The sequence below is a fragment of the Sphingobium sp. PNB genome (assembly GCF_019873065.1).
GTDB classification, from domain to species: Bacteria; Pseudomonadota; Alphaproteobacteria; order Sphingomonadales; family Sphingomonadaceae; genus Sphingobium; species Sphingobium fuliginis.
This window is the reverse complement of record NZ_JAINEZ010000038.1, coordinates 1-45,397: the sequence shown is the minus strand read 5'-3', so window position 1 is coordinate 45,397 and position 45,397 is coordinate 1. Positions and strand designations below refer to the sequence as shown.

Below are 45,397 nucleotides of genomic sequence, written 5' to 3'. Positions count from 1 at the left end.
GGGTTAGGGGGTGGGCTGGCGCGGCATCTGCGCTGTTTTGCAACGGCTAAGTCAGAGGCTCGCTACGCTCGCGCCCACCCCTAACCCCTCCCGTTTACGGGAGGGGAAGGTCCTGAATTGGCCATTTCCCCGCACTCCAATGGACGCGGCGCGCTTTGGTACAATCGGGGCCTTCAATTCTGCATCCGATATTGCTTCAGCAGATCGTAGAGCGTCGGCCGGCTGATCCCCAGCATCTTCGCCGCGCCGGAGATATTCCCGTCCGTCCGCGCAATCGCCCGGCGGATCGCGCGGCGGTCGGCCATTTCCCGCGCCGCCTTCAGGTTCACCACATCACCGCCTTCGGCGCGATCTCCGTCCAGATCGAGATCGGCCGCGGTCACATGCTTGCCGTCGGCCATGATGACGGCGCGCTTCATGCGGTTTTCCAGCTCTCGCACATTGCCCGGCCAGCCCCAGGCGTCGAGCGCCGCCAGCGCATCGGGCGCGAGCCCCTTGACCTGCGGATTCATCTCCTTGGCGAAGCGGTGGAGGAAATGCCGCGCCAGCAGCGCCGGATCGCCCGGCCGCTCCCGGAGAGCGGGAATGCGCACGACGATCTCCGCCAGGCGATAATAGAGGTCCTCCCGGAAAGTGCCTGCCGCGATCATGGCTTCCAGATCCTGATGCGTGGCGCAGACGATCCGCGTGTCAACCGATATGGGCTGGCGTCCGCCGATCCGTTCGATCACCCGCTCCTGCAGGAAGCGCAGCAGCTTCACCTGCAAGGCCAGCGGTATGTCGCCCACTTCGTCCAGGAAGAGCGTGCCGCCCTGCGCCTGCTCGATCTTGCCGGGCGTGGTCTTGATCGCCCCGGTGAAGGCGCCCTTCTCATGGCCGAACAGTTCGGCCTCCAGCAATGTTTCGGGAATCGCCGCGCAGTTGATCGCGACGAAGGCCCCGTCCCGGCGCGGGCTGGCATCGTGCAGGCCCTGTGCCAGCAATTCCTTGCCGGTGCCGCTTGCGCCCAGCAGCAGGACGGAGACGTCCGCGGCCGCCACCCGTTCTATGGTGCGGGCGACCTTCATCATTTCCGGCGCGGCGGTGATCAGCCGGCCCAGCACGCGCCCACCCTCCGGCGCGGTTTCGGCCAGCCGGGCATTTTCCCGCTCCAGCGCATGGACGTGGAAGGCGCGGCGGACGATCAGCCCCAACTCATCGATGTCGACCGGCTTCTGGTAGAAATCATAGGCGCCGCCGGAAATGGCCTGGAGCGCGCTTTCCCGCGCCCCATGGCCGGACGCGACGATGACCTTCGTGTCCGGCTTGATCCGCAGCATTTCCGCCAGCGTCGCGAACCCTTCGCTGGTGCCGTCGGGATCGGGCGGCAGGCCCAGGTCCAGCGTCACCACATCGGGCGCCTGCTCGCGCAGCATCTCTATCGCTTCCTCCCGGTCGCCCGCGATGAAGAGCTGATATTCCTCATAGGCCCAGCGCAATTGCCGTTGCAGGCCCGGATCGTCCTCGACGATCAGCAGTTTCGGTCGCATGTCGCTCATCAGGCGGCCTTCCCCCTAAGATCCTGTTGCGCCAAAGGCAGGCGCAGCGTGAACCGGCTCCCCACGCCGGGCTTGCTTTCCACATCGATGCGGCCGCCCATCGCCTGGGCCAGCGCCCGCGCCTCGAACGCGCCGATGCCAAAGCCCCCCGCCTTGCTGGAGGAGAAGGGCTTGAACAATTCGCGGCGGATGAATTCCGCGGTCATCCCCCGGCCCTGATCGACGACATCCAGCAGGGCGCAGCCACCCTCGGCGGACAAGCGCAATTCCACGGGGCTGTCCGGCCGGCTGGCGTCGATGGCGTTCTGGAGCAGGTGGGTGACGATCTGCTCGACCCTGGCGGGATCGGCCAGCACGGGCGGCGCGTCGCCGGTCACGCCTATTTCGTGCTGGCGCGAGCGGGTGCGCGCGACCTGCTCCGCCACTTCGCGCAGCGCCATAGGCCGGGGTTCCTCCGCCCGGCCCTTGTTATGCTGCGACAGGCGCGCGAGCATGTCGTTCATCTTGCCCACCGATTCCTTCAACGTCAGCACCATGTCGGTGCGGAAATCCGGATTGTCGGCGTGCCGCTCCGCATTGCGGGCGAGCAGCGAAAGCTGGCTCACCAGATTCTTGACGTCATGGATGATGAAGGCGAAGCGGCGGTTGAACTCCTCGAAGCGCTGGGCGTCGTCCAGCGCCTGCTGGCCCTGCGCCTCGCTCAGATAGCTGGCCGCCTGCCGTCCGGCGGCGCGCAGCATGTCGAAATCCTCCCAGTCGAGCCGGCGGTCGATCGGCGGGCGGGCAAGCAGGATCGCGCCGATCAGCCGGCCGAAATGGATCAGCGGCACCAGCGCCCAAGCGCGGCGGTCCAGGCTCATCCAGCCCGGCGCACTGATTTCCCCGGCCCCGGAAGGCGGGCGGTCGATGTCGATGATCCAGCCGCTCTGTTCGATGAGGGCGGCGAGCGGGGCGGGCACGACCGATCCGTCGGGCCTGTCCCCCTGCCAGTTCCAGTGCGTTTCGAACGCCAGCGCGCCGTCGTCCGCGCGCAGCATCAGCAGGGCGGCGGGAGAATCGGTGATGTCGGCCACCGCCTTCGCCACGCGCTCCCCCAAAGGCAGGGCATTGTCACCGGGGCGGCCTATGGTGTCGCCGAAGCGCATCCATTCGGTGCGATAGTCGTAGCGGTGCTGGAAGAAATGCTTGGCCACCTGCACCTTCCAGAAGGCGCGGAGCCGGCGGGAAGGCAGCAGCACGAGCGCGCTTACCGCCAGGAAGAAGACGCAGCCGATCTCGACCGCGCGGGCATAGGGCCCGGCGACCAGTTCCACCAGCACCGCCGCCGCCGCCAGCACCACGATGTAGAGCGCAATGGCCGCGAGGGATAGCGACTGGAATGTCAGGGTGCGGGACAGTTGCAGCCGTCCGGCCATGTCGGCGCGCATTCCCGCCGCGATCACCGGGGCCAGCAGCGCCATCATCGGCCCGCGCAGCGCGTAGAGATCGCTTGCCCGGTCGATGGCGAAGGTGGCGATGGCATAGAGATTGAGGTCATATGTCCACATCGCCGCCAGCGCCCCCAGCAGCAGCGCCACCCGCTCCCGTTCCCGCACCGGCCAACTGATATAGAGATGATGGACCAGCATCAGGCTGCCGATGGCGGTCATCAGGTGCAGCACCAGCGAGGCGTGAAGAAGCGCGCGGTGCAGGTCGCTAGGCTCCGGCAATTGCCGCCAGATGAGGTCGGTGAAGGTCTGAAGCAAGATGATTCCCGCCACGGCGGCATAGACCGATCCGATCGCCAGCAGGGATTCTCCCCGCACCGCGCCGTTCCGCCGCAGCATCGCGAACAGCAGCAGCAGCCAGGCCGCGTTTCGGATATTTTCTCCGATGCCGGTCAGCGGTTTGCCCACCCCGCCGAAGGAGACATAAAGCGACCAGCAGGCGGTCAGCAGCAGCGCGGCGGCCAGCAGGCGCTGTTCGGCGGCTTCTTCCCGGCGGCGCAGGACGAAAATGCCGAGCGCCGCGAACAGCACGGCGGCCAGCGCATGGCCCCAGTCCCCGACGAATTGCAGCAGGCCGCTCACCGCGCCCCCTCCGGCCAGAGGATGACGCGCAGCGTCTGGATGAGGATCAGCAGATCGAGGAAAGGCGTGTAGTTCTTGGCGTAATAAAGATCATATTCCAGCTTGTTCCGGGCATCCTCTATCGACGCGCCATAGGGATAGTTGATCTGCGCCCAGCCGGTGATGCCGGGTTTCACCATATGCCGCTCCGCATAATAGCGCAGATGCTGTTCCAGATCCTCGACGAACTGGCGGCGTTCGGGGCGCGGGCCGACGAAGCTCATCTCGCCCTTCAGCACCGTCCATGTCTGCGGCAGTTCGTCGATGCGCAGCTTGCGCAGCCAATAGCCAAGGCGGGTGATGCGCGGATCGTCCTTTTCCGCCCAGACCGCCTGGCCGGACAGTTCCGCGTCCTGTCGCATGGTGCGCAGCTTCACGATCCAGAATTCCTCGCCGTAAAGGCCGACGCGCTGCTGGCGGTAGAAGGCGGGCCCCTTGCTGTCGAGCTTCACCAGCAGGGCGGCCAGCAGGATGATGGGGCCGGTCAGCAGCAGCAGGATCGAACTGGCGAGGACGTCGAACAGCCGCTTGGCGATGCTGGACAGGCGGCGGCCGGCGGAAAAGCCGTCGGAGAAGATCAGCCAGCTCGGATTGACGCTGTCCAGGTCGACGCGGCCGGTTTCCCGCTCCAGGAAGGTGGAGATTTCGTTCACATGGACGCCGGTGGTCTTGATGCGCAGCAGGTCGCTCAGCGGCAAGGCGTTGCGCCGTTCCTCCAGCGCCAGCACCACCTCGCTCGCGGCCAGGCGGACGACGAAATCGGCGAGATTGTAGATGGCGCTGCGGTTGATCGCCTCCGGGATCACCTGCGCGCCGTCATTCATCGCGATGTAGCCGACGACGAGGAAGCCAGATCCCTTGCGCTGTTCGATCTCCCGGATGCGGTCGGCGCGATTGCCCGCGCCCAGCACGACCAGCCGCCGCTTGAACGCTTCGCCGCCGAGCATCGATCCCAAAAGGACGCGGATCGCCAGCAGCAGGGCAATGGCGAGCCCCATGGCGTAAAGCGAATTGGACCGCCAGAGCGTGATGTCCGGCAGCAGGAAATGCATGACCGACAGGAACAGCACGCCCAGCGATATGGCGACCAGCAGCCGCGCCAGCGCGTAGCGGATGGATTGCAGCGCCTCCGGCCCATAGACGCCGACCGCGATCATCGCTGTCTGGATGGCCAGGCCGAAGCTGAGCAGCGGCGCGATGCGGGTCGAAACATGATCGACCTCCATGCCGATCTGACGGGCGCGCAGAATCCACCCGCCTTCAGCCGCCGCCATCAGCAGCATGAAGTCCAGAAGGCCGAGCAGCAGGACCGCATGCGGCACATAATGTTTGAACAATCTTATCATTCGTTGCGTGTTCCCGCTGCGCCCGGCGGGCAGGTGACAGCCGGATCAGCTTACAGGCGCTGTAAGGAAATCCGACACTGTCAGGGACAATGCACGACAATCACAAAGATTTTCTGAACGGACCACCGGCCATGCCGGCGAAGCGAACCGGCAGGGGCAATCAATTCTGGTTGCGAAGCGCATCCGCGGCGTTCTTCGCCGCGTGGCCCACCACATGGGCGGCGCTGTCGACAGAACCGGCTGCCTTCATAAGCGCGTCGGCACGGCGGTCGTCGCGTTCCTTCGTCATGTAGAAAAAGCCGATCGCCAGCACCAGCGCCAGGGCGACCAGAAGGAATATGATCAGGCTTCCCCGCGACCGGCCCGGCAAGGAAGCCGGTTCGAAGGGTTCGTCCTTACGACCTTCGTCCATTCTCCTTCTCCCGATCCTCGCATACCGAGGCGGAGAGTATAGCACAGATCACTCCACGTCGGAGTCGGTATCTTCACCTGTTTCCCGGGATTCCCGGCCCCGGCTCAACCGGTCGACATCGTCCATGATCTCGTCCAGCACCGCGGCGTCGCTGCTTTCCTGGCTGCGGCGGGATGGCAGTTCGCCATTTTCCAATATCTGCTCCAGCGCGGCGCGGCCGCGGGCGACGCGGCTCTTGATGGTGCCCACGGCGACGCCGCAGATTTCGGCGGCTTCCTCATAGGCGAAGCCGCCCGCGCCGACCAGGATCAGCGCCTCTCGCTGGGGCTGCGGCAATTGCAGCAAGGCGCGCTGCATGTCGGACAGTTCGACATGCTTGTCCTGCCCGGCGGGCGCGGCAAGCAGGCGGTCGGCCGCCAGATCGTCCCAATCGCCCCGGAAGCGGGAACGGCGCATCTGCGACAGATAATGATTGCGCAGGATGATGAAGGTCCAGGCACGCATGTTGGTGCCCGCCTGGAAGCGGCTGCGCGCGGCCCAGGCCTTCAACAGCGTTTCCTGCACCAGATCGTCCGCGACATCGCGATTGCCGGACAGGGACCGTCCAAAGGCGCGCAGATGGGGGATGACCGCCGCCAGTTCCCGCTTGAAATCGGTGTCTGAAAGCGTTTCGCGCTCAACATCCTGGCCCACGCCGTCGCTCATGGTAACAACCCCTTCACCGGCTGTCGCCCTCGCTGCATGAACGGAAGTCGTCAAAGCCATATGTGCGTCCGCATCCCAATCTTTTTCTTCTCAAGGACCAATTGCCGCAACCGCGTTCAATGGCCCCACAATATCACAATCATCACGATGATCGCGAGTGTCAGTGAAACGCCGAGCACGTAACGCACGATATGCGGCGTCGAGCCCGCCCTGGCTTCTTCCGTCGCAATATGCTGCTCCTGTTCGACCATGGGTCGCTCCCGATCGTTACGCATCAATAACGCGGGTCGCGGACCGGGGTTCCCCTTCTTTCCAGCCTAATTTCAGAAAGCCGCGCGCGACGTCAGGCCGGCGCGGTCGCTTCGTCGAAGAACAGCGCCTGAGAAATCGCGGCCTTGACGGTCGAACGCTGGAAAGGCTTGGTGATGAGGAAGGTCGGCTCCGGCCGTTCGCCCGTCAGCAGGCGTTCGGGGAAGGCGGTGATGAAGATCACCGGAACGGAGAATTCGGCGAGGATGTCCTTCACCGCATCGATGCCGCTCGAATCGTCGGCAAGCTGGATGTCCGCCAGCACCAGCCCGGGCCGTTCCGCCATGGCTTCGCGCACAGCATCCTCGCGCGTGACGGCGATGGCGGTGACTTCATGCCCCAGGTCGCGAACGATGGTCTCTATATCCATCGCGATGATCGGCTCATCCTCGATGATCAGCACCTTGGCGCGGGTCTGCGCCTCGATCTCGCTCAGCGCTTCCTTGACCAGCGCTTCCACATCGTCGCTGTCCAGGCCGATCAGATAGCCGACGTCATCGACGGTGAATCCCTCCAGCGCCGTCAGCAGCAGCGCCTGGCGCGGCAGCGGCGTCAGGCGGGCGAGTCGTGCCTGCGCGATCGCCTCCTGCCCGTCGGCGCCGGTCAGCACCGGCCCGTCTTCCAGATGGGACGAGGACCAGATCGCATGGAAAGTCTTGTAGAGGCCAAGGCGCGGATCGACATTCGACGGAAATTCGTCGGGCGCCGCCACGATCGCCTCCAGCGTGGCGCGCACATAGGCATCGCCATGCGCCTGGCTGCCCGTCAATGCACGCGCGTAGCGCCGCAGGAAAGGAAGGTGGGGGTGCAGTTGCTGACCAAGCGACATCTGTAAAAATTCTCCCAGCCCATCGGGCGCCTTGTCCTATGTTAAAGCCACGCCTTAACCAAAATGCCGAAACATTCGCCGGAATGGGAGGATGGATGGACGATGCCGATGTGGCAAGCCCCCTTACCCCCTTTCAGAATGGAAATGCTTCGGGCATGACCGCCCGCGTCGCCTTCCATTCTCGCCGCCGACCTCGTGCGGCGGGCAAAAAATGCTTCGCCAAGGGAACCAACGACCAACGGATTTGTTTCACTGCCGTTCGGTTTTTTCGAAAATCTTTGGAATTTTGTGTTTTGATTTCCCTGACGCCGAATTGACGTCATAGGGGAAAGCCGCAAAAAGAGCAGGCTGGCATGACATTGATGGCTGCAGAGGGGCGTGTTTTGGTTGCTTCAACGACGGAACGGGATGTGACGGGAGGGGACAAGAAAGATGTCGGCACCAACACTCCGGATTCTGGCGTGAAGGGCAGTGTCGCCCGCAAGAAACGCACCTCGGCCGCGAAGGACGACGGCCAGGTCGCCAATGCCCTGCGATCCGTCTATCAGCGCGCGGTTGACGAGGATATTCCCGCGGAAATGCTTGACCTTCTCAGCAAGCTCGACTGACTCTCCCTGATCGGCCGGACCGGGGGGAGCCGGAAACAAGCGGAGGGGACATGGCGCATCTGGTAAAATCCGGCCGGCGAGCGACGCTCTCCCCGAAGAATCGGCGTTCGATGTTCAGCGTCAGGTAAATGGACAGAATATCCCCACCGCCGCCGGCCGAAGGCATGCTTCCCCCGGCCGCTTCCTTCATTCAGAGATTGAACGCGGTTTCCCATTCCACCGGCGTCAAGATGTTCCTCATCCTGACGCTGGCCCTGCTGCCGCTGGGCCTGATCGCCCTGGTCGCCTCGCTTCAGGCGATCCGCACCACCGACCTGGAAAAGGAAGCGCTGCTGCGCGTGGCGGTGACGCAAAGTGCGCGCAAATTGTCCGCCGATCTCGCGTCCGACCGAACGGCGCTGATGCTGACGGCCAATGCCTTTGCGACATCCGGCCCCGATCCGGCGATGTGCGCGCGCCTTTCGGCCTTCCTGACCTCTCACGACCGTGGCGGCGGCCGCTACTATATCTACGACCGCTCGGGCCGGCGGCTTTGCGGTTCCACCCTGCCGGAACCGCCGGGCCTTCCCCGGTCGGAACGTTTCGGCGATGCCGCCGCGCAGTTGTTGACGGATTCGCCCTATCTCATCAGCCGGGCGAGGAGCGCCAACGGCGCGGTGGTCGCCATCGCTTATTATCCGCGCGGCTATCTGGAGGCGATGACCAACCCGGCGGGCACGTTGCAGAACCGGCAGATCACCTTGAATGAGGGCGGCCGCAGCCTGCTCATCACCCGGCCTGCCGGCCTTTCGGGCGGGCATAGCACCACGCTTTCCGCCCGGCTCGACCCGCCTGACATCGTCCTCACCATGACGGTGCGCGATCCCCCGGTCACGATCGCGCGCATGTTGTCGCTGTTCCTGCCGCTGGTCATGTGGTTCGCCGCGGCAGCCATTGGCTGGTTCGTCGTCAACCGCCTTCTGATCCGGCCGCTGGTGCTGCTGCGCCGCACGGTGGCGGCCTATGAACCCGGTCAGGTGCTGGAACCGATGCGCCGTATCCGCACCCCGGCGCAGGAGATCGTGGCGCTGGGCGACACCTTCCGCGAAATCAGCGAAGATGTCGCCACCCATGAGGCGGAGATGGCGGAGGGCCTGGAAACCCAGCGAAAGCTGACGCGGGAGGTCCATCACCGGGTCAAGAACAATCTCCAGATCATTGCGAGCCTGATCAACCTGCACGCGCGATCCGCCCATGACGCCGAGGCGGTCGAGGCCTATGCGACGATCCAGCGGCGGGTCGATGCGCTGTCGGTCGTCCACCGCAACCATTATGCCGAGCTGGAGGAACATCGCGGCGTCGGCGTGCGGTCGCTGATCAGCGAACTGTCGGCCAGCCTGCGCGGCACCGCCCCGGCCGAGGCGCGCCGCTTCGGCATTCAGATCGACAGCGACAATCTGCACATCAGCCAGGACGTCGCGGTGCCCATCGCCTTCCTGCTGACCGAGCTGGTGGAACTTGCCATGCTGTCCAATCCGCGCACGGCGATGCGGATCTCCGTGCAACTGGAACCGGGCCGCACCGACCGGGCGGTGCTCCACATCCTCTCGCCGGCGCTGCGCGGATCGCCGGACATGACCGCCCGGCTGGAGGAGCGCTACGGACGGGTGCTCACCGGCCTGTCACGCCAGTTGCGCGCACCGCTGGACCATGATCCGGAGACGGGCGACTATGCGATCGTCATTACGGTGCTGGAGTAGGCGTTCGGGGAGCTTGCCCCCTCAGGCCCGCTGATAATCCCGCCGGAAATCCGCTGCGAAGCCTTGAAAGCGCCCGATGGCGATGCTGTCCCGAATCCCCTGCATCAGCGCCTGGTAGAAATGGATATTATGCTGCGTCATCAGCATCGCGCCCAGCATCTCGCCGGCCTTGACCAGATGGTGCAGATAGGCGCGGCTCCAGGTCGTGCAGACCAGGCAACCGCAGCGCGGATCGAGCGGCCCCTTGTCCTCCGCAAAGCGCGCATTGCGGATGTTGAGCGGCCCGGCCCAGGTGAAGGCCTGACCGTTGCGCCCGCTGCGGGTGGGCAATACGCAGTCGAACATGTCGATCCCCCGTTCCACCGCGCCGACAATGTCGTCCGGCTTGCCCACTCCCATCAGGTAGCGCGGCTTGTCGGCCGGCAGCATGCCGGGCGCGAAATCGAGCGTGGCGAACATCGCCTCCTGCCCCTCGCCCACGGCCAGCCCGCCGACGGCATAGCCGTCGAAGCCGATGTCGATCAGCTTTTCCGCCGAAATCCGCCGCAGACCCTCGTCCAGCGATCCCTGCTGGATACCGAACAGCGCCGCCCGCTCCGCATGTTCCGCCCCTGCATCGAACCCGTCTCTTGAGCGTTTCGCCCAGCGCATGGAACGCTCCATGGACTTCGCCGCCTCGTCATGGGTGCAGCCGTTCCTGGTGCACTCGTCGAAAGCCATGACGATGTCGCTGTCCAGCAACCGCTGGATCTCCATCGAACGCTCGGGCGTCAGCATATGCCTGGAGCCGTCGATATGGCTGGAAAAGGCGACCCCCTCCTCGCTCATCTTTGTCAGCGCGCTGAGGCTCATCACCTGATAACCGCCGCTATCGGTCAGGATCGGCCTGTCCCAGCCCATGAAGGCGTGCAGGCCGCCCAGTCGCGCGACGCGCTCCGCCCCCGGACGAAGCATCAGATGATAGGTGTTGCCAAGAATGATGTCTGCGCCGGCTGCACGCACTTCGGCCGGACGCATCGCCTTCACCGTGGCGGCGGTGCCGACCGGCATGAAGGCAGGCGTGCGAATCTCGCCCCGGCGCATCTGGATGGCGCCCGTGCGGGCCTTGCCGTCGGTCGCGGCGATCGAAAAGGAGAAGCGGGGATTTGTCACAGCGCGCGCTGTACGGTCGAAAGAGGCGCCAGACAAGGCCGCAAAGCCGCGCTTCAGCCCTTCTTGCGCAGCCCATCAAGCGCAACGATCGCGTCGACATCGAACCCTTCGACCCGGCGGTAATTGCCGATGAAACAAAGACAATCCGCAGCCAGGCTGAGCTGCCATGACTCACCTTGCAGGTCGTGCAGCAGCAGGGTCACAAGCTGCCTGTCGGTTCGGGGCGTGTTCATGACGATGATCGTAATTAATAAAGGTTAACAAAGGCCTGCGCCCGATTTGCGACAAGTTTTCAAAGAAGCTATTTGTTGCATAAATACAACAAAACTCTGCGATTGGCCGGTTTTTAGGCGACATCCCTGCAACAGTTGCTATTAAAAATGGTTAATTCCGGGGCAATGGCTTTCGGCGCGATTGCATAAGCGCGGCAACCCTGTTCTGCTTAACATCTGTTGCAGTTTGGGGGCTCAGATGGTTGATTCCGGACGATTTAATTCCGGCCGTGAACATATGGACGATCTGACTCCCGCCCCTCTTTCGGCGGAGGAGGATGTCGTGGCTGCCGTTACGGAAAGCATGGCCTCGACGCCGGACGTCGGCACCTCGACCATGTTCGACCTCGGCCAGATCGACATAAGCTGGGAGGCGGATGCCGCTACGCTCTGGGCATTCATGACGCCATCGAATCGACCGAATTTCAGCCCCGCCATGTTGCGTGACGTCCGCTATTGGTATGTGGAGACCAAGCGACTGTTCGATGCGGGCAAGCTGCCGGTCAAATATATGGTGGCCGGATCGCGTTTTCCCGGCGTTTTCAACCTGGGTGGCGATCTGGAACTGTTCGCCGGCTGCATCGAGCGTGGCGACCTGCCCGGTCTTGTCGACTATGGCCATGCCTGTATCGACGTGGTTCATCGCACCTGGCGCAATGGCGACCTTCCCGTGATTTCCATTGCGCTGGCACAGGGCGATGCGTTGGGTGGCGGCTTCGAAGCCTTGCTTTGCTTCGATGTCGTGATTGCCGAACGCAGTGCGCGTTTCGGTCTGCCCGAAATGCTGTTCGGCCTTTTCCCCGGCATGGGGGCTTATTCCATCCTCGCGCGCAAGCTGGGTCGGCTGGCGGCCGAACGGATGATCCTGTCCGGCAAGGTCTATACCGCGCAGGAGATGCACGACATGGGCATTATCCACACGCTGGTGGAGGATGGCGATGGTGAGCAGGCCGTCCGGGACTATATCGCGGCCAGCCTGCCCCATCATGCCGGTCATGTCGGGGTGTTCCAGGCAGGTCGACGCGTCGATCCGCTGGAGTATGAGGAACTGAAGGACATCGTCGAGAATTGGGCGGCCACTGCACTCAAGCTCGATCTGAAGGACGTGCGGATGATGCGCCGCTTGGCCTCGGCCCAAACCCGTCTGCATAGATAGGATCAGGCGCGCCGCCGGTCCTGGAGCATGGCGACGCTGCCGCTATCGTCATCCATCTGCCGCATCATCTCCAACACCTGCACCGCGGGGACTGGCCGGCTAAGCACGAAACCCTGCACATTGGTGAAGCCCATTTCGCGGGCGCAACGCAGTTGATCGTCGGTTTCAATCCCCTCCGCCACGGTTTCGACATCCAGGGCGTGGGCCAGATAGGCGACCGACTGGGCAATCGCCCTGTGGCGTGAATTCTCCTCGACGCCACGCATGAAGCTCTGGTCGACCTTGATCGTGTCGAAGGCATAGTCGCGCAGATAACCCAGCGAGGAATAGCCGGTCCCGAAATCGTCCAGCGCCAGCCGCAGGCCGATCCGCTGGAGATCGGACAGGATCAGGTTGGTCCGGCCGCTATCCTCCAGGAAGATCGACTCGGTCACCTCCAGTTCCAGCCGACGCGCCCTCAGTCCCGATTGCATCAGCGCCGCGATGACCGCGCGGGGCAGGCTGTCGCTCTTGATCAACACCGGGGAGATATTGACCGCGACGCGGACATTCTCATCCCATTCCATCGCATCCTGGCAGGCCTGCTCCAGCGCCCAGGCCGTGATCGGTTCGATCATCGAGCAGCTCTCCGCGATGGGGATGAACTCCGCGGGGGAAATGCGGCCGAGCGTCGGATGATCCCATCGCATCAGGGCCTCGCAAATCGTGATCTTGCCGGTTTTCGTGTCGAAGATCGGCTGGTAGTGCAGCACCAACTCATTATTCGCCATGGCGCCGCGCAGGCCCATTTCCAGATCGTAGGTGCGGTTCTGCCGCTCCTTCATAGACCAGGCGAATTGCGCATGGCGGTTTCGGCCCGCATGCTTAGCCTGATACAGCGCCATGTCGGCATGCTGGAGCAGTTCGTCGCTGTCCTGTCCGTCCCCCGGCGCAACCGCGATCCCCATGGACGCGGTCACGCCGAGACTATAGCCGCCGACGTCGAAATCATGCGTGAATTCGGCCATTACATCGTCCGCGATCCGCTCCGCTTCGGCCCGGCTGGCGCCGGGGCAGATCAGCACGAACTCATCTCCTCCGAATCGCGCGACATGGCCGCGCCCATCCAGCGCGCGAGACAGCCTTTCAGCGACCCTGCATAGAAGCTGGTCGCCGATCATATGTCCCAGGGAGTCGTTGATTTCCTTGAAGCGGTCCAGATCCATCCAGAACACCGCCATCGGATCCTGATCGGATCGTCGTCCATCGAACATCTCGCGCAGCCGCATCTGCATCGCCATGCGGTTTTCGACACCCGTCAGGCTGTCGAAGCGGGCCAAACGCTCGAACTTGGTGGCGAGCTGCGACTTTTCATATTTGCCCTGCAATGCCTCCAGAACGATGCGATGCGTCGTCTTGGTAATGTCCGCCATGGCGAAGATCATCAGGAAGCAGAGAATTCCCAGAACCGTATAACTCAGCCCACCCGCGAGGACGAGGCCCAGCGAGGTAGGCAGCAGGGATAGACATGTCTGTCCCACCGCGACGTGAATGCGGCCAGCATTACGACCTGAAATACCGCCGGAATAGGACGCCACCAGGCAAACGGCCAATACGTGGAGCGTCGCGTCCTCCGAGAGCAGGAGAGTCGCGAAGGTCAATATTCCGAGGAGCGCGGCATAGGCCCAGGCGCCCAATTCATAAGCCAGTCCCCAAATCGGTTGGGTTACACCGCTCTGATGGGCAAGCTGCCGCTCGAAATAAACGGCCGAGATCGACCGGCTGAGCCCGACGAGACAGATCAGGACCGCAATCGCGGTGATGGCGGGCAGCCGCGCATGCCATGCGATCACCAGCCCCAGCGCGCCGCCGGCAACCGCACCGATCATCAGCGAGGCGGGAGAGGCATAAAGGGATTTGACGAGATTCGCCTGCACTTCAGCGCTTTGCTGGGTGTCCGGCGTCATGCGCCCTCGCAGGGATGCGAGCAAGTTTCGTTCAGGGCGTGACACGTCATCGCCACCATTGCCGAAACATGATTTCCATTTGGTAAATCGCGCCGTCCAAAAGAACTGGGAATTAGCGGATTGTTACGGAATCGACCGGCCATCGCGACCTATGCTGGCAAGGCAGGGCAAGAGGGGCTTGCTTTCCCCGGTCGTAGCCGGAAAATAGCGTCATCGTGTCATATCATCCTCTGCATCGCCCGGTCTGGAACGCCCTCAACAGCGGCTGGAAGCCCTTGGCCGAAGGGGATGCGCTCGCGCTGCGGATCGATCCTCGCTATGGGCCCTTTGCCGCTGCGGCGGACGGCAGTCCGGCGGCTCGATCGGCGCTGGCTGCGCTTGTGCCCGAACAGGGGGAGCTGTGGATCGTCGAACCCGATGCGCAAACGCCGCCGGCCGGCACGCGCCTGGTCCGCGAAGCGATGCTTGCGCAGATGATGGCGGAGGAGATTCCGGGCGATGCGCCGTCCTTGGAACCCGTCGTGCTGACAGATGATGATGCGACGGAAATGCGTGCTCTTGCATTGATGACGAAGCCTGGCCCCTTCCTGCCGCTGACCCATCGGCTCGGTCGCTTCATCGGCATCAAGGAGCGGGGCAGGCTGATCGCCATGGCGGGAGAGCGGATGCGCATGCCGGGCTTTGCCGAGGTCAGCGGTGTCTGCACTCATCCTGACCATCGCGGGCGGGGCTATGCGAAGGGCCTGATGCAGATCGTTGCCAGGGCCATGCTGGAACGCGGAGAAATGCCGTTCCTGCATGCCTATGCCGCACATGAGGCGACGGTGGCGCTCTACGAAACGCTCGGCTTTCGGATAAGGGCGCGGATGCACATGATGGTGGTCGCCCGGATCTGAGCCATCTCGCTGCGGAGCCTGCCCGAGGGCTCGCCCGCCCAGAATATGCGGGGATTCAGCCCATGGCGGGCTGCAAATGGCGGCTTTCTGCGCCTCCGGTGCTCACATATTGAAGTACGCTGCGTCGGAGCGAGTCGCGCGCCTCGTTCGAGTGCCTTCGCAGGAGCATGATGCGGCCTGGGGCGAACATCAAAACTCTGTCGTGAAGCCCCTACTCAAGCTTACGCAACAGCGTTGCCCGTCGGTTCCGGCCAGACACTCAGCCGATATGCGTCAACCGCTCCAGCGTGATCCAGCCTTCCACATAATTGGCATAATAGAGGCCGAACAGAACCGCCGACAGGACCGTCGCCCGAAGGGCAACGACGCCCGGACGAAAATTGCTGGGCGCGCTGTCCGCCTGCCCCGGCCGCAACGCCTCCCCCGTTTCATCGGGCGTGCGAATGCCGAAGGGCAGCACTATGAAGGCGCTGATCACCCAGAACAGCACGTAAATGGCAAAGATCGCATACCAGTTCATGCGCAAAGGGCTTAGGCGCGAATGAGCAGCACGTCCACCACCGGCTTCTTGCCCGTCCAGCGGGTGGCCGTGCGCCGTACCGCCAGCCTGACCCGTTCACGCAGCGCCTCTTCCTCCTGCGATCCCTTGGCGACAGCGCCCGCAGCCTCCTCGGCCGCCTCCTCCAGAAAGGCGGCCTTGTCCTCTTCCACCGGCACGCCCTGGGTGCGCAAGGCGGGGGAACCGATCACCCTGCCCTTGCCATCCAGCGCCACCGCGACGCTGATCTGGCCATGCAGCGCAACCTTGCGCCGCTCGTTCATCGTCGCTCCGTCAGCGGGCAGGATGACGTCGCCATCCAACACCAGCCGTCCCGTCGTTTCGTTGCCGATGACCTCCGGCCCGTTGGGCGCCAGCCGCAGCACATCGCCATTGGACTGCACCACCGCATAGGGAACGCCGCTCGCCAGACCCAGCCGCGCCTGCTCGGCCATATGCCGCCGCTCGCCATGGACCGGCAGCAGGATTTGCGGCCGTACCCAGCGATACATGGCTTCCAGTTCGGGACGACCCGGATGGCCGGAAACATGCACCTCCGCCTGACGATCCGTCACCATCAGCACGCCCTTGGCCGCCAGCGCGTTCTGGATGCGGCCGATGGCGATCTCATTGCCCGGAATCTGCTTCGAGGAGAAGACGACCAGATCGCCCTCGTCCAACTTGATGGGGTGGCTGTCGAAGGCGATGCGCGACAGGGCGGCCCGCGCCTCCCCCTGCCCGCCAGTGGCGATGATCATCACCTCATTATGCGGCAAGGCCATCGCATCGTCCCAATCGACGGTCGGCGGGAAATCCCTGAGATAACCTGCCGTCCGCGCCGTCGAGATGATCCGGTCGAGCGACCGCCCCGCCACGCAGAGCTTGCGCCCCATGGCATTGGCAACCTCCCCCAGGGTCTGCAACCGCGCGGCATTGGACGCGAAGGTCGTGACCAGCACGCGCCCTTTAGCGCCCTCGATGGTCTGCATAAGCCCCACGCGCACATCGCCTTCGGAGCCGCTGGCTTCGGGATTGAAGACGTTGGTGCTGTCGCACACCAGCGCCAGCACCCCCTCGTCGCCAATGGCCGCCAGTTCCTCGGGCGTGGAGGGCTGGCCCAGCAGCGGCGTTTCGTCCAGCTTCCAGTCGCCGGTATGGAAGATTTTGCCATAGGGCGTGTCGATCAGCACCGCATTGCCTTCGGGAATCGAATGCGCCAGCGGCACATAGCGGAAGCCGAAGGGCCCCAGGGCGAAGCTGCCCTCATTGTCGATCACGTTGAGCTCGACATCCTGGGTCAGCCCCTCTTCCTCCAGCTTCAGCCGGATCAGCCCCGCAGTGAAGGGCGTCGCATAGAGCGGCACGCCCAGATCGGCCGCGAGATAGGGAATGGCGCCGATATGGTCCTCATGTCCGTGGGTCAGCACGATGCCCAGCAGATCGTCCTTGCGATCCTCGATGAAGCTCAGGTCCGGCAGCACCAGCTCCACGCCGGGATAGGCGGGATCGGCAAAGGTCAGGCCCAAGTCGACCATCACCCATTTGCCCTGGGAACCGTAGAGATTGACATTCATGCCGATCTCCCCCGAGCCGCCAAGGGCCAGGAAGATCAGCTCATTTCCGGGTATCATTCTGTTTTCAAACTCCGTTCATACAGCAATGCGAGGCCCTGGATCGTGAGATCGGGCGCGATCGCATCGAAAATATCGCTATTGTCGTCGAAGAGGACCGCCAGGCCCCCCGTTGCAATCACCTTGGCGGGACGGCCGATTTCCGCACGTATGCGGGCGACCAGCCCCTCCATCATCGCCACATAACCCCAGAAGACGCCGATATGCATCTGCGCTTCGGTGGTGCGGCCGATAACCGACCGGTTCTCCGGCGGCGCGATCGCGATCTTGGGCAGCTTCGCCGCCGCCGCGACCAGCGCATCCAGCGACAGGTTGATGCCCGGCGCGATGATGCCGCCCTTGTAAGCGCCGTGATAGTCGATGACGTCGAAGGTCGTCGCCGTGCCGAAATCGATGACGATCAAATCCTCGCGGTAGAGATGGTGCGCGCCGATGGCGTTTACAACCCGGTCCGCCCCGACCGAGGCCGGTTCGGCCACGTCGAGTTCGATGCCCCACTCCACCGGCGCCTGACCGGCGATGAGCGCGGTCGTCCTGAAATATTTATCGGCCAGCACCTGAAGATTGTGCAGGGCGCGCGGCACGACGGTCGCGATGATGACCGCCTCCACATCGGCAATCTTATAGCCCTCCAGCATCAGGAGCTGGTTCAGCCATACCGCATATTCGTCGGCGGTGCGCCGCGGATCGGTCGCGATCCGCCAGCGGGCGCGAATCTCCCGCCCTTCGAGCAGCGCAAAAACCACATTGGTGTTACCCGCGTCGATCGCGAGAAGCATGGCCGATCCCCGATGTCAGATGAGAAGGATGTCGCCGGCATGAATGGCACGGCTCTCGCCATTCGCCAAGCGCAGGATCAGCATCCCATGGCGGTCGAGCGTGTCGAATGTGCCTTCCACCGTCTCGCCATCGGGCTGCACCACGCGCATCGGCGTGCCGGCAGGATGGGCGTTGAGCAGCCAATGCGTCCGCACCGGCTCCAGCCCCTGCGCACGCCAGATCGCCAGCCAATGGGCGAACAATTCCGCAAGCCGCACCTGCAGAGCAGCCGCGTCGGCCTCTGGCGCGCCCTGCGAGAAGAGGCTCGTCACCGGCCGGTCGAGCCCGGTCGGATGCCCGGTCACATTGACGCCGATCCCCGCAACAATGGCATCGCCGGCCCGCTCCAGCAGGATGCCGGCGATCTTCGCGCCGTCCACCAGCACGTCATTGGGCCATTTGATCCGCGCCCGCCCCTTGCAAAGCGGCGCCACCAGCGCATGCACGGCGTTGCCCGCGACCAGCGCCAGCGTATGCGGCAACGGATCGCCCCCCCGCAACCGGATCAGCGTCGAACAATAGAGATTGCCGTCGGGACTTTCCCAGCTGCGCCCCATGCGCCCGCGTCCGCCGGTCTGCCGCCCCGCGCGCAACCAGCAGCCTTCAGAAACGCCTTGCTCCACCAACGCCAGCATGTCGGCATTGGTGGAGCCAGTCTCCTCGACGAAGCGAAGCTCGGTCAGAACAGCGACGCCGCGGCCGCCGCGCTCGCCTTGTCGAGGACGGGATTGAGGAAATAGCCGAAGACGATCACCACGGCGCAGGCCGTCAGGATGATATTCTCAACCGCACCGCCGCGCGCTTCATAGGGCGCCGCCGGCTCGTCGAAATACATCGTCTTGATGATCTTCAGATAATAGAAGGCGCCGATCACCGACATGGCGATACCGAAGGCCGCCAGCGCCGTCAGGCCCGCCGCGACGGCCGCGTCGAACACCAGGAACTTCGCCCAGAAGCCGAAGAGCGGCGGAATGCCGGCCATGGAGAACATGAAGATCGCCAGCGCCGCCGCCAGACCCTGGCGCGAGCGCGAGAGGCCCGCAAGGCTGGCGATGGTCTCGACCGGACGCCCCTCCGCATCGCGCATCTGCAGGATGCAGGCGAAACCGCCGATGGTCATGACGACATAGATCGCCATGTAGCTCATCGTCGCCGCCGCGCCCGCGGGCGTGCCGGTGGCAAGGCCGATCAACGCGAAGCCGACATTGTTGATCGACGAATAGGCCATCAGCCGCTTGATGTTGGTCTGGCCGATGGCCGCCACCGCACCGAAGAGGATCGAGGCGAGCGCAACGAAGATCACGACCTGCTGCCAGTCGAGGCCCGCCGGCCCCAGCGCCTCTATCGCGACGCGGACGGTAAGGCCGATGGCCGCCACCTTGGGCGCGCTGGCGAAGAAAGTCGTGACCGGGGTGGGCGCTCCTTCATAGACGTCCGGCGTCCACATGTGGAACGGCACGGCGCTGATCTTGAAGGCGAGGCCGGCAAGCACGAACACCAGGCCGAAAAGCTCGCCCTTCGACACACCGTCGCTCAGCGCGACCGCGATGCCGTCGAAGCTGGTGCCGCCGGTAAAGCCGTAGAGAAGCGCCGAACCATAGAGCAGGATGCCGCTCGCCAGCGAACCCAGGACGAAATATTTAAGGCCCGCTTCGGACGACCGCTCGTCCTGCCGCATGAAGCTCGCCAGCACATAGGCGGCAAGGCTCTGCATTTCGAGGCCGACATAGAGCGTCAGCAGGTCGCCCGCCGACACCATCATGCCCATGCCGATCGAGGAGAAGAGGATCAGCACCGGATATTCGGCCCGCAGCGCGCCACCCACCAGGAAATAGCGCGGCGCAAGCAGGATGGCCGCCGCCGCCGCGCCATAAATCAGCGCCTTGGCGAAGACGGAGAAGGCATCGGCGCGCACCAGCCCGTCAAAGGCATCGGGCCCATGCGCCAGCGAAGTGGACAGCGCCAGGCCTGCGATAGCCAGCGTCAGCACCGACAGCCAGTTCACCAGCCGCGCCGTCGCATCGCCGCCATAAGCTGCGATCAGCATCAGGATCAGGCCGCCGGCCGTCAGGATCAGTTCCGGCAGGACCGCCAGAAGGGAAGCGGAATCAATCATCAGTGCGCCTCCCCGTGCGCAGGGGCTTCTTCATGATGGGCAGCCTCGGCAGCCGGAACGGCCGCCCCCATCTTGATCTGGGAATCGCCCGCCGGCCTGGCGGAGGCGACGCGCGCTTCGAGCGCGCGGATATCGGAACGCATGGGCGCCAGGAAGCTCTCCGGATAGACGCCCATCCACAGCACCGCCGCCGCGATCGGCGCCAGCAGCCAGATTTCGCGCGCGGACAGGTCCGGCATCGCGGCCGCATCGGCATTCTTCTGCTCGCCATAGGCGATCCGGCGGTAGAGATAGAGCATATAGGCCGCACCCAGGATGATGCCGGTGGTGCAGACCAGCGCCACCCAGCTCGACGCCTGGTAGATGCCCATCAGCGACAGGAATTCACCGACGAAGTTGCTGGTGCCCGGCAGGCCGACCGACGCCATGGTGAACAGCAGGAACAGCACCGCATATTTCGGCATGTTGATGCTGAGGCCGCCATAACGGCTGATCTCGCGGGTATGGAGCCGATCATAAATGACGCCGACGCAGAGGAAGAGAGCGCCCGACACCAGGCCATGGCCCAGCATCACCATCATCGCGCCTTCGATGCCCGCCTGGTTGAAGGCGAACAGGCCGACGGTGACGATGGCCATGTGCGCCACTGATGAATAGGCGATCAGCTTCTTCATGTCCGACTGAACCAGCGCGACGAGGCTGGTATAGACCACCGCGACCATCGACAGGCCCCAGACCAGCGGCGCCAGTTGCGCGGAAGCCTCCGGGAACATCGGCAGCGAGAAGCGGATGAAGCCGTAACCGCCCATCTTCAGCAACACGCCCGCCAGGATGACCGAACCGGCGGTCGGCGCCTGAACGTGCGCGTCGGGAAGCCAGGTGTGGACCGGCCACATCGGCATCTTGACGGCAAAGCTGGCGAAGAAGGCGAGCCACAGCCATGTCTGGATATGCGGATCGAAATGATAGGCCATCAGCGTCGGGATGTCGGTCGTGCCCGCTTCATGCACCATCCACATCATCGCGATCAGCATCAGCACCGAGCCGAGCAGCGTGTAGAGGAAGAATTTATACGAAGCGTAGATGCGATCCGCGCCGCCCCAGATGCCGATGATCAGGTACATCGGGATCAGGCCGGCTTCGAACATGATGTAGAAGAGATAGAGATCCTGCGCCGTGAAGACGCCGATCATCAGCACCTCCATGAACAGGAAGGCCGCCATATATTCCGGCACGCGCTTCTCGATCGCGATCCAGCTCGCGCCGATGCAGATCGGCATCAGGAATACGGTGAGCGCGATCAGCAGCAGCGCGATGCCGTCGATCCCGAGCGCCCAGGCGAAACGGCCGAAGATCGGCGCATATTCCTGGAACTGCCATTGGGCAGCGGTCCCCGACTGGTCGAAATTCATCCAGAGGATGACGCCCAGCACGAGATCGACCAGCGTTGCGACCAACGCGATCCAGCGGGCCTGATTGGCGCCTGCGAACAGACAGGCGATGGCCCCCGCCATCGGCACTGCCATCATCAGGGAAAGGATGGGGAAGCCGCTCATTATCGTGTCATCGCCCAGGTTGCAGCCGCGGCGAGGCCGATCAGCATCACCAGCGCGTAAGTGTAGAGGTAGCCGGACTGAAGCCGACGGGTGACTTTGTTGCCCTGCACGACCAGCGCAGCCAGACCGTTAGGCCCGAAGCGGTCGATCAAGCCCACGTCACCGAACTTCCAGAAGAAGCGGCCGATGGCGAAGGCAGGCTTGACGAAGATGAAATGATACAGCTCGTCGAAATACCATTTGTTGAGCAGGAACTGGTACAGCACGCCGAAGGTGGCGACGAAGCGCTGCGGCCAGTCGGTGTGCTTGATATAGGCCAGCCAGGCTATGACCAAGCCGGTCAGCATCACCGTGAACGGTCCGAACTTGACCCAGGTCGGCACTTCATGCGCGGCGTGCATCAGATGGCTGTCGAACGCCAGCGCGCCCTTCCAGAACTCGATGCCGCCTTCCGGGCCGATGAACTGGTCATGGAAGAGGAAGCCGGCAAACACCGCACCCAGGCTCAGCACCACCAGCGGGATCAGCATCACCCAGCCGCTTTCATGCGGATGATAGCCGCCGGTGCCGGTCGGCAGGGCATGGGCATCGGCTTCATGCCCGTGCGGATCGTGACCCGCATGCTCCTGCGCCGGTGCGTTGTCGTCCTCCACGCCATGACCGTGGGTGGCATGTTCGTCATGACCATGGCCATGTGCGTCGTGGACGGCATGCTGGATATGCTCCGATGCGGCCCAGCGGGGCTTGCCGAAGAAGGTCAGGAACACGAGGCGCCAGCTGTAGAAGCTGGTGAGCAGCGCCGCAAATACGCCGACCAGATAGGCGCCGACGCCCGCACCGCCAGACGCATAGGCCGCTTCGAGAATGCCGTCCTTCGAATAGAAGCCTGCAAAGCCATAGCCGACCAGCGGAATGCCGACGCCGGTGATCGCCAGCGTGCCCAGCGTCATCGTCCAGAAGGTGATCGGAATCTCCTTCCGCAGCGCGCCATAGTAGCGCATGTCCTGTTCATGGTGCATCGCGTGGATGACCGAACCCGCGCCCAGGAACAGCAGCGCCTTGAAGAAGGCGTGGGTGAAGAGGTGGAACATCGCCGCGCCATAAGCGCCGACGCCCGCCGCGAAGAACATGTAGCCGAGCTGCGAACAGGTCGAATAGGCGATGACGCGCTTGATGTCGTTCTGCACCGTGCCCACGGTCGCCGCGAAAAGGCAGGTGGCCGCGCCGATGAAGGTCACGAAGCCAAGCGCCGTCGGCGAGGTTTCGAACATCGGGGACAGGCGGCACACCATGAACACACCGGCGGTCACCATGGTCGCCGCGTGGATCAGCGCCGACACCGGAGTCGGGCCCTCCATCGCGTCCGGCAGCCAGGTGTGGAGGCCAAGCTGCGCCGACTTGCCCATCGCGCCGATGAACAGCAGCAGGCAGAGCACGGTCATGGTGTCGAAACGATGGCCGAGAAAGCCGATGGTCGAACCGGCCATTGAAGGCGCGGCCGCCAGGATTTCGGGGATGGAGATGGTGTTGAACACCAGATAGGTGCCGAAAATGCCCATCATGAAACCAAGGTCGCCGACACGATTGACGACGAAGGCCTTGATCGCGGCGGCGTTTGCGCTCGGCTTCCGGAACCAGAAGCCGATCAGCAGATAGGAGGCGAGCCCCACGCCTTCCCAGCCGAAGAACATCTGCAGCAGGTTGTTCGCCGTCACGAGCATCAGCATCGCGAAGGTGAAGAGCGACAGATAGGCGAAGAAGCGCGGCTGGTCCGGCTCCTCCTCCATATAGCCCCAGCTATAGAGATGGACGAGGCTGGACACGCTGGTGATGACCACCAGCATGACCGCCGTCATGGTGTCGACGCGCAGCGCCCATTGCGCATCGAAACTGCCCGACTGGATCCAGGTGAAGGCCGGGACCACATAGGGTTCGGCATGGCCGGTCAGGAAGCTGATGAAGATCGGCCAGCTCATCGCACAGGATGCGAACAGCGCGCCGGTGGTGACGATCTTCGCGGGCAGCTTGCCAAGGGCCTTGTTGCCAAGACCGGCGATGGCAGCAGCCAGCAACGGGAGAAGGACGATAAGCTGGATCATCGAGCTTTAGCCCTTCATCCGGTTGACATCGTCGACGGCGATGGTGCCGCGACCGCGGAAGTAGATGACGAGGATGGCAAGGCCGATGGCCGCCTCACCCGCCGCGACGGTCAGCACGAACATGCTGAACACCTGTCCCACCAGATCGCCCAGGAAGGCGCTGAAGGCGACAAGGTTGATGTTCACGCTGAGCAGGATCAGCTCGATCGCCATCAGGATGATGATGACGTTCTTGCGATTGATGAAGATGCCCAGCACGCCCATCACGAAGAGGATCGCGCTGACCACCATATAATGCTGAAGGCCGATCACAGCTCCACCCCCTGCCCGACGGGCTGATTGACGTTGCGCACCGCGTCTTCGGGACGGCGGCGGTTCTGGCGGGCGATGTTCTGGCCGCGCACGCCGCCACGGGCGCGATGGGTCAGCACGATGGCGCCGATCATCGCGACCAGCAGGACGATGCCCGCCGCTTCGAACAGGAAGATGTAGCGGGTGTAGAGCAGCGCGCCGATCGCCTGGATATTGCTGAGTTCCGGGTTCACCGGAGCCGCGCGCTGCGCCAGTTCTATGGGGCCCGCGCTCCAAAGGCCGATGCCCAGCACGATCTCCGCCAGCAGCACCAGCGCAATCAGCAGCCCGAAGGGGAGGTAATCGACGAAACCGGCGCGCAGTTCGGCGAAATCGATGTCGAGCATCATCACGACGAACAGGAACAGCACGGCAACGGCGCCGACATAGACGATGACAAGGAGCATCGCGATGAATTCGGCGCCCAGCAGGACCATCAGCCCCGCCGCGTTGAAAAAGGCAAGGATCAGCCACAGCACCGAATGAACCGGATTGCGCGACAGGATCGTAAGCGCGCCGCTGCACACCACGATCGCGGCGAACAGGTAAAAGGCAAGCACGTGAATCACAGGATCATGTTCCCCTTCGGCGGCTGCGGCTTAACGGTAGGGCGCATCGGCGGCAAGGTTCGCGGCAATCGCCCGCTCCCACTTGTCCCCATTTTCAAGGAGCTTGGCCTTGTCGTAGATCAGCTCCTCGCGCGTTTCGGTGGAGAACTCGAAATTCGGGCCCTCGACGATGGCGTCCACCGGGCACGCTTCCTGGCAGAAGCCGCAATAGATGCACTTCGTCATGTCGATGTCGTAGCGCGTCGTGCGGCGGCTGCCGTCATCGCGCGGCTGCGCTTCGATGGTGATCGCCTGGGCGGGGCAGATCGCCTCGCACAGTTTGCACGCGATGCAGCGTTCTTCCCCATTGGGATAGCGGCGCAACGCATGCTCCCCCCGGAACCGCGGCGAAATCGGGTTCTTCTCATAGGGGTAGTTGATCGTCGCCTTGGGCTTGAAGAAATATTTCAAGGTCAGGGCGTGCGCCTTCACAAACTCCCAGAGGGTGAAGGATTTGACATAATAGCCGAGGCTCATTGAGCGCCTCCGTAACGCGTGAACATGAGGAAGCCCGACACCAGGAAGACGAACAGCAGCGAGGTCGGCAGGAATATCTTCCAGCCCAGCCGCATAAGCTGGTCATAGCGGTAGCGGGGCACCGTCGCCTTCACCCAGGAGAAGACGAAGAAGAAGAAGAATATCTTGGCGAACAGCCAGATGATGCCGGGCACATAATAAAGCGGCGCCCAGTCGATCGGTGGCAGATAGCCGCCCCAGAACAGGATGGCGTTCAGGGCGCACATCAGGATCACGTTCGCATATTCGCCTAGCCAGAACAGCGCGAAGGCCATGGACGAATATTCGGTCTGATATCCCGCGACCAGTTCCGATTCCGCTTCGGTCAGGTCGAAGGGCGCACGCGCCGTTTCCGCCATGGCCGAGATCAGGAACATGATCGCCATCGGGAAGAGCAGCGGGTTGAAGCCGTTGCCGTTCAGGAAGCCATAATAGCCCTTCTGGCTCTCGACGATGGCCGAGATGTTGAAGCTGCCGGCCCAAAGCACGACGGTGATCAGGATGAAGCCGATGGAGACTTCATAGCTGATCATCTGCGCGCTGGCGCGGATCGCCGAATAGAAGGGATATTTGGAGTTGGACGCCCAGCCCGACAGCACCACGCCATAGACGCCGAGGGACGAGATGGCGAGGATGTAGAGCAGGCCGACATTGATGTTGGCCAGCACCACGCCCACCTGGAACGGAATCACCGCCCAGGCCATCAGAGCGACGGTGAAGGTGATGATCGGGGCGATCAGGAAAAGCGTGCGGTTGGCCGCCGAAGGGATGATGGTTTCCTGCAGGAAAACCTTGGCGCCGTCCGCGAAGGACTGGAGCAGACCGAAGGGACCGACGACGTTCGGGCCGCGGCGCAGCGCCATCGCCGCCCAGATCTTGCGGTCGGCGTAGATGATCATCGCCACCGCCAGCATCAGCGGCAGGGCAATCACCAGAATGCCGATGATCGTCGAAAGCAGCCAGGCGCCCTCGAACGGCAGGCCGAGATTTTGGAAGAAAGCGGTCACTCTGCGGCCTCCGCATACGTCTCGCCGTGGATCAGTTCGGCCGAACATTGCTGCATCGTCGGACTGGCGCGGCAGATGGCGTTGGTCAGGTAGAAATCCTTGATCGGAGAGCCGAACTCACCGCGGGCGCCGGTCGGCAGCGACGGAACGGACCAGCCATAATCGGCCAGACCCTCAACGCCCAGCGCCGGAACCGCCCTGGCCATTTCGGCGCGAAGCTGCTCGAAGCTGTCGAAGGGGAGCGTCGCGCCCAGCACTTCCGACAGAGCGCGCAGGATCGACCAATCCTCGCGGGCGTCGCCCGGCGCGAATACGGCCTTTTCCCCGCGCTGCACCCGGCCTTCCAGATTAACGTAGGTGCCGGCCTTCTCGGCATAGCTAGCGCCCGGCAGGATCACGTCCGCCGCATGCGCGCCCTTGTCGCCATGGTGGCCGACATAGACCTTGAAGCTGTCCTGGAAAGCCGAATAATCGACCTCGTCCGCGCCCAGCGAGAAGAGCAGCTTGGGCTTCGCCGCAGCCACCGCCTTGATGCCGCCCTGCGCCGCATAGCCGAGCATCAGCCCGCCCATGCGCGCCGCCGCGAAATGCAGGACATTATAGCCGTTCCAGCCTTCTTTCACGAGGCCCAGCGTCTCGACCAGCGCCAGCGTATCGCCATGGGCGCCGTCCTTCGCCAGCACGCCGCCGCCGACGATCATCGCCGGACGCGCGGCCTTGCCGAAGGCTTCCACCACCGCTTCGGGCAGACGGCCAAGCAGCGAGGCGTCATTGCCCAGCCACTCGACCTTGTAGGTGAGGTCGACCTGCGGACCGAGCGCAAAGACCTTCGCGCCCTTCTTGATCGCCTTGCGGATGCGGGTGTTCACCAGCGGCGCTTCCCAGCGCAGATTGGTGCCCACCAGCAGGATCACGTCAGCGGTTTCAAGACCGTTGAGCGTGGTGTTGAAGTTGACCGCGCTCAGGCTCGACACGTCATAGGCGAGCCCGGTCTGACGGCCTTCGAGCAGCGAGCCACCCAGCTTCTCGACCAGCGCCTTGCCCGCGAACATCGTCTCGCAATCGAGCAGATCACCGGCCAGCGCAGCCACCGATCCGCCATGCTTGACGGCGGCAATCGCCGCGAACGCCTCGTTCCAGGTTGCCGGAACCAGCTTGCCGTCCTTGCGGACATAGGGCTTGTCGAGCCGCTTGCGGACCAGACCGTCGACATTGTGCCGGGTCTTGTCGCTGGCCCATTCCTCGTTCACGTCGTCATTGATGCGCGGCACGGCGCGCAGCACCTGACGGCCGCGGCTGTCGAGGCGAATGTTGGTGCCGACCGCGTCCATCACGTCGATCGCGTGAGTCTTCTTGAGTTCCCAGGGACGCGCTTCGAACGCATAAGGCTTGGACGTCAGCGCGCCGACCGGGCAGAGGTCGACCACATTGCCCGACAGCTCGCTCTTGGCGGCATGTTCGAGATAGGTGGTGATCTGCATGTTCTCGCCGCGATAGATGGCGCCGATTTCCGGCACGCCCGCGACTTCCTCGGCAAAGCGCACGCAGCGGGTGCACTGGATGCAGCGGGTCATGACCGTCTTGACGATCGGACCCATATATTTCTCGGTGACGGCGCGCTTATTCTCGTCGAAGCGGCTGCTGCCCTTGCCATAGGCGACCGACTGGTCCTGAAGGTCGCATTCGCCGCCCTGGTCGCAGATCGGGCAGTCGAGCGGGTGGTTGATGAGCAGGAACTCCATCACCCCTTCGCGCGCCTTCTTGACCATCTCGGTCTGGGTGAAGATTTCCTGATTCTCCGCGGCCGGCAGCGCACAGGAAGCCTGCGGCTTGGGCGGTCCGGGCTTCACCTCGACCAGGCACATGCGGCAATTGCCGGCAATGCTCAGCCGCTCATGATAGCAGAAACGGGGGATTTCCTTCCCCGCCAGTTCGCAGGCCTGGAGGACCGTGGCGCCCGCCGGGACTTCCAGTTCTACGCCGTCTACTTTGACCTTCGGCATGGTTACTCCGCTGCCTCCATGACCGGGGCGCTACCCTTGTTTTCGTTGATCCGGCGCTCGATTTCCGGACGGAAGTGCCGGATCAGGCCCTGGATCGGCCAGGCCGCCGCATCGCCAAGCGCGCAGATGGTGTGGCCTTCGACCTGCTTGGTCACCTGGAACAGCATGTCGATCTCGCTCTGGTCGGCGTCGCCGGTGCGCAGCCGCTCCATCACGCGCCACATCCAGCCGGTGCCTTCGCGGCAGGGCGTGCACTGGCCGCAGCTCTCATGCTTGTAGAAATAGGAGAGGCGCGAAATGGCGCGGACGATGTCGGTCGACTTGTCCATCACGATGACGGCGGCGGTGCCAAGGCCGGAGCCGAGCGCACGCAGCCCATCGAAATCCATGGGCGCGTCCATGATCTCCTTCGCCGGGACCAAAGGCACCGACGAACCGCCGGGTATGACCGCCAGCAGATTGTCCCAGCCGCCGCGAATGCCGCCGCAATGCCGGTCGATCAACTCCTTGAAGCTGATGCCCATCGATTCTTCGACGACGCAAGGCTTGTTCACATGGCCGCTGATCTGGAAGAGCTTCGTGCCCTTGTTGTTCTCCCGCCCGAAGCTGGAGAACCATTCGGCGCCACGGCGCAGGATGGTCGGCGCGACCGCGATGGATTCGACGTTGTTCACCGTGGTGGGGCAGCCATAAAGGCCCGCGCCCGCCGGGAAAGGCGGCTTCAGGCGCGGCTGGCCCTTCTTGCCCTCCAGGCTTTCGATCTGGGCGGTTTCCTCCCCGCAGATATAGGCGCCCGCGCCGCGATGGACGAAGACGTCGAAATCATAGCCGGACCCGCAAGCATTCTTGCCGAGGAAGCCCTTTTCATAGGCCTGCTCGACGGCGGCGAAGAGAACCTTCGCCTCATAGATGAACTCGCCGCGAATATAGATATAGGCGGCGCGCGCCCGCATCGCGAAACCGGCGACCAGCGCGCCCTCGATCAGCTTGTGCGGATCGTGGCGGATGATCTCGCGGTCCTTGCACGAGCCCGGCTCGGATTCGTCGGCGTTGATGACGAGGAAGCTCGGACGGCCGTCCCTGCTCTCCTTGGGCATGAAGCTCCACTTCATGCCGGTCGGGAAGCCAGCGCCGCCACGGCCGCGCAGGCCGCTGGCCTTGATGCGCTCTATGATGTCGTCCTGGCCGATGTCCAGCAGGGCCTTGGTGTTATCCCAATCGCCGCGCTTCATCGCCGCGTCGATGCCCCAATCCTGGAAGCCATAGACGTTGGTGAAGATGCGATCCTTGTCGCTGAGAGGCGCGATCACGTCACTCATGCCCATTCGCCCCGATAGTCGTGATTTTCGTTGACCATATCCTTGAGCGTGGTCGGACCACCCTCCGGACAGCTGGTCTGGCGATCGATCTGCGGCCCGATCTTGGGCTGCTTGCCAGCGGCGAGATCGTCGAGGATCGCGCTCATGCTGTCATAGGTCAGGTCTTCGAAATTATCGTCGTTGATCTGGACCATCGGCGCGTTGGCGCAGGCGCCCAGACACTCCACCTCGGTCAGCGTGAACAGGCCGTCGGGCGTCGTCCCGCCCTTCACCAGCCCCTTGTTCTTGCAGGCGGAGAACACATCGTCGGAGCCGCGCAGCATGCAGGGCGTCGTGCCGCAGACCTGCACATGATAGCGGCCCACGGGCGCGAGATTGTACATGGTGTAGAAGGTTGCGACCTCGTACACGCGCATATACGGCATTTCCAGCTGATCGGCGATATATTCCATCACCGGCACCGGCAGCCAGCCCTGGGTCTGCGTTTCAGCACCGACCTGACGCTGGGCGAGGTCCAGCAGCGGCATCACCGCCGACTGCTGACGCCCGGCGGGATAGCGGGCGATGACCTTCTTCGCCTGCTCGGCATTTTCGGCCGTCCAGGCGAACGCGCCCCAGCGCGCGCGCGTTTCGGCCTCGTCCGGGATATGAACTGCGTCAGCCATTAGCGGTCACATTCTCCAAACACGATGTCCATGGCGCCCAGGACAGCGGTGGTGTCGGCCAGCATGTGGCCTTTCATCATGAAATCCATCGCCTGAAGGTGGCTAAAGGCGGTCGGGCGGATCTTGCAGCGGTAAGGCTTGTTGGAGCCGTCCGCGACCAGATAGACGCCGAATTCGCCCTTGGGGCTTTCGGTCGCGACATAGACTTCGCCCGCCGGGACATGGAAGCCCTCGGTATAAAGCTTGAAGTGGTGGATCAGCGCTTCCATCGAGCGCTTCATCTCGCCGCGCTTGGGCGGCACCACCTTGCGGTCGAAGCTCGCAACCGGGCCTTCCGGCATTTCGCTGAGGCACTGCTTCATGATCCGCGCGGACTGGCGGACTTCCTCGACCCGGACCATGAAGCGGTCATAGCAGTCGAAATTGGTGCCCACCGGAACGTCGAATTCCATCCGGTCATAGACGTCATAGGGTTGCGCCTTGCGGATGTCCCAGGGGATGCCCGATCCCCGGATCATGGGGCCGGAAAAGCCCCATTTCAGCGCGTCTTCCTTGCTGACGACCGCGATGTCCACATTGCGCTGCTTGAAGATGCGGTTGTCGACCACCAGGCTCATCGCATCCTCGAACAGGCGCGGCAAACGCGTGTCGAGCCAGTCGCCAATGTCGGTCAACAGCTTCAGCGGCACGTCCTGATGCACGCCGCCCGGCCGGAACCAGGCCGCATGCATGCGGGCGCCCGATGCCCGTTCGAAGAAGTTGAGGCAATCCTCCCGGATTTCGAACAGCCACAGGTTCGGCGTCATCGCACCCACGTCCATCACGTGCGAGCCGAGGTTCAGCATGTGATTGCAGATGCGGGTCAGTTCCGCGAAGAACACGCGCAGATATTGCGCGCGCAGCGGCACTTCCAGGTTCAGCAGCTTTTCGATCGCCAGCACATAGCTGTGCTCCATGCCGAGCGGCGAGCAATAGTCCAGCCGGTCGAAATAGGGCAGCGCCTGCAAATAGGTCTTATGCTCGATCAGCTTCTCGGTGCCGCGATGCAGCAGGCCGACATGCGGGTCGCAGCGCTCGACGATCTCGCCGTCCAGTTCCATGACCAGACGCAGAACGCCGTGCGCGGCAGGGTGCTGCGGACCGAAGTTGATCGTGTAGTTCTGGATTTCCGTGTCGCCGTAGGACGGGTCCGCCGCGTCGGTCACATGGTCCAGCTTTTCCAGATAGTCGGACATCAGGCCTTATCCTCAGGCTTGGCAGCGCCTTTGCCTTCGTCTGTGTGCTCTTCGGGCTTTACCGGAGCGTTGGGCGACTTTTCCGCACCCTTGCTGTTGGCGGGTTCACCTGCACCGGTATCCTCGGACTTTTCGGTGACCTTGGGCGTGGCACCGGCCGGTTCGCCCTTGGGAGCCGCAGCGGCCGGCAACGGGGCTGTGACAGGTGTCGGCGCTCCCGGCGCCTGCGGCGCCTTCTCGTCGCCCGGCAGCACATATTGCGCGCCTTCCCACGGGCTCATGAAGTCGAACTGCCGGAAATCCTGCGCCAGCTTCACCGGCTTGTAGACGACGCGCTTGTCCTCTTCGGAATACCACATCTCGACATAGCCGGTCAGCGGGAAGTCCTTGCGCTGCGGATGGCCCTTAAAACCATAGTCGGTCAGGATGCGGCGCAGATCGGCGTTCCCCTCGAAGATGACGCCGTACATGTCGAACACCTCCCGCTCCAGCCAGCCGGCGACCGGCCAGATGTGCGTGACGGTGGGAACGGGCATGTCCTCGTCGGTCTGCACCTTCACGCGGACGCGGTGGTTCCGCGTGACGCTGAGCAGATGGTAGCAGACCTCGAAGCGCTCCGGACGATCCGGATAATCGACGCCTGCAATTTCCATGAGCTGCTGATATTGCGCGCGATCCCGCAGCAGCACCATCGCGTCGGCCAGCTTTTCCCGGACGACGGTGAAGCTCAGTTCATCGGCATGATCGACGGTTTCGACCAGCATCGGTCCCAGCAGACCGGCGATTTCCTGCGCGATCCCATCGATGGCCGCGATCCTAGGAGCAGAATGACCCATATCAGCGCTCAACCGTTCCGATGCGGCGGATCTTCCGCTGCAACTGCATCACGCCATAAAGCAGGGCTTCCGCTGTCGGCGGGCAACCCGGCACATAGATGTCGACCGGCACGATGCGGTCGCAGCCACGCACGACCGAATAGCTGTAGTGATAATAGCCACCGCCATTCGCGCAGCTGCCCATCGAAATCACATATTTCGGATTGGACATCTGGTCGTAAACCTTGCGCAACGCCGGAGCCATCTTGTTGCACAGCGTCCCCGCGACGATCATCACGTCGGACTGGCGCGGCGAGGCGCGCGGCGCGGCGCCGAAGCGTTCCATGTCGTAACGGGGCATGTTGACGTGGATCATCTCCACCGCGCAGCAGGCCAGGCCGAAGGTCATCCACCAGAGCGAGCCGGTGCGGGCCCACTGGAACAGTTCCTCCGTCGAGGTGACGAGGAAACCCTTGTCACTGACCTCGCTGTTCAGCGCGTTGAAGAAATCCTGGTCGGGCTGGGTCCCCGCGGGCAACAAGGTGCCGGGCGCGGGCCGCTCAAGTTCTACTCCCAATCGAGTGCTCCCTTCTTCCACGCATAGACGAGGCCGAGCACCAGCTCCGCTATGAAGATCATCATCGTCGCCCAGCCGGCCCAGCCGATCTGGTCGAGGCTGACCGCCCAGGGGTAGAGGAACGCCGCTTCCAGGTCGAAGATGATGAACAGGATCGCGACGAGGTAGAATCGCACGTCGAACTGGCTGCGCGGTTCTTCGAACGCAGGAAAGCCGCATTCATATTCGCTGAGCTTGGCCGGATCGGGCTGATGCGCGCCGGTCAGGCGCCCCACCAGCATTGGCAGGAACACGAATGCGCTCGAAAGCAGCAAGGCGATCCCGAGAAAGATCAGGATCGGCAGATATTGGGCTAGATCGACCAACGGAATCCCCTGGGCGAAAATGATTTACGGGCGCGCTTTAGGCCCGCTGCATATGCGAAGCAAGGCCCGGAGGCATGAGAATGATTCGCAACACTGGCGGCGACCTGATCACGCTACCAAAAGCAAGCCGTCAGCGCAGCGCTCCAGCCACCAACTTATGTAATTTGCTGTGGATCGCATCATTGCCCGCGATGACTTCCTTGCGCTCGATCGGCTGGTCGCCGCCGCGGAAATCCGACACGAAGCCGCCCGCTTCCCGCACCATCAGCAGGCCCGCCGCCACGTCCCAGGGTTGCAGGCCGCTTTCCCAAAAGCCGTCATAGCGGCCGGAGGCGACATGGGCGAGGTCCAGCGAGGCCGCGCCGAAGCGCCGGATTCCGGCCACCGAGGGTCCTACGGCCCCGAAGATGCGCGTCCATTGCGCGAAATCGCCATGCCCCAGGAAGGGGATGCCCGTGGCGATCAGGCAGTCGCCCAGATCGCGCCGCGCCGAAACGCGCAGCCGCTGGTCATGCCGCCAGGCGCCCCGGCTCTTTTCCGCCCAATAGCTTTCGTCGGTCACCGGCTGGTAGATGAGGCCGGTCGTCACCTCCCGCTTGCCGCCGTAGAGCGGCTCCTCGACCGCGATGGAGATCGCGAAGTGCGGGATGCCGTGCAGGAAATTGCTGGTGCCGTCGAGCGGATCGATGATCCAGCGCGGCTTGCCCGGATCGCCCGCGATCTCGCCGCCTTCCTCCAGCAGGAAACCCCAATCGGGCCGCGCCTTCTGCAATTCCTCGACCAGCGTCTTTTCCGCCTGCTGGTCGGCCTTGGACACGAAGTCCGCCGGCCCCTTTCGGGACACCTGCAGATGTTCGACCTCGCCAAAGTCGCGGCGCAGCTTGGAGCCAGCCTTGCGCGCGGCGCGTTCCATGACGGTCAAAAGGCCCGAGTGCGATACCATTTTTCTTGTCTCCCCCCTCCCGCAAACGGGAGGGACCGGGGGTGGGCATGCCGCAATAGCGGCACTCTAAAAAGGGAAAGGGCAGGAAGCTCGCTCATGCTCGCCACCCACCCCCTAAACCCCTTCCGCCTGCGGGAAGGGGGATCGAATATCAATCCGCGCGCTTCACATATTCGCGCTCATACACGTCGACGACGATGCGCGTGCCGGTGACGATGTGCGGCGGCACCATGACGCGCACGCCATTGTCGAGGATGGCGGGCTTGTAGCTCGCCGAAGCGGTCTGGCCCTTCACCACGGCGTCGGCTTCCACCACGGTCGCTTCGACCGTTTCGGGAAGCTGCACGGAGATCGGACGTTCCTCATACATTTCCAGCATGACCATCATGCCGTCCTGCAGGAAGGCCGACGCATCGCCCACCAGATCCTGCGGCAGGTTGATCTGCTCATAGGTTTCCGTATCCATGAAGACGAGCATGTCGCCCTCTGCATAGAGATATTGGAAATCCTTGGTGTCGAGGCGGATGCGCTCCACCGTCTCGGCCGAACGGAAGCGGACGTTGTTCTTGCGCCCGTCGATCAGGTTCTTCAGTTCCACCTGCATATAGGCGCCGCCCTTGCCGGGCTGGGTATGCTGGATCTTCACGGCGCGCCACAGGCTGCCGTCATATTCGATGTTGTTGCCGGGACGAATCTCGACGCCGCTGATCTTCATGGGAAGAGCCTGCCTATATGTCTGAAGGTGAAAAGAGCCGGCCTCTGGAGGCTGGCCGCGCCCTTACATGGATGAGGGCGAAAGGGCAAGAGGCGGCGCCTATCGCGGTTTCGCCAGCAAGGGATAGGGATTGATCGCCCGCCCGCCATGCCAGGGCTCTCCCGGACGCAGTTCATGCACCGCGAAGTGCAGGTGCGGCGCTGCCGGATCGGCATTGCCGGTGCTGCCGACGGTCGCGATGCGCTGCCCGCGCCGAACCGCCTGCCCTTCCGCAAGGCCCGGCGCATAGCCGTCCAGATGCGCATAATAATAGATGCGCCGTCCGTCGGGCGAGCGTTCATAGATCGTGCGCCCGCCTTCCTCGCTCCAGAACAGCTTTTCGATCCGTCCGTCCGCCGCCGCCAGCACCGCCCTGCCCCGCGCCGCCATGATGTCGATGGCGTCATGGGCGCGCGCGCCGCTCGCCCGCGCCTGGGCGAATGTATCGCTCAGCGCGGAGGGCGGCACGCCCTCGACCGGGATCAGCAGGGCACCGGCTTCCGCCGCCGCAGGCCGGGAAGGCTCAGGCGCGTCCGCCGGCACGATCCGCACGAAGGTGCGCAGGAGGGCCGCGCCGATCAGGACGGCCAGGCCGATGCCGGCCCAACCGCGCGCCCTCATGGCTGGAACACCGCCTTCACGCCGGACTTCACCATCTGGGCGAGCCGCGCCGCGTCCCAATTGGTGAGCCGGATGCAACCATGGCTTTCCGTCCGGCCAATGGTCTGCGGCTCCGGCGTGCCGTGAATGCCGTAATGCGGCTTCGACAGGTCGATCCACACCACGCCGACCGGGCCGTTGGGACCGGGCTTCAGCACCGCCTTCTGGTCGGTGGAGGACGCATCCCAGAACAGGTCCGGATTATAGTGGAAGTCGGGATTGCGGCTCAACCCCTTGATTTCCCACGTTCCGATCGGCAGGGGATCATGCTGCGACCCCATGGTGGCTGGAAATTGCGCAATCAGCCGGTTCTGCGCGTCATAGGCCCGGAGCACCCCGTCCGACTTGTCCACGACGATATGGTCGGCCTGCGTCTGTTCCTTGGCCACGCCCAGGCCGGCGAGCGTCTCGCCCCAGCCGCGCTCGTCGCCTTCGATCCGGGCAACCGGCTGGTTGGCGATGGCAGGTACGCGGATCGTGGCTCCCGCGCCGAGCTTCGTGTTCGGAGGGTTGAGCGCGAGCAGCGCCTCCGGCCGGGTGTGGAAACGTTCGGCCAGCTTCTCCAGCAGGTTGCGATAGCCAAGGGCGGGCAGCTTCGCCTGATCGTTGAGTTCCCTGGGCACCGCAAAGAACGGTCCCCTGGCGAAATCCGCCGGTATCTTCACCAGCAAGGTCGCGGGCTGCGGCCGGTCGCCCAGCAGCGCCCTGGCCGTCGCCTCATCATATTCCCCGGTGGTCGGCAGGCCCTTCGCCTCCTGGAAACCCCTGAGCGCGGTGGTGAAGGACATGCCTTCCTTCCCATCCAATACGCCGGGCGAGAAGCCGGCCCGGTCCAGCGCCACCTGCGCCTGCAGCACCGATTCCACCCGCGCAGGCGCGCCTGTCGGCTCGGGCACCACGGTGAAGGCGTAGGGATCGCCGGCAGGCCGCGCAGCCTGCCCGGTCGCCTGGTTCGACGGTGCGCTCTCATTGGCTTCCGTCACCGTCATGTTGCAGGCCGCACAGAGCAGCGTCAGGATCAGCGGATTGGTTTTCAAGGCGATACTCTCCCATTTGTGGAAGGGAAAACGCCTGAAGTGCAGGAAAGCTGCCTGCCGCCTTATACCGTTATTCCTGCGCCAACACCGCCCGGAATGCCGCCACGCCTGCTTGCGGCCCCTCCGAATGGCCCCATACCGCCCCGCTCACCGCCAGGAAATCTGCCCCGGCCTTCACCAGCGGCGCGGCATTGCCGGGCGTTATCCCGCCAATCGCCACGCAGGGCAGTTCGAACAATGCCGTCCACCAGCCCAGGATCGATGGGTCGGGGCGATGGATCGTTTCCTTGGTGGTCGTAGAATAGAAGGCCCCGAACGCAACATAGTCCGCCCCTGCTTCCCCGGCTTCCATCGCCAGATGGCGGCTGTCATGGCAGGTGACACCGATCTGCACCGAAGGACCGAGCAGCTTGCGCGCCTCGCGAGGGTCGCCGTCGCCCTGCCCCAGATGAACGCCGTCGGCCCCCAGGCGCTTCGCCAGGCTCATGCTGTCGTTGATGATGAACGCGACATCCCGTTCCGCGCAGAGCTTTTGCAGCGGCGCGGCGGCTTGGGCGATGGCGTCGTCACCCACGCCCTTCAACCGCAATTGGAACGCCGCGACATCGCCCCCATCGAAGGCGGCGGCGAGACTGTCGACAAAGCCCGCATCGATCGCCGGCGGGGAGATCAGGTAGAGCTGACAGGGCGGCCGCCGGTCATCGCTGTCGAACCGGGCTGCGAAATTCGGGTCGAGAGCCAATTCTTCATCGGTAAATTCGGTCATGGGTCCCGCCTTAGCCGCTTTTGATGGCGTTGGAAAAGGGCGGAGCCGATCGGCCCTCACCCGCGTTCCTCCTGCATGATCAGGATCGGATGTTCGGGATGGAATTACCGGGATTGGCGCGGGCGCTTCTATCCGGAGAAGCTGGCGGCGAAAAACTGGTTCGCTTACTATGCCCAGCAGTTCGACACGGTAGAGATCAACAACAGCTTCTATCGCCTGCCCCGGCCGGAAACCGTCGACAAATGGCGCGAACAGGCGCCCGGGGGCTTTTGCTATGCGGCCAAGGCGAACCGCTATCTGACGCAGATGAAGAAGCTCAAGGATTGCGAGGAACCGCTGGCAAGGATGATGGAATCCTTCGCGCATTTCGGCCCGACGCTGGGGCCGGTCCTCTATCAACTCCCGCCGCATTTCTCGCTCGACCTGCCAAGGCTGGAGGCATTCCTCCGCATCGCGCCGCGCGATCCCGTGCCGGTCTTCGAATTCCGCCATTCAAGCTGGTATGTGGATGAACTCTTTGCGTTGCTGGAGCGGTACGGAGCGGCTCTCTGCGTGCATGACATGCCCGGCTCGGCCAGTCCCCGGCTGGGTGTCGGCTCGACCGCCTATGTCCGCTTCCACGGCACGACAGGGAAATATCGCGGCGGCTATTCGCGTGAAAGGCTGGCGGACTGGGCCGAATGGATGAAGGCGCAGAGCAGCGACGGCCGGACCGTCTGGGCCTATTTCAACAATGACTATGACGCGCAGGCAATTGCCGACGCCCGGATATTGAAGGCGCTGACGGAGAAAGGCTAGTTTCACCCCGTCAGAACCGAACCGTGCTCCTGCGAAGGCGGGAGCACGGCGGACCGGCCGCGAGCGCCTTCCGGGCGCTCACGACCGTCACCGCAGATCAGGCCGCCTTGCTGGTGGAAGCGCCGTGAATCTCGTCGATTGCTTCGCCCAGCGAGGCGTTGAACTCCTCGTCGCTCATCTGGTGGCGCAGGTCGTTCAGCAGCGCGCGGCTGAAGCTGGCGATGATGCCGCGATTCCTGGCCAGCTCGATGCAGGCTTCGGACCGCGAGAAACCGCCGGACAAGGCGACGACGCGCAGCACGCGGGGATGGTCGACCAGCGGATCAAACAGACCGGCCTTTGTCGGCAGCGACAGCTTCAGCATCACCTTGTCGTCGCCCGGCAGCGCGTCGAGATTCTTGAGGATTTCCTCCAGCAGGATCTGGTCGGCCTCTGCGCGTTCCGGGCTCTTGATGTTGACTTCCGGCTCGATGATCGGAACGAGCCCTGCGGCCAGCACCTGCCGACCGACCTCGAACTGCTGCCTGACGACGGCGGCGATGCCCTCGCGGTTGGCGAGGTTGATGACCGAACGCTCCTTGGTGCCGAAGACGCCCAGCGCCTTGGCGCGGTGCAGCAAGGTGTCGAGGCCGGGGTTCGGCTTCATCAACTGAACGCCGTTCGCTTCATCCTCCAGCCCCTTGTCGATCTTGATGAAGGGCACGACGCCGCGCTCGATCAGCGCCTGCGGAACCGACTTGCCGCCCGCTTCGCCGTCCATGGTGCGCTCGAACAGGATCGCGCCCAGCACCTTCTCGCCCGAAAAGACCGGCGAGGTGATGATGCGGCTGCGCATATCGTGGATCAGCCCGAACATTTCCTCTTCGGTGGACCAGGCGTCTTCCTCGATGCCATAGCCCTTCAGCGCCTTGGGCGTCGAACCGCCGCTCTGGTCGAGCGCCGCGATGAAGCCGTTGCCGCCCTCGATCTTCGCCTTCATGTCCTCGAACTGCATCTGCACATACCTCTTGGTTGGATGCGCCGCCCTCCCGGCAGCGCGTCTAGGGGTCGGACGCCTTTGCACGGCGTCCATGGTCGAGCGGAGCGCGCCACTCTCCAAGGCGCGCGCCGCAATCTGAATCAGGCCATCAGCGCCTTGACGCCGGGCAGCTCCTTGCCTTCCATCCACTCCAGGAAAGCGCCGCCAGCGGTAGAGACGAAGCTGAAATCGCCCGCCACGCCCGCATGGTTGAGCGCCGCGACGGTGTCGCCGCCACCCGCGACCGACGTCAGCCCGCCTTCCTTGGTGAGCGCCGCCGCGGTCTTGGCCAGCGCCACGGTCGCCTTGTCGAAGGGCGCGATCTCGAATGCGCCGAGCGGGCCGTTCCATACCAAAGTCCGGCAGTTCTTCAGCGCATCGCCCAACGCCTCGACCGCCGCTGGGCCGACGTCGAGGATCATCTCATCCTCGGCCACCTCATGCACGTTGCATGTGCGCAAGGAGGGCGGGTTGGCGGCAAATTCCTTCGCCACGACGACGTCATAGGGCAGATGGATGGTGCAGCCCGCCGCTTCCGCCTTGTCGAAGATCGCCTCCGCGGTCCCCGCCAGATCCTTCTCGCACAGCGACTTGCCGACATCCACGCCGCGCGCGAACAGGAAGGTATTGGCCATGCCGCCGCCGATGATCAGATGATCGACCTTGGCGACGAGGTTGTTGAGCACGTCGAGCTTGGTCGACACCTTCGCCCCGCCGACGACCGCCGCGACCGGCTTCACCGGTTCGCCCAGCGCGGCCTGGAGCGCATCCAGTTCCTTCTCCATCGATCGGCCGGCAAAGGCGGGCAGCTTGTGCGCCAGCCCCTCGGTCGAGGCATGGGCGCGATGCGCGGCGGAAAAGGCGTCGTTGACATACAGGTCGCCAATCGCCGCCATCGCCTCCACCAGCGCGGGATCGTTCTTTTCCTCGCCGGCATGGAAGCGGGTGTTCTCCAGGATCGCGATGTCGCCGTTGCGCATCACCTTGATGCCGTCGACAGCCGCCTCGCCCTGACAGTCGGGGATGAACTGCACGTCGCGGCCCAGCACGGCGGTCAGCGGGCGAGTGATCTTGGAGAGCGAGAATTCGGGGTTCTTCTGGCCCTTGGGACGACCGAAATGGGCAAGGATCAGAACCTTGGCGCCCCGATCGGCCAGTTCCAGCACGGTGGGCATCGCCGCGCGCAGGCGGGTGTCGTCGGAGACGGAACCATCCTGCATCGGCACGTTCAGATCCTCGCGCACCAGCACCACCTTGCCCGTGATGTCTCCCATGTCGTCGAGTGTCTTGAACGGCTTTGCCATGATCGCTCCCTGCTGCGAAAATAAGGATGGTGATGAAAAACCCCGCCGGACGGTCCGGCGGGGCTGATGGTCTTTTTAGAGGAACTTCGCCACGACCCCGGTGGTGTCGATCATGCGGTTCGAGAAGCCCCATTCATTGTCGTACCAGCTCAGCACGCGGACCAGCGTGCCGTCGATCACCGCCGTTTCCAGGCTGTCGACGGTCGAGCTGCGCGGATCGCCATTATAGTCGATGGACACCAGCGGCTCCTCCGAATAGCCAAGAATGCCCTTCAGCGGGCCGGATTCTGAAGCGGCCTTCAGCAGTTCGTTGACTTCCTGGACGGTGGTGGCGCGCTTGGCGATGAACTTCAGGTCGACGACCGAAACGTTCGGGGTCGGCACGCGCACCGACGAACCGTCCAGCTTGCCCTTCAGTTCCGGCATCACCTCCCCGACAGCGCGAGCCGCGCCGGTGGTGGTCGGGATCATCGACAGGGCAGCGGCGCGGGCGCGGCGCATGTCCTTGTGAAGCTGATCCAGCGTGTTCTGGTCGTTGGTGTAGCTGTGGATCGTGGTCATGAAGCCCTTTTCGATGCCGATGGCGTCATGCAGAACCTTCGCCAGCGGCGCGAGGCAGTTGGTGGTGCAGCTCGCATTCGAGATGACGACGTCGCCGGCGCTCAGCGTCTCATGATTGACGCCGAAAACCACGGTCTTGTCGACGCCGGTGGCGGGAGCGGAGATGACGACGCGCTTGGCGCCCGCGGTCAGGTGCGCGCTGGCCTTTTCCTTGTCCGCGAAAATGCCGGTGCACTCCAGCGCGACGTCCACGCCCTGGGCGGCATGGGGCAGCTTGGCGGGGTCGCGTTCGGCGGTCACGGCGATACGCTTGCCGTCGATGACCAGGAAATTGCCGTCGACGCTCACTTCGCCGGCCCAGTTGCCGTGCACGGAATCACGCTTGAACAGCAGGGCATTCGACTTCGCGTCGCCCAGGTCGTTGATGCTCACCAGTTCCAGATCATGGTCGGTGCGCGAGAGGATCGCACGGGCGACCAGACGACCGATGCGGCCGAAACCGTTGATTGCTACCTTCGTTGCCACTGCACTTGTCTCCCGGTTGGTTTGAATTTCAGTCGAGCGCGGCCACGATCTGCGGCGCGATCTTGGCGGCGGTCAGGCCGAAATGATCGTAAAGCACTTCCGCCGGAGCCGAGGCGCCGAACGTGTCGATGCCGAAACGCAGGCCGGCGATGCCGACATAACGCTCCCACCCGAAAGTGGTGCCTGCCTCAATCGAGGCGCGCAGGACATGGTGCGGAAGGAGATCATCCTTATACGCCTGCGGCTGCGCATCGAAATGCGCCCAGCTCGGCATGGAGACGACATCGGCGCCGATGCCCTGCTCTTCCAGCAGCGCGGCGGTGGCGACGGCGATCTCGACCTCGGACCCGGTGGCGACCAGCACCACCTTGCGCTCGGCCGTGGCCGCCTTCAGGCGATAGGCGCCCTTGGCCGACAGGTTTTCACCCGCCTTCTCGGTGCGAAGCTGCGGCAGGTTCTGGCGGGTCAGCGCCAGCACCGACGGGCCGTTGGCATCCTTCAGCGCCAGTTCCCAGCACTCAGCCGTCTCGACAATGTCGGCCGGGCGATAGACGTCCAGGTTCGGGATCATGCGCAGCGACATGACATGTTCGATCGGCTGGTGGGTCGGGCCGTCCTCGCCCAGACCGATGGAGTCATGGGTCAGCACATGGATGGCGCGGATCTGCTGGAGCGCCGCCAGACGGATGCCCGCGCGCATATAGTCGGAAAAGACCAGGAAGGTGCCGCCATAGGGAATGACGCCGCCATGAAGCGCCATGCCGTTCATGGCGCAGGCCATGCCGAACTCGCGAATGCCGTAATAGACGTAACGGCCCGAATAATCGTCTTTGGTGAGCGGCCCGGTCGACTTGGTCTTGGTGTTGTTGGAGCCGGTGAGGTCCGCCGAACCGCCCAGCGTCTCCGGCAGCAGGTCGTTGATCGCGCCCAGCGTCAGTTCGCTCGCCTTGCGGGTGGCGACCTTCTGCGGATTGGCGATCAGCGTGTCGATATAGGCGTCAAGCGAGAAACCGGCAGGCAGGTCGCCGGCCATGCGGCGCTCGAATTCGGCCCTTTGCGCGTTGGAACCAAGACGATCCGCCCAGGCCACATGGGCGTCGCCGCCCTTTGCGCCGATGGCGTGCCAGGCGGCGGCAATGTCTTCCGGGATCACGAAAGGTTCGGCCGACCAGCCAAGGAATTCACGGGCGGCAGCGACTTCGGCTTCGCCAAGGGCGGAGCCGTGGACGCCCGAAGTGCCCGCCTTGTTGGGTGCGCCATAACCGATCTTGGTGGCGCAGGCGATCAGCGAGGGGCGCGGATCGGCCAGCGCCTCGTCGATGACGCGGCGCACATCGGCCATGTCATGACCGTCGCAGGACACGACATGCCAGCCGGTCGCGGCGTAGCGGGCGCGCACATCCTCGCTGCTCGAAAGGTCGACCGCGCCGTCGATGGTGATCTTGTTATCGTCCCACAGCACGATCAGGCGGCCCAGATTCAGATGCCCGGCAAGGCCGATGGCCTCATGGTTGATGCCCTCCATCAGGCAGCCGTCGCCGGCCAGCACCCAGGTGCGGTGATCGACCAGATCGTCGCCGAACTGCGCATTCAGATGCCGCTCGGCAATCGCCATGCCCACCGCAGTGGCAAGGCCGGAACCCAGCGGCCCGGTGGTCGCCTCCACCCCCGCCAGCTCGAAATTCTCCGGATGGCCGGCGCAGGGGCTGCCCAGCTGGCGGAAATTCGCGATGTCCTGGATGGTCGGACGCGCATAGCCGGTCAGGTGCAGCAGCGAGTAGATCAGCATCGATCCATGGCCCGCGGACAGCACGAAGCGGTCGCGGTCCGCCCATTTCGGCGCCTTGGGATCGAACTTCAGATAATCCTTGAACAGCACGGTGGCGACGTCGGCCATGCCCATCGGCATGCCGGGATGGCCGCTGTTCGCGGCCTGCACCGCGTCCATGGAAAGCGCCCGGATGGCGTTGGCGAGGGACTTTTCGGAAACGGTCATCGAAGCGGCGTCTTTCCTGGCTTGTCTATGGCCCCCTGTTAAGGCCAGCGAATCGAAATTGCGCCCCCTTTGTCGCCTCAGGGACAAGGCGTCAACTACGGGTGGCCCCCAGGGTGCGCCAAGCCGCCGAATGACGGCTTTTGCGCGGTGAAAACTTTGTCTATGCGTGGAGCATGGCAAGTGACCGAATGATGCAGGCGATCCGCGCTCTGGAACGCGCGATCGACCGGCTCGAACAGGATGTGGAAGGCCTTGCGTCGGCCGCCTCCGGCCCCTCCCCAGGCATCGACGCCGCCGCCGCCCGCACGGCGCTGCGATCGCTGGACAGTCTCATCACCGAATTGAAGGGGCAGGATGTGAAGGAACAGGTCGGTGGCTGAAACCACATTGCACATTGCCGGGCGCGTCTATGACCTGCGTTGCCGCGACGGAGAGGAGGCGCATCTGGCGCATCTCGCCAACCTGATCGAGCGCAAGGCGCGACTGGCGCAGCAGAACACCCCGGGCCTGACCGAGGTGCGCACGCTGCTGTTCGCCGCGCTTTTCCTGGCCGACGAACTCAACGACCTGAAGCGCGAGGCGATAGGGCGGCAACAGACCCTGGCGCTGGAGCCGGAGGACGAGCCTGCCATCCGCGCGCTCGAATCCCTTGCCACCCGCATAGAAAAGCTGCGCGAGAGACTTGTCGCCGCCGCTCCTCAGGCCTAAATAGAGAGGCGACGGGCACTGCGCGGTATCGAGCTTTAGCGAACATCCCTGAGGCGATAATCACATCCACGGGGACTGTCCCTGGGCGGGCTCTGGCCCGATCTACATGGTTCCCACCTGACGTTGAGGCGTCAGAGGATTTTCCAGCACACGGCCGAGGCGGTCCCGTCACCCCCTCCCGCAATTCAAGGCCCCCGATGAGCGACGACACCGACAAGGCGACCCTGCGTGCCATCGCCCGGCAGAGGCGTCGCGCCTTCGTGGCTTCGCTCGATCCGCTGGCGCACCGGCTGGCGTTCAAGGTGGTCCCCTCCCCGCTGGCGCACCGGCTGGCGGACGCTGAGGTGGTGGCTCTCTATATGGGCCTGGACGATGAAGCCCCCGCGCAAAGGCTGGCCGCGCCCTTGCAGGCCATGGGCAAGACGCTGGCCCTGCCCCGCGTGCTGGATCGGCTTGGCAGCATGGATTTCGTGCGCTGGAACCCGGAGGAACAGCTTTTCCCCGGCCTGTTCGGCACCAGCCATCCCGAACCGGTGGGCGATCCGGCTACCCCCGACGTCATCATCGCGCCGCTGATCGGCTTCGACCGGGCGATGAACCGGCTGGGGCAAGGCGGCGGCTATTATGACCGGGTGTTCGCCCGCTATCCGGATGCCTTGAGGATCGGCCTTGGCTGGTCGGTGCAGGAGCATGACGATCTGCCCGCGGACCCATGGGATCTGCCGCTGCACCTGATCCTGACCGAAGTCGAACTGATCGAAGGATATGAAGCATGAGCACGGACCCCCGGCCAGCCTACAAGCCGAGCTGGCGCAAGCCGGTGGGCATGTTCGTGATCCTGGGCCTGATCGCGCTCTGGGCCGTGCTTGTGGGCAGCCTGTCGGCGCTGATCGGGCGGCTGCCGATGATGGTGCAGGTGCCGGTCTATGTCTTCCTGGGCCTGATATGGATCTGGGTGCTCCCGTTGAAGCGCCTGCTCGCCTGGATGGAGACGGGCCGCTGGCGGGGATTTTGAAGGCGGGGATGGGTGGATTGCGGACATTCCCCCTCCCGCAGGCGGGAGGGGTTAGGGGGTGGGCTGGCGCGGCATC

Annotated in this window: 47 protein-coding genes; 10 read left to right on the top strand and 37 right to left on the bottom strand. The window is 64.0% G+C overall.

Annotated features, from left to right (window positions below; translation table 11 throughout):
- Window positions 1–173: 173 nt before the first annotated feature.
- The 7 genes from prsR to K7W03_RS14165 all read right to left on the bottom strand — a co-directional run bounded on the left by prsR (window position 174) and on the right by K7W03_RS14165 (window position 7,247).
- The gene (gene prsR, locus K7W03_RS14190; protein WP_048575863.1) at window positions 174–1,538 is read right to left on the bottom strand and encodes a PEP-CTERM-box response regulator transcription factor; all 1,365 of its coding nucleotides are present in this window, start codon (window positions 1,536–1,538) and stop codon (window positions 174–176) included.
- The gene (prsK, locus tag K7W03_RS14185; RefSeq protein ID WP_222886584.1) at window positions 1,538–3,607 is read right to left on the bottom strand and encodes an XrtA/PEP-CTERM system histidine kinase PrsK; all 2,070 of its coding nucleotides are present in this window, start codon (window positions 3,605–3,607) and stop codon (window positions 1,538–1,540) included. The genes prsR and prsK overlap by 1 nt, the downstream gene beginning before the upstream one ends.
- On the bottom strand, window positions 3,604–4,992 hold the full coding sequence (locus K7W03_RS14180) for a TIGR03013 family XrtA/PEP-CTERM system glycosyltransferase (RefSeq protein WP_044662531.1): 1,389 nt from the start codon (window positions 4,990–4,992) through the stop codon (window positions 3,604–3,606). Before K7W03_RS14180 ends, prsK begins: the two co-directional genes overlap by 4 nt.
- A 160-nt stretch (window positions 4,993–5,152) precedes the next feature.
- Entirely contained in the window at window positions 5,153–5,404 is a 252-nt protein-coding gene (locus tag K7W03_RS14175) for a hypothetical protein (RefSeq protein WP_025549518.1), read from the bottom strand.
- 48 nt (window positions 5,405–5,452) lie between these two features.
- A complete protein-coding gene (locus K7W03_RS14170) occupies window positions 5,453–6,109 on the bottom strand; it encodes a sigma-70 family RNA polymerase sigma factor (protein ID WP_025549519.1) in 657 nt (218 codons plus the stop codon).
- 116 nt (window positions 6,110–6,225) lie between these two features.
- Window positions 6,226–6,360, bottom strand: a complete 135-nt coding sequence (locus K7W03_RS28100; RefSeq protein WP_025549520.1) for a hypothetical protein — start codon at window positions 6,358–6,360, stop codon at window positions 6,226–6,228.
- 92 nt (window positions 6,361–6,452) lie between these two features.
- Window positions 6,453–7,247, bottom strand: a complete 795-nt coding sequence (locus tag K7W03_RS14165) for a response regulator (protein WP_025549521.1) — start codon at window positions 7,245–7,247, stop codon at window positions 6,453–6,455.
- Between the two features lie 95 nt (window positions 7,248–7,342).
- Between K7W03_RS14165 and K7W03_RS14160 the strand changes: the two genes are divergently transcribed.
- From K7W03_RS14160 to K7W03_RS14150, 3 genes are all read left to right on the top strand, one after another.
- Complete coding sequence (locus K7W03_RS14160; protein ID WP_128830766.1) at window positions 7,343–7,564, top strand: hypothetical protein; 222 nt, start codon at window positions 7,343–7,345, stop codon at window positions 7,562–7,564.
- A 36-nt stretch (window positions 7,565–7,600) separates the two neighbouring features.
- The gene (locus K7W03_RS27855) at window positions 7,601–7,855 is read left to right on the top strand and encodes a NepR family anti-sigma factor (RefSeq protein WP_044662533.1); all 255 of its coding nucleotides are present in this window, start codon (window positions 7,601–7,603) and stop codon (window positions 7,853–7,855) included.
- Window positions 7,856–8,085: 230 nt separating this feature from the next.
- Window positions 8,086–9,594: a sensor histidine kinase gene (locus K7W03_RS14150; protein WP_025549522.1), complete on the top strand. Its 1,509-nt coding sequence runs from the start codon at window positions 8,086–8,088 to the stop codon at window positions 9,592–9,594.
- Window positions 9,595–9,615: 21 nt separating this feature from the next.
- Here K7W03_RS14150 and tgt read toward each other — a convergent pair whose 3' ends face one another.
- Together tgt and K7W03_RS14140 are read right to left on the bottom strand one after the other, a co-directional pair.
- Window positions 9,616–10,746, bottom strand: coding sequence for a tRNA guanosine(34) transglycosylase Tgt (tgt, locus tag K7W03_RS14145; protein ID WP_222886583.1), 1,131 nt, complete (start codon window positions 10,744–10,746; stop codon window positions 9,616–9,618).
- Window positions 10,747–10,799: 53 nt separating this feature from the next.
- Complete coding sequence (locus K7W03_RS14140) at window positions 10,800–10,979, bottom strand: hypothetical protein (protein WP_025549524.1); 180 nt, start codon at window positions 10,977–10,979, stop codon at window positions 10,800–10,802.
- Window positions 10,980–11,217: 238 nt separating this feature from the next.
- On the opposite strand from K7W03_RS14140, the gene K7W03_RS14135 reads away from it, so the two are divergent.
- A complete protein-coding gene (locus K7W03_RS14135; protein ID WP_413469336.1) occupies window positions 11,218–12,174 on the top strand; it encodes a crotonase/enoyl-CoA hydratase family protein in 957 nt (318 codons plus the stop codon).
- 2 nt (window positions 12,175–12,176) lie between these two features.
- On the opposite strand, the gene K7W03_RS14130 is transcribed toward K7W03_RS14135, so the two are convergent.
- The gene (locus K7W03_RS14130; RefSeq protein WP_222886581.1) at window positions 12,177–14,120 is read right to left on the bottom strand and encodes a putative bifunctional diguanylate cyclase/phosphodiesterase; all 1,944 of its coding nucleotides are present in this window, start codon (window positions 14,118–14,120) and stop codon (window positions 12,177–12,179) included.
- A gap of 215 nt (window positions 14,121–14,335) precedes the next feature.
- Here K7W03_RS14130 and K7W03_RS14125 point away from each other — a divergent pair, with 215 nt between their 5' ends.
- The gene (locus K7W03_RS14125; RefSeq protein ID WP_222886580.1) at window positions 14,336–15,016 is read left to right on the top strand and encodes a GNAT family N-acetyltransferase; all 681 of its coding nucleotides are present in this window, start codon (window positions 14,336–14,338) and stop codon (window positions 15,014–15,016) included.
- 259 nt (window positions 15,017–15,275) lie between these two features.
- Here the strand turns inward: K7W03_RS14125 and K7W03_RS14120 are convergent, their stop codons facing one another.
- The 23 genes from K7W03_RS14120 to thiE all read right to left on the bottom strand — a co-directional run bounded on the left by K7W03_RS14120 (window position 15,276) and on the right by thiE (window position 37,396).
- On the bottom strand, window positions 15,276–15,536 hold the full coding sequence (locus K7W03_RS14120; protein WP_044662535.1) for a DUF1467 family protein: 261 nt from the start codon (window positions 15,534–15,536) through the stop codon (window positions 15,276–15,278).
- Window positions 15,537–15,547: 11 nt separating this feature from the next.
- The gene (locus K7W03_RS14115) at window positions 15,548–17,185 is read right to left on the bottom strand and encodes a ribonuclease J (RefSeq protein WP_222886579.1); all 1,638 of its coding nucleotides are present in this window, start codon (window positions 17,183–17,185) and stop codon (window positions 15,548–15,550) included.
- Window positions 17,182–17,964: a type III pantothenate kinase gene (locus tag K7W03_RS14110; protein WP_044662537.1), complete on the bottom strand. Its 783-nt coding sequence runs from the start codon at window positions 17,962–17,964 to the stop codon at window positions 17,182–17,184. The genes K7W03_RS14115 and K7W03_RS14110 overlap by 4 nt, the downstream gene beginning before the upstream one ends.
- Before the next feature lie 15 nt (window positions 17,965–17,979).
- A complete protein-coding gene (locus K7W03_RS14105) occupies window positions 17,980–18,687 on the bottom strand; it encodes a biotin--[acetyl-CoA-carboxylase] ligase (RefSeq protein WP_226870160.1) in 708 nt (235 codons plus the stop codon).
- Window positions 18,684–20,120: an NADH-quinone oxidoreductase subunit NuoN gene (nuoN, locus tag K7W03_RS14100; RefSeq protein WP_025549532.1), complete on the bottom strand. Its 1,437-nt coding sequence runs from the start codon at window positions 20,118–20,120 to the stop codon at window positions 18,684–18,686. Before nuoN ends, K7W03_RS14105 begins: the two co-directional genes overlap by 4 nt.
- Window positions 20,120–21,676, bottom strand: coding sequence for an NADH-quinone oxidoreductase subunit M (locus K7W03_RS14095; protein WP_061935335.1), 1,557 nt, complete (start codon window positions 21,674–21,676; stop codon window positions 20,120–20,122). Before K7W03_RS14095 ends, nuoN begins: the two co-directional genes overlap by 1 nt.
- A complete protein-coding gene (nuoL, locus tag K7W03_RS14090; protein ID WP_222886577.1) occupies window positions 21,676–23,775 on the bottom strand; it encodes an NADH-quinone oxidoreductase subunit L in 2,100 nt (699 codons plus the stop codon). The genes K7W03_RS14095 and nuoL overlap by 1 nt, the downstream gene beginning before the upstream one ends.
- A gap of 6 nt (window positions 23,776–23,781) precedes the next feature.
- Window positions 23,782–24,087, bottom strand: coding sequence for an NADH-quinone oxidoreductase subunit NuoK (gene nuoK, locus K7W03_RS14085; RefSeq protein ID WP_004211745.1), 306 nt, complete (start codon window positions 24,085–24,087; stop codon window positions 23,782–23,784).
- Window positions 24,084–24,695, bottom strand: a complete 612-nt coding sequence (locus K7W03_RS14080) for an NADH-quinone oxidoreductase subunit J (protein ID WP_025549535.1) — start codon at window positions 24,693–24,695, stop codon at window positions 24,084–24,086. The genes nuoK and K7W03_RS14080 overlap by 4 nt, the downstream gene beginning before the upstream one ends.
- 30 nt (window positions 24,696–24,725) lie before the next feature.
- Window positions 24,726–25,211: an NADH-quinone oxidoreductase subunit NuoI gene (nuoI, locus tag K7W03_RS14075; RefSeq protein WP_007684868.1), complete on the bottom strand. Its 486-nt coding sequence runs from the start codon at window positions 25,209–25,211 to the stop codon at window positions 24,726–24,728.
- The gene (gene nuoH / locus K7W03_RS14070; protein ID WP_025549536.1) at window positions 25,208–26,257 is read right to left on the bottom strand and encodes an NADH-quinone oxidoreductase subunit NuoH; all 1,050 of its coding nucleotides are present in this window, start codon (window positions 26,255–26,257) and stop codon (window positions 25,208–25,210) included. Before nuoH ends, nuoI begins: the two co-directional genes overlap by 4 nt.
- Window positions 26,254–28,260 carry an NADH-quinone oxidoreductase subunit NuoG gene (nuoG, locus tag K7W03_RS14065; protein ID WP_222886576.1) on the bottom strand — a complete coding sequence of 669 codons (2,007 nt, stop codon included), beginning with the start codon at window positions 28,258–28,260 and terminating at the stop codon, window positions 26,254–26,256. The genes nuoH and nuoG overlap by 4 nt, the downstream gene beginning before the upstream one ends.
- A gap of 2 nt (window positions 28,261–28,262) precedes the next feature.
- Window positions 28,263–29,579, bottom strand: coding sequence for an NADH-quinone oxidoreductase subunit NuoF (gene nuoF, locus K7W03_RS14060; RefSeq protein ID WP_048575916.1), 1,317 nt, complete (start codon window positions 29,577–29,579; stop codon window positions 28,263–28,265).
- Window positions 29,576–30,244, bottom strand: a complete 669-nt coding sequence (gene nuoE, locus K7W03_RS14055; protein ID WP_025549539.1) for an NADH-quinone oxidoreductase subunit NuoE — start codon at window positions 30,242–30,244, stop codon at window positions 29,576–29,578. Before nuoE ends, nuoF begins: the two co-directional genes overlap by 4 nt.
- Window positions 30,244–31,479 carry an NADH-quinone oxidoreductase subunit D gene (locus tag K7W03_RS14050; protein WP_025549540.1) on the bottom strand — a complete coding sequence of 412 codons (1,236 nt, stop codon included), beginning with the start codon at window positions 31,477–31,479 and terminating at the stop codon, window positions 30,244–30,246. Before K7W03_RS14050 ends, nuoE begins: the two co-directional genes overlap by 1 nt.
- On the bottom strand, window positions 31,479–32,315 hold the full coding sequence (locus K7W03_RS14045; RefSeq protein WP_025549541.1) for an NADH-quinone oxidoreductase subunit C: 837 nt from the start codon (window positions 32,313–32,315) through the stop codon (window positions 31,479–31,481). Before K7W03_RS14045 ends, K7W03_RS14050 begins: the two co-directional genes overlap by 1 nt.
- Before the next feature lies 1 nt (window position 32,316).
- Window positions 32,317–32,871, bottom strand: coding sequence for a NuoB/complex I 20 kDa subunit family protein (locus K7W03_RS14040; protein WP_013847137.1), 555 nt, complete (start codon window positions 32,869–32,871; stop codon window positions 32,317–32,319).
- A complete protein-coding gene (locus K7W03_RS14035) occupies window positions 32,862–33,236 on the bottom strand; it encodes an NADH-quinone oxidoreductase subunit A (RefSeq protein WP_025549542.1) in 375 nt (124 codons plus the stop codon). The genes K7W03_RS14040 and K7W03_RS14035 overlap by 10 nt, the downstream gene beginning before the upstream one ends.
- Before the next feature lie 130 nt (window positions 33,237–33,366).
- Window positions 33,367–34,179, bottom strand: a complete 813-nt coding sequence (locus K7W03_RS14030; RefSeq protein WP_025549543.1) for an inositol monophosphatase family protein — start codon at window positions 34,177–34,179, stop codon at window positions 33,367–33,369.
- Between the two features lie 151 nt (window positions 34,180–34,330).
- Window positions 34,331–34,894, bottom strand: coding sequence for an elongation factor P (efp, locus tag K7W03_RS14025; protein WP_025549544.1), 564 nt, complete (start codon window positions 34,892–34,894; stop codon window positions 34,331–34,333).
- A 99-nt stretch (window positions 34,895–34,993) separates the two neighbouring features.
- Window positions 34,994–35,554: a M23 family metallopeptidase gene (locus K7W03_RS14020; RefSeq protein WP_044662544.1), complete on the bottom strand. Its 561-nt coding sequence runs from the start codon at window positions 35,552–35,554 to the stop codon at window positions 34,994–34,996.
- Window positions 35,551–36,630, bottom strand: coding sequence for a L,D-transpeptidase family protein (locus K7W03_RS14015; RefSeq protein WP_222886575.1), 1,080 nt, complete (start codon window positions 36,628–36,630; stop codon window positions 35,551–35,553). Before K7W03_RS14015 ends, K7W03_RS14020 begins: the two co-directional genes overlap by 4 nt.
- Before the next feature lie 70 nt (window positions 36,631–36,700).
- Window positions 36,701–37,396, bottom strand: a complete 696-nt coding sequence (thiE, locus tag K7W03_RS14010; protein ID WP_222886574.1) for a thiamine phosphate synthase — start codon at window positions 37,394–37,396, stop codon at window positions 36,701–36,703.
- Window positions 37,397–37,471: 75 nt separating this feature from the next.
- On the opposite strand from thiE, the gene K7W03_RS14005 reads away from it, so the two are divergent.
- Entirely contained in the window at window positions 37,472–38,194 is a 723-nt protein-coding gene (locus K7W03_RS14005; RefSeq protein WP_048575878.1) for a DUF72 domain-containing protein, read from the top strand.
- 97 nt (window positions 38,195–38,291) lie between these two features.
- Here K7W03_RS14005 and K7W03_RS14000 read toward each other — a convergent pair whose 3' ends face one another.
- From K7W03_RS14000 to tkt, 4 genes are all read right to left on the bottom strand, one after another.
- A complete protein-coding gene (locus K7W03_RS14000) occupies window positions 38,292–39,188 on the bottom strand; it encodes a fructose bisphosphate aldolase (protein WP_099185716.1) in 897 nt (298 codons plus the stop codon).
- 125 nt (window positions 39,189–39,313) lie between these two features.
- The gene (locus K7W03_RS13995; RefSeq protein ID WP_222886573.1) at window positions 39,314–40,516 is read right to left on the bottom strand and encodes a phosphoglycerate kinase; all 1,203 of its coding nucleotides are present in this window, start codon (window positions 40,514–40,516) and stop codon (window positions 39,314–39,316) included.
- 75 nt (window positions 40,517–40,591) lie between these two features.
- Window positions 40,592–41,602 (bottom strand): type I glyceraldehyde-3-phosphate dehydrogenase, encoded by a 1,011-nt coding sequence (gap, locus tag K7W03_RS13990; RefSeq protein ID WP_025552063.1) that lies wholly within the window; start codon window positions 41,600–41,602, stop codon window positions 40,592–40,594.
- 28 nt (window positions 41,603–41,630) lie between these two features.
- On the bottom strand, window positions 41,631–43,598 hold the full coding sequence (gene tkt, locus K7W03_RS13985) for a transketolase (RefSeq protein WP_222886572.1): 1,968 nt from the start codon (window positions 43,596–43,598) through the stop codon (window positions 41,631–41,633).
- A gap of 173 nt (window positions 43,599–43,771) precedes the next feature.
- On the opposite strand from tkt, the gene K7W03_RS13980 reads away from it, so the two are divergent.
- The 4 genes from K7W03_RS13980 to K7W03_RS13965 all read left to right on the top strand — a co-directional run bounded on the left by K7W03_RS13980 (window position 43,772) and on the right by K7W03_RS13965 (window position 45,321).
- The gene (locus K7W03_RS13980) at window positions 43,772–43,978 is read left to right on the top strand and encodes a hypothetical protein (RefSeq protein WP_226870153.1); all 207 of its coding nucleotides are present in this window, start codon (window positions 43,772–43,774) and stop codon (window positions 43,976–43,978) included.
- Window positions 43,971–44,306, top strand: coding sequence for a cell division protein ZapA (locus K7W03_RS13975; protein ID WP_044662552.1), 336 nt, complete (start codon window positions 43,971–43,973; stop codon window positions 44,304–44,306). Before K7W03_RS13980 ends, K7W03_RS13975 begins: the two co-directional genes overlap by 8 nt.
- 197 nt (window positions 44,307–44,503) lie before the next feature.
- Window positions 44,504–45,082 (top strand): 5-formyltetrahydrofolate cyclo-ligase, encoded by a 579-nt coding sequence (locus K7W03_RS13970; RefSeq protein ID WP_025552056.1) that lies wholly within the window; start codon window positions 44,504–44,506, stop codon window positions 45,080–45,082.
- Entirely contained in the window at window positions 45,079–45,321 is a 243-nt protein-coding gene (locus K7W03_RS13965) for a DUF2842 domain-containing protein (RefSeq protein WP_025552055.1), read from the top strand. Before K7W03_RS13970 ends, K7W03_RS13965 begins: the two co-directional genes overlap by 4 nt.
- Window positions 45,322–45,397: the final 76 nt, after the last annotated feature.

Excerpts from the sequence above, each read along its gene's own strand:
- prsR (WP_048575863.1), bottom strand. The coding sequence starts at position 1,538 with ATGAGCGACATGCGACCGAAACTGCTGATCGTCGAGGACGATCCGGGC.
- K7W03_RS14180 (WP_044662531.1), bottom strand. The coding sequence starts at position 4,992 with ATGATAAGATTGTTCAAACATTATGTGCCGCATGCGGTCCTGCTGCTC.
- K7W03_RS14175 (WP_025549518.1), bottom strand. The coding sequence starts at position 5,404 with ATGGACGAAGGTCGTAAGGACGAACCCTTCGAACCGGCTTCCTTGCCG.
- K7W03_RS14170 (WP_025549519.1), bottom strand. The coding sequence starts at position 6,109 with ATGAGCGACGGCGTGGGCCAGGATGTTGAGCGCGAAACGCTTTCAGAC.
- K7W03_RS28100 (WP_025549520.1), bottom strand. The coding sequence starts at position 6,360 with ATGGTCGAACAGGAGCAGCATATTGCGACGGAAGAAGCCAGGGCGGGC.
- K7W03_RS14165 (WP_025549521.1), bottom strand. The coding sequence starts at position 7,247 with ATGTCGCTTGGTCAGCAACTGCACCCCCACCTTCCTTTCCTGCGGCGC.
- K7W03_RS14160 (WP_128830766.1), top strand. The coding sequence starts at position 7,343 with ATGGACGATGCCGATGTGGCAAGCCCCCTTACCCCCTTTCAGAATGGA.
- K7W03_RS27855 (WP_044662533.1), top strand. The coding sequence starts at position 7,601 with ATGACATTGATGGCTGCAGAGGGGCGTGTTTTGGTTGCTTCAACGACG.
- K7W03_RS14150 (WP_025549522.1), top strand. The coding sequence starts at position 8,086 with ATGTTCCTCATCCTGACGCTGGCCCTGCTGCCGCTGGGCCTGATCGCC.
- K7W03_RS14140 (WP_025549524.1), bottom strand. The coding sequence starts at position 10,979 with ATGAACACGCCCCGAACCGACAGGCAGCTTGTGACCCTGCTGCTGCAC.
- K7W03_RS14135 (WP_413469336.1), top strand. The coding sequence starts at position 11,218 with ATGGTTGATTCCGGACGATTTAATTCCGGCCGTGAACATATGGACGAT.
- K7W03_RS14130 (WP_222886581.1), bottom strand. The coding sequence starts at position 14,120 with ATGACGCCGGACACCCAGCAAAGCGCTGAAGTGCAGGCGAATCTCGTC.
- K7W03_RS14120 (WP_044662535.1), bottom strand. The coding sequence starts at position 15,536 with ATGAACTGGTATGCGATCTTTGCCATTTACGTGCTGTTCTGGGTGATC.
- K7W03_RS14115 (WP_222886579.1), bottom strand. The coding sequence starts at position 17,185 with ATGATACCCGGAAATGAGCTGATCTTCCTGGCCCTTGGCGGCTCGGGG.
- K7W03_RS14110 (WP_044662537.1), bottom strand. The coding sequence starts at position 17,964 with ATGCTTCTCGCGATCGACGCGGGTAACACCAATGTGGTTTTTGCGCTG.
- nuoN (WP_025549532.1), bottom strand. The coding sequence starts at position 20,120 with ATGATTGATTCCGCTTCCCTTCTGGCGGTCCTGCCGGAACTGATCCTG.
- K7W03_RS14095 (WP_061935335.1), bottom strand. The coding sequence starts at position 21,676 with ATGAGCGGCTTCCCCATCCTTTCCCTGATGATGGCAGTGCCGATGGCG.
- nuoL (WP_222886577.1), bottom strand. The coding sequence starts at position 23,775 with ATGATCCAGCTTATCGTCCTTCTCCCGTTGCTGGCTGCTGCCATCGCC.
- nuoI (WP_007684868.1), bottom strand. The coding sequence starts at position 25,211 with ATGAGCCTCGGCTATTATGTCAAATCCTTCACCCTCTGGGAGTTTGTG.
- nuoG (WP_222886576.1), bottom strand. The coding sequence starts at position 28,260 with ATGCCGAAGGTCAAAGTAGACGGCGTAGAACTGGAAGTCCCGGCGGGC.
- nuoF (WP_048575916.1), bottom strand. The coding sequence starts at position 29,579 with ATGAGTGACGTGATCGCGCCTCTCAGCGACAAGGATCGCATCTTCACC.
- nuoE (WP_025549539.1), bottom strand. The coding sequence starts at position 30,244 with ATGGCTGACGCAGTTCATATCCCGGACGAGGCCGAAACGCGCGCGCGC.
- K7W03_RS14050 (WP_025549540.1), bottom strand. The coding sequence starts at position 31,479 with ATGTCCGACTATCTGGAAAAGCTGGACCATGTGACCGACGCGGCGGAC.
- K7W03_RS14045 (WP_025549541.1), bottom strand. The coding sequence starts at position 32,315 with ATGGGTCATTCTGCTCCTAGGATCGCGGCCATCGATGGGATCGCGCAG.
- K7W03_RS14030 (WP_025549543.1), bottom strand. The coding sequence starts at position 34,179 with ATGGTATCGCACTCGGGCCTTTTGACCGTCATGGAACGCGCCGCGCGC.
- efp (WP_025549544.1), bottom strand. The coding sequence starts at position 34,894 with ATGAAGATCAGCGGCGTCGAGATTCGTCCCGGCAACAACATCGAATAT.
- K7W03_RS14020 (WP_044662544.1), bottom strand. The coding sequence starts at position 35,554 with ATGAGGGCGCGCGGTTGGGCCGGCATCGGCCTGGCCGTCCTGATCGGC.
- thiE (WP_222886574.1), bottom strand. The coding sequence starts at position 37,396 with ATGACCGAATTTACCGATGAAGAATTGGCTCTCGACCCGAATTTCGCA.
- K7W03_RS14005 (WP_048575878.1), top strand. The coding sequence starts at position 37,472 with ATGATCAGGATCGGATGTTCGGGATGGAATTACCGGGATTGGCGCGGG.
- K7W03_RS14000 (WP_099185716.1), bottom strand. The coding sequence starts at position 39,188 with ATGCAGTTCGAGGACATGAAGGCGAAGATCGAGGGCGGCAACGGCTTC.
- K7W03_RS13995 (WP_222886573.1), bottom strand. The coding sequence starts at position 40,516 with ATGGCAAAGCCGTTCAAGACACTCGACGACATGGGAGACATCACGGGC.
- tkt (WP_222886572.1), bottom strand. The coding sequence starts at position 43,598 with ATGACCGTTTCCGAAAAGTCCCTCGCCAACGCCATCCGGGCGCTTTCC.
- K7W03_RS13980 (WP_226870153.1), top strand. The coding sequence starts at position 43,772 with ATGGCAAGTGACCGAATGATGCAGGCGATCCGCGCTCTGGAACGCGCG.
- K7W03_RS13970 (WP_025552056.1), top strand. The coding sequence starts at position 44,504 with ATGAGCGACGACACCGACAAGGCGACCCTGCGTGCCATCGCCCGGCAG.
- K7W03_RS13965 (WP_025552055.1), top strand. The coding sequence starts at position 45,079 with ATGAGCACGGACCCCCGGCCAGCCTACAAGCCGAGCTGGCGCAAGCCG.